Origin of the sequence: Sphingorhabdus sp. (assembly GCF_029865925.1) — a bacterium.
Classification (GTDB): domain Bacteria; phylum Pseudomonadota; class Alphaproteobacteria; order Sphingomonadales; family Sphingomonadaceae; genus Sphingorhabdus_B.
In genome coordinates, this window is the sequence record NZ_JARXAI010000078.1 from 1 (window position 1) to 50,558 (window position 50,558).

54 protein-coding genes and 1 pseudogene are annotated in these 50,558 nt (G+C 54.8%); 31 read left to right on the forward strand and 24 right to left on the reverse strand.

What is annotated here, in order from left to right; translation table 11 throughout:
• Both QE270_RS07785 and QE270_RS07790 read left to right on the forward strand, forming a co-directional pair.
• On the forward strand, positions 1-181 hold a 181-nt coding region (locus tag QE270_RS07785), incomplete at its 5' end, for a hypothetical protein (protein ID WP_300037642.1).
• Between the two features lie 57 nt (positions 182-238).
• Complete coding sequence (locus QE270_RS07790) at positions 239-1,198, forward strand: fatty acid desaturase family protein (protein WP_300037645.1); 960 nt, start codon at positions 239-241, stop codon at positions 1,196-1,198.
• 1 nt (position 1,199) lies between these two features.
• Here the strand turns inward: QE270_RS07790 and QE270_RS07795 are convergent, their stop codons facing one another.
• The gene (locus QE270_RS07795) at positions 1,200-2,168 is read right to left on the reverse strand and encodes a magnesium and cobalt transport protein CorA (RefSeq protein ID WP_300037648.1); all 969 of its coding nucleotides are present in this window, start codon (positions 2,166-2,168) and stop codon (positions 1,200-1,202) included.
• Positions 2,165-3,706, reverse strand: a complete 1,542-nt coding sequence (locus QE270_RS07800; RefSeq protein WP_300037777.1) for a lysine--tRNA ligase — start codon at positions 3,704-3,706, stop codon at positions 2,165-2,167. The genes QE270_RS07795 and QE270_RS07800 overlap by 4 nt, the downstream gene beginning before the upstream one ends.
• Positions 3,707-3,768: 62 nt before the next feature.
• Here QE270_RS07800 and QE270_RS07805 point away from each other — a divergent pair, with 62 nt between their 5' ends.
• Genes QE270_RS07805 through QE270_RS07815 form a run of 3 tightly spaced genes read left to right on the forward strand, consistent with a single transcriptional unit; the run spans position 3,769 to position 7,564 of the window.
• Positions 3,769-6,504, forward strand: a complete 2,736-nt coding sequence (locus tag QE270_RS07805; protein WP_300037651.1) for an ATP-dependent DNA helicase — start codon at positions 3,769-3,771, stop codon at positions 6,502-6,504.
• Positions 6,501-7,046 carry a histidine phosphatase family protein gene (locus tag QE270_RS07810; protein WP_300037654.1) on the forward strand — a complete coding sequence of 182 codons (546 nt, stop codon included), beginning with the start codon at positions 6,501-6,503 and terminating at the stop codon, positions 7,044-7,046. Before QE270_RS07805 ends, QE270_RS07810 begins: the two co-directional genes overlap by 4 nt.
• Positions 7,043-7,564: a GNAT family N-acetyltransferase gene (locus tag QE270_RS07815; protein WP_300037657.1), complete on the forward strand. Its 522-nt coding sequence runs from the start codon at positions 7,043-7,045 to the stop codon at positions 7,562-7,564. The genes QE270_RS07810 and QE270_RS07815 overlap by 4 nt, the downstream gene beginning before the upstream one ends.
• Here the strand turns inward: QE270_RS07815 and QE270_RS07820 are convergent, their stop codons facing one another.
• The 5 genes from QE270_RS07820 to rpmF form a co-directional block, all read right to left on the reverse strand.
• A complete protein-coding gene (locus QE270_RS07820) occupies positions 7,565-7,930 on the reverse strand; it encodes a MerR family transcriptional regulator (protein WP_300037660.1) in 366 nt (121 codons plus the stop codon).
• A gap of 6 nt (positions 7,931-7,936) precedes the next feature.
• Positions 7,937-8,227: an integration host factor subunit alpha gene (locus QE270_RS07825; RefSeq protein WP_300037663.1), complete on the reverse strand. Its 291-nt coding sequence runs from the start codon at positions 8,225-8,227 to the stop codon at positions 7,937-7,939.
• Positions 8,228-8,316: 89 nt separating this feature from the next.
• On the reverse strand, positions 8,317-9,285 hold the full coding sequence (locus tag QE270_RS07830) for a beta-ketoacyl-ACP synthase III (protein ID WP_300037666.1): 969 nt from the start codon (positions 9,283-9,285) through the stop codon (positions 8,317-8,319).
• Positions 9,282-10,301: a phosphate acyltransferase PlsX gene (plsX, locus tag QE270_RS07835; protein WP_300037669.1), complete on the reverse strand. Its 1,020-nt coding sequence runs from the start codon at positions 10,299-10,301 to the stop codon at positions 9,282-9,284. Before plsX ends, QE270_RS07830 begins: the two co-directional genes overlap by 4 nt.
• A 28-nt stretch (positions 10,302-10,329) precedes the next feature.
• Positions 10,330-10,506: a 50S ribosomal protein L32 gene (gene rpmF, locus QE270_RS07840; RefSeq protein ID WP_125229645.1), complete on the reverse strand. Its 177-nt coding sequence runs from the start codon at positions 10,504-10,506 to the stop codon at positions 10,330-10,332.
• Positions 10,507-10,704: 198 nt separating this feature from the next.
• On the opposite strand from rpmF, the gene QE270_RS07845 reads away from it, so the two are divergent.
• Complete coding sequence (locus tag QE270_RS07845) at positions 10,705-11,100, forward strand: MAPEG family protein (protein WP_300037672.1); 396 nt, start codon at positions 10,705-10,707, stop codon at positions 11,098-11,100.
• 1 nt (position 11,101) lies between these two features.
• On the opposite strand, the gene QE270_RS07850 is transcribed toward QE270_RS07845, so the two are convergent.
• Positions 11,102-11,788 (reverse strand): MBL fold metallo-hydrolase, encoded by a 687-nt coding sequence (locus tag QE270_RS07850; protein WP_300037675.1) that lies wholly within the window; start codon positions 11,786-11,788, stop codon positions 11,102-11,104.
• Between the two features lie 40 nt (positions 11,789-11,828).
• Positions 11,829-12,393 (reverse strand): annotated as a pseudogene (locus QE270_RS07855) (S24 family peptidase).
• A gap of 189 nt (positions 12,394-12,582) precedes the next feature.
• Here QE270_RS07855 and QE270_RS07860 point away from each other — a divergent pair.
• From QE270_RS07860 to QE270_RS07890, 7 genes are all read left to right on the forward strand, one after another.
• Positions 12,583-12,780, forward strand: coding sequence for a hypothetical protein (locus tag QE270_RS07860; RefSeq protein ID WP_300037678.1), 198 nt, complete (start codon positions 12,583-12,585; stop codon positions 12,778-12,780).
• On the forward strand, positions 12,777-13,082 hold the full coding sequence (locus QE270_RS07865) for a hypothetical protein (protein ID WP_300037681.1): 306 nt from the start codon (positions 12,777-12,779) through the stop codon (positions 13,080-13,082). The genes QE270_RS07860 and QE270_RS07865 overlap by 4 nt, the downstream gene beginning before the upstream one ends.
• 93 nt (positions 13,083-13,175) lie before the next feature.
• Complete coding sequence (locus tag QE270_RS07870; protein ID WP_300037684.1) at positions 13,176-14,348, forward strand: mechanosensitive ion channel family protein; 1,173 nt, start codon at positions 13,176-13,178, stop codon at positions 14,346-14,348.
• A gap of 116 nt (positions 14,349-14,464) precedes the next feature.
• Positions 14,465-14,923, forward strand: coding sequence for a MaoC family dehydratase (locus QE270_RS07875; RefSeq protein WP_300037687.1), 459 nt, complete (start codon positions 14,465-14,467; stop codon positions 14,921-14,923).
• A 24-nt stretch (positions 14,924-14,947) separates the two neighbouring features.
• Entirely contained in the window at positions 14,948-16,126 is a 1,179-nt protein-coding gene (locus tag QE270_RS07880; protein ID WP_300037690.1) for an acetyl-CoA C-acyltransferase, read from the forward strand.
• Between the two features lie 21 nt (positions 16,127-16,147).
• Positions 16,148-16,441 carry a putative quinol monooxygenase gene (locus QE270_RS07885; protein ID WP_300037694.1) on the forward strand — a complete coding sequence of 98 codons (294 nt, stop codon included), beginning with the start codon at positions 16,148-16,150 and terminating at the stop codon, positions 16,439-16,441.
• Positions 16,442-16,524: 83 nt separating this feature from the next.
• On the forward strand, positions 16,525-17,028 hold the full coding sequence (locus QE270_RS07890; RefSeq protein WP_300037697.1) for a pyridoxamine 5'-phosphate oxidase family protein: 504 nt from the start codon (positions 16,525-16,527) through the stop codon (positions 17,026-17,028).
• A 4-nt stretch (positions 17,029-17,032) separates the two neighbouring features.
• Here QE270_RS07890 and dgcA read toward each other — a convergent pair whose 3' ends face one another.
• Both dgcA and phaZ read right to left on the reverse strand, forming a co-directional pair.
• Positions 17,033-18,016: an N-acetyl-D-Glu racemase DgcA gene (gene dgcA / locus QE270_RS07895; protein ID WP_300037699.1), complete on the reverse strand. Its 984-nt coding sequence runs from the start codon at positions 18,014-18,016 to the stop codon at positions 17,033-17,035.
• A gap of 76 nt (positions 18,017-18,092) precedes the next feature.
• Positions 18,093-19,325 (reverse strand): polyhydroxyalkanoate depolymerase, encoded by a 1,233-nt coding sequence (gene phaZ, locus QE270_RS07900; RefSeq protein ID WP_300037703.1) that lies wholly within the window; start codon positions 19,323-19,325, stop codon positions 18,093-18,095.
• 243 nt (positions 19,326-19,568) lie between these two features.
• Here phaZ and QE270_RS07905 point away from each other — a divergent pair, with 243 nt between their 5' ends.
• Positions 19,569-21,278 (forward strand): ABC transporter transmembrane domain-containing protein, encoded by a 1,710-nt coding sequence (locus QE270_RS07905; RefSeq protein ID WP_300037780.1) that lies wholly within the window; start codon positions 19,569-19,571, stop codon positions 21,276-21,278.
• Positions 21,279-21,400: 122 nt separating this feature from the next.
• On the opposite strand, the gene QE270_RS07910 is transcribed toward QE270_RS07905, so the two are convergent.
• Positions 21,401-21,598, reverse strand: coding sequence for a DUF465 domain-containing protein (locus QE270_RS07910; protein WP_300037783.1), 198 nt, complete (start codon positions 21,596-21,598; stop codon positions 21,401-21,403).
• A 170-nt stretch (positions 21,599-21,768) separates the two neighbouring features.
• On the opposite strand from QE270_RS07910, the gene QE270_RS07915 reads away from it, so the two are divergent.
• The 7 genes from QE270_RS07915 (at position 21,769) to QE270_RS07945 (ending at position 29,614) form a co-directional block, all read left to right on the forward strand.
• Complete coding sequence (locus QE270_RS07915) at positions 21,769-21,939, forward strand: YdcH family protein (protein ID WP_300037706.1); 171 nt, start codon at positions 21,769-21,771, stop codon at positions 21,937-21,939.
• A gap of 59 nt (positions 21,940-21,998) precedes the next feature.
• Complete coding sequence (gene ptsP / locus QE270_RS07920) at positions 21,999-24,263, forward strand: phosphoenolpyruvate--protein phosphotransferase (RefSeq protein WP_300037709.1); 2,265 nt, start codon at positions 21,999-22,001, stop codon at positions 24,261-24,263.
• Positions 24,264-24,364: 101 nt separating this feature from the next.
• Positions 24,365-25,150: a helix-turn-helix domain-containing protein gene (locus tag QE270_RS07925; protein WP_300037711.1), complete on the forward strand. Its 786-nt coding sequence runs from the start codon at positions 24,365-24,367 to the stop codon at positions 25,148-25,150.
• 127 nt (positions 25,151-25,277) lie between these two features.
• Complete coding sequence (locus QE270_RS07930) at positions 25,278-26,186, forward strand: tetratricopeptide repeat protein (RefSeq protein ID WP_300037714.1); 909 nt, start codon at positions 25,278-25,280, stop codon at positions 26,184-26,186.
• On the forward strand, positions 26,177-27,124 hold the full coding sequence (gene tilS, locus QE270_RS07935) for a tRNA lysidine(34) synthetase TilS (RefSeq protein ID WP_300037716.1): 948 nt from the start codon (positions 26,177-26,179) through the stop codon (positions 27,122-27,124). Before QE270_RS07930 ends, tilS begins: the two co-directional genes overlap by 10 nt.
• A 112-nt stretch (positions 27,125-27,236) precedes the next feature.
• A complete protein-coding gene (gene ftsH / locus QE270_RS07940) occupies positions 27,237-29,183 on the forward strand; it encodes an ATP-dependent zinc metalloprotease FtsH (RefSeq protein ID WP_300037786.1) in 1,947 nt (648 codons plus the stop codon).
• A 65-nt stretch (positions 29,184-29,248) separates the two neighbouring features.
• On the forward strand, positions 29,249-29,614 hold the full coding sequence (locus QE270_RS07945; RefSeq protein ID WP_300037719.1) for a hypothetical protein: 366 nt from the start codon (positions 29,249-29,251) through the stop codon (positions 29,612-29,614).
• A 176-nt stretch (positions 29,615-29,790) separates the two neighbouring features.
• Here QE270_RS07945 and rpoZ read toward each other — a convergent pair whose 3' ends face one another.
• A complete protein-coding gene (gene rpoZ, locus QE270_RS07950; protein ID WP_300037789.1) occupies positions 29,791-30,135 on the reverse strand; it encodes a DNA-directed RNA polymerase subunit omega in 345 nt (114 codons plus the stop codon).
• A gap of 121 nt (positions 30,136-30,256) precedes the next feature.
• On the opposite strand from rpoZ, the gene QE270_RS07955 reads away from it, so the two are divergent.
• Complete coding sequence (locus QE270_RS07955; RefSeq protein WP_300037722.1) at positions 30,257-31,438, forward strand: phosphatidylserine/phosphatidylglycerophosphate/cardiolipin synthase family protein; 1,182 nt, start codon at positions 30,257-30,259, stop codon at positions 31,436-31,438.
• Here QE270_RS07955 and QE270_RS07960 read toward each other — a convergent pair whose 3' ends face one another.
• Positions 31,439-32,035: a methyltransferase gene (locus tag QE270_RS07960; RefSeq protein ID WP_300037725.1), complete on the reverse strand. Its 597-nt coding sequence runs from the start codon at positions 32,033-32,035 to the stop codon at positions 31,439-31,441.
• A gap of 134 nt (positions 32,036-32,169) precedes the next feature.
• On the opposite strand from QE270_RS07960, the gene QE270_RS07965 reads away from it, so the two are divergent.
• From QE270_RS07965 to coaD, 6 genes are all read left to right on the forward strand, one after another.
• Positions 32,170-32,520: an antibiotic biosynthesis monooxygenase gene (locus tag QE270_RS07965; protein WP_300037728.1), complete on the forward strand. Its 351-nt coding sequence runs from the start codon at positions 32,170-32,172 to the stop codon at positions 32,518-32,520.
• Positions 32,517-33,821, forward strand: a complete 1,305-nt coding sequence (locus tag QE270_RS07970; RefSeq protein WP_300037731.1) for an MFS transporter — start codon at positions 32,517-32,519, stop codon at positions 33,819-33,821. The genes QE270_RS07965 and QE270_RS07970 overlap by 4 nt, the downstream gene beginning before the upstream one ends.
• Before the next feature lie 355 nt (positions 33,822-34,176).
• Positions 34,177-35,052, forward strand: coding sequence for a LysR substrate-binding domain-containing protein (locus QE270_RS07975; RefSeq protein ID WP_300037734.1), 876 nt, complete (start codon positions 34,177-34,179; stop codon positions 35,050-35,052).
• 127 nt (positions 35,053-35,179) lie between these two features.
• A complete protein-coding gene (locus QE270_RS07980) occupies positions 35,180-35,419 on the forward strand; it encodes an exodeoxyribonuclease VII small subunit (RefSeq protein WP_300037737.1) in 240 nt (79 codons plus the stop codon).
• Positions 35,420-35,424: 5 nt separating this feature from the next.
• Positions 35,425-36,330 (forward strand): polyprenyl synthetase family protein, encoded by a 906-nt coding sequence (locus QE270_RS07985; RefSeq protein ID WP_300037791.1) that lies wholly within the window; start codon positions 35,425-35,427, stop codon positions 36,328-36,330.
• Positions 36,331-36,840, forward strand: coding sequence for a pantetheine-phosphate adenylyltransferase (gene coaD, locus QE270_RS07990; protein WP_300037740.1), 510 nt, complete (start codon positions 36,331-36,333; stop codon positions 36,838-36,840). It begins immediately after the preceding gene.
• Between the two features lie 29 nt (positions 36,841-36,869).
• Here coaD and QE270_RS07995 read toward each other — a convergent pair whose 3' ends face one another.
• Positions 36,870-37,373: a DUF2721 domain-containing protein gene (locus QE270_RS07995; protein WP_300037743.1), complete on the reverse strand. Its 504-nt coding sequence runs from the start codon at positions 37,371-37,373 to the stop codon at positions 36,870-36,872.
• Positions 37,351-38,919, reverse strand: a complete 1,569-nt coding sequence (locus QE270_RS08000; RefSeq protein ID WP_300037746.1) for a class I adenylate-forming enzyme family protein — start codon at positions 38,917-38,919, stop codon at positions 37,351-37,353. The genes QE270_RS07995 and QE270_RS08000 overlap by 23 nt, the downstream gene beginning before the upstream one ends.
• Positions 38,920-39,112: 193 nt before the next feature.
• On the opposite strand from QE270_RS08000, the gene gyrB reads away from it, so the two are divergent.
• Together gyrB and QE270_RS08010 are read left to right on the forward strand one after the other, a co-directional pair.
• Entirely contained in the window at positions 39,113-41,692 is a 2,580-nt protein-coding gene (gyrB, locus tag QE270_RS08005; protein WP_300037749.1) for a DNA topoisomerase (ATP-hydrolyzing) subunit B, read from the forward strand.
• Positions 41,693-41,817: 125 nt separating this feature from the next.
• Positions 41,818-42,183, forward strand: coding sequence for a septal ring lytic transglycosylase RlpA family protein (locus tag QE270_RS08010; protein WP_300037751.1), 366 nt, complete (start codon positions 41,818-41,820; stop codon positions 42,181-42,183).
• Here QE270_RS08010 and QE270_RS08015 read toward each other — a convergent pair.
• Positions 42,180-42,902 carry a folate-binding protein gene (locus QE270_RS08015; protein ID WP_300037754.1) on the reverse strand — a complete coding sequence of 241 codons (723 nt, stop codon included), beginning with the start codon at positions 42,900-42,902 and terminating at the stop codon, positions 42,180-42,182. The genes QE270_RS08010 and QE270_RS08015 overlap by 4 nt on opposite strands.
• Before the next feature lie 38 nt (positions 42,903-42,940).
• Here QE270_RS08015 and pyrC point away from each other — a divergent pair, with 38 nt between their 5' ends.
• Positions 42,941-43,984: a dihydroorotase gene (pyrC, locus tag QE270_RS08020; protein ID WP_300037756.1), complete on the forward strand. Its 1,044-nt coding sequence runs from the start codon at positions 42,941-42,943 to the stop codon at positions 43,982-43,984.
• On the opposite strand, the gene rarD is transcribed toward pyrC, so the two are convergent.
• The 7 genes from rarD to rpsM all read right to left on the reverse strand — a co-directional run.
• Complete coding sequence (gene rarD, locus QE270_RS08025) at positions 43,981-44,877, reverse strand: EamA family transporter RarD (RefSeq protein WP_300037759.1); 897 nt, start codon at positions 44,875-44,877, stop codon at positions 43,981-43,983. The two genes, pyrC and rarD, sit on opposite strands and share 4 nt — an antisense overlap.
• Before the next feature lie 243 nt (positions 44,878-45,120).
• The gene (locus tag QE270_RS08030; protein WP_300037761.1) at positions 45,121-45,711 is read right to left on the reverse strand and encodes a hypothetical protein; all 591 of its coding nucleotides are present in this window, start codon (positions 45,709-45,711) and stop codon (positions 45,121-45,123) included.
• A gap of 125 nt (positions 45,712-45,836) precedes the next feature.
• The gene (locus QE270_RS08035) at positions 45,837-47,993 is read right to left on the reverse strand and encodes a prolyl oligopeptidase family serine peptidase (RefSeq protein WP_300037764.1); all 2,157 of its coding nucleotides are present in this window, start codon (positions 47,991-47,993) and stop codon (positions 45,837-45,839) included.
• Between the two features lie 247 nt (positions 47,994-48,240).
• Entirely contained in the window at positions 48,241-48,654 is a 414-nt protein-coding gene (rplQ, locus tag QE270_RS08040) for a 50S ribosomal protein L17 (RefSeq protein WP_300037767.1), read from the reverse strand.
• Positions 48,655-48,768: 114 nt separating this feature from the next.
• The gene (locus tag QE270_RS08045; RefSeq protein WP_300037770.1) at positions 48,769-49,830 is read right to left on the reverse strand and encodes a DNA-directed RNA polymerase subunit alpha; all 1,062 of its coding nucleotides are present in this window, start codon (positions 49,828-49,830) and stop codon (positions 48,769-48,771) included.
• A gap of 100 nt (positions 49,831-49,930) precedes the next feature.
• Complete coding sequence (gene rpsK, locus QE270_RS08050; RefSeq protein WP_125229604.1) at positions 49,931-50,320, reverse strand: 30S ribosomal protein S11; 390 nt, start codon at positions 50,318-50,320, stop codon at positions 49,931-49,933.
• A 57-nt stretch (positions 50,321-50,377) separates the two neighbouring features.
• On the reverse strand, positions 50,378-50,558 hold a 181-nt coding region (gene rpsM / locus QE270_RS08055), incomplete at its 5' end, for a 30S ribosomal protein S13 (protein WP_300037774.1).

Genomic DNA, 50,558 nt, shown 5'->3' on the forward strand with positions numbered 1-50,558 from the left:
GGCCTTTGCCGGCGGCGATGATATCTTGGTAACAGACTCGCGCGCGCTAAAAGCCAAGCTGCCTTCGGTGGAGGTTACGGAGCTTTCGGGCATGATGCACGACTGGCCGATCTTTAGCTTCAGCGAGTCGCGCAAGGCCCAAGCGCAGATGGCCAACTTCGTTGCACAGGCAGTGGCATAGCGCGTTTGCGGACCCCCGCATGGCGCGCTATATTGCCCTTATGAAAAGTGCCGCATCATGCCGGCTGTGAAGGCAGCCAACCCGCGCGAAGTTTTCGCCGCAGAGGATTGGCGCGCGATTACCACGCTGTCGCGTTGGCGTGGGATATGGCTTGTGCTGCATGGCTGGATGGTTGTTGGGCTTGCCACCTTTGGCGGCGCGGCGGCATGGGCCTATGATTGGCGCGCTGGTCTTTTGGTGACGCCCTTTGTGCTGGCCATCCTCGGCGGCCGGCAATTGGGGCTTTCGATCCTGATGCATGATGGCGCGCATGGTCTGCTGCACCCCGACCGCAAGACCAACAACTGGCTCGGCCAATGGCCAACAGGCGCGGCAACGGGGAGCGATTTGCATGCCTATCGCGCTTATCATCTGACGCACCACAAATTCACCCAGCAGGCCGAGGACCCCGACCTCGCTTTATCCGCGCCGTTCCCGACCAGCCACGACAGCCTGCGTCGCAAGTTCATCCGTGATCTGACGGGGCAGACTTTTTACAAGCAACGCCGCGCGCAATTCGCGGTGGCCTTGCGCGGTGCGCAATTTATGCTGACCTCCGAAAGCGGCGACGGCGCAAAGACGACCGCGCGCACAGTGGGGCGGTTTCTGATCGTGCAGGCAATCTTGCTGGCGATATCTTTGGTCGTCTGGGGTTGGGTACCATTTTTGCTTTGGCTCACCGCACTCGCGACGACTTTTCAATTGTTCCTGCGTATCCGCAACATCGCGGAGCATGCCTGTACGCCAACGGGTAGTGGGGATCCGTTCACCCACGCACGGACTACGCAAGCCGGAGTCATTGCCCGCATGACGGTCGCGCCTTATTGGGTCAATTATCACAGCGAACATCATCTGTTCATGGGCGTGCCCTGCTATAATTTAGCAGCGACGCACCGCTTGCTCGGCACTGGCGGCTTTTATCCTCGGATGACAGTGTCACCCAATTACCGCGATGTCCTCGCGCAGGTTGTCCGCTAGATTACAGCCAGCCTGATCGTTTGAATTTCACATATAATGTTAGGCAAATACTCGCCATGACACCGACAATCAGAAAATAGCCATATTCCCAATTCAGTTCAGGCATATGTGCGAAGTTCATACCATAAATACCCGCAATCGCGGTCGGCACGGCAAGGATCGCGGCCCATGCGGCGAGCTGACGGGTAATTACCCCCTGCCGTTGTTGCTCCAACAGCCCGCTTGTTTCGATGACGGAGGTCAGCGTATCACGCAGCCCCTCAATGCGGTAAACCAAGCGCCGAATATGGTCGAGCAGGTCGCGCATATAAGGATAAATGTTCGCGTCCACCTGCGGCAGTTCAAGGTTGATAAAGCGGCTGGCCAAATCTTCGGTTGGTCCCAATATCCGTTGCAAACGGAACAGCTCGCGGCGCAGCATGAAAATGCGACTGGTTTCGGCGGAGCGCAGGAAATTGTCGATCGCGCGCTCTTCCATGACAAGCACCTTTTCCTCCATCACATCGACCAAGTCACCATAGCCATCAACGATGAAGTCCAAAATGGCGTGGAGGACATAATCCGCACCCTGCCGCAACAACCACGGTGTCGCCTCAAGCTGATCCCGAACGGGACTGTGCGACCGCTCTGACCCATGGCGCACGGTAATGATGAACTGCCGTCCCATAAAAATGGCAGTGTTGCCGTAGATAATCTTGTCACCCGCCAATTGCGGTGTGCGGATGACCAGAAAAAGATGATCCCCATATACGTCAACTTTCGGCAAATGCTTCGGATCAAGCGCGTCTTCGACCGCCAAAGGGTGAAGACCGAAATGGTCCTGCACCCGCTTAAGCGCGATATCATCGGGTTCGTGCAACCCGATCCAGATAAAATCATTGGGCCGCGTGATGTGCGGTATCGGCTTGCTTAGGTGGATTTCCTGCGCGGCCTTACCATCGTGATAGAGGCGCGCCGCAATGGTTGTCATGCAAGCGCCTCTGCAATTAAAGTGCGGCTGTTGGCCAAGCCATAAAGCGCGATGAAGCTGCCCATGCGCGGGCCAGCGCTTGAGCCCAAAAGCGTTTCGTACAAGGCCTTGAACCAATCGCGCAGATTTTCAAATCCGCCCTCTTTGCCGATTTCATAGACGATGTTTTGAATGTCTTCCGCCGTTGCCTCGGCAGGCAATGCGGCAAGCCGCGCATCAAGCGCCTGCAAGGCTGCAATCTCAACGCCCGCGGGCTTGCGCTTTTGCAAGGTCGGCGCAACGAAGTCCCGGTTATAGGCCAAAGCGATTGGAATAAGTTCCGCAAGTTCAGGCGCGTTTTCCGGCGAGACATTGTGGGCATAATTGCCAAGATAGGCCCAAACCTGTTCTTCGGTCGCGCCTGCACCCATCACGCCAACAAGGTTCAGCAACAGGCCGAACGTGACCGGTGGCTGCCCGCTTGGCACTTTACCATTGTGGACATGGTGCACGGGGTTGCCCAAGCGCTTTTCAACCGGCTGTTCATGCCATTGCGCGCGGAACTGGAAATATTCGTCCACGGCCTTGGGAACTACGCCCAAGTGCAGTTGCTTTGCGCTTTTGGGTTCGCGAAAGGCGTAAAAGGCAACGCTGTTTTCGGTGCCATATTTCAGCCAGTCTTCAAGCGCGAGGCCATTGCCCTTGGACTTGGAAATCTTCTCGCCCTTTTCGTCGAGGAACATTTCGTAAATCAAGCTTTCGGGCGGCCGGCCGCCAAGAACACGCGCAATCTTACCCGACTGCACGCCGCTGTCGGTTAGGTCCTTGCCGTACATTTCATAATCGACGCCCAATGCGACCCAGCGCATCGCCCAATCGACCTTCCACTGCAGCTTTGACTTGCCGCCCAAGACCGACTGCGTCACCATGTCGCCATCGTCGTCAAAGCGGACAAGCCCAGCTTCGGCATCCACGACTTCGACGGGCACCTGAAGCACAATGCCGGTCTTTTCGCTGATGGGTAAAATAGGCGAATAGGTGGCGGCGCGTTCTTTGCGCAAGGTCGGCAGCATGATGTCCAATATGCCCTGATAATTGCGCAGCACATTTTTCAACGCATCATCAAACGCCCCGCTTTCATATTGCGACGAGGACGAGATGAACTCATATTCAAAACCGAACTGGTCGAGAAAGTCTCGCAGCATTGCGTTGTTATGCGCAGCGAAGCTCTCAAACTTTTCAAACGGGTCGGGGATACGCGACAAGGGCTTGCCCAAATGTTCGGTGAGCATCGCATGGTTCGGCACATTGTCCGGAACCTTGCGCAGGCCGTCCATATCGTCCGAAAACTCGATCAACCGTGTTGGTGCATCGGACAATGCCTGAAATGCGTTGCGCACCATCGTCGTACGCAGCACTTCATTGAAAGTTCCGATGTGCGGCAGGCCGGATGGACCATAGCCACATTCGAAAATAATCGCCTGACCCTGCGCCTTGCCATTGGGATAGCGTTTCAACAAACGCCGCGCCTCTTCATAAGGCCAGGCTTTTGATGCCATTGCTATATCGCGAAGGTCAGTCACGTGTTGCTCTTTCGTTCCAAATACGCCTATCAGGGCTAATGGAAACCCCCCTAGCCTTTCCTGCGCTCCATGCAAGCCATGCCGGTATTTGGATGGGCACCAGTGACGGGCCTGTAAAAACAATTGGCAAGGGCGAGGCAGCCGGTCGTGCGGCAGAAACGCCAATGATCATGCTGAATGCGCCCTTGGTTGCGCAGCGGCTTGGCTATGCTGATTTGTCGGGCCTCGACGTTTTGGAGTTATACGCTTTTATATATCCCGCGCGGTTTGCTGTGCCCACACCCAAAGGTTTGGCGAAGGCCTTGGGCCTGACTGCACCGGCAACCGATCAGGAAGTTCCGCCGTTCCTGCTTGTGGCGACGCAGGCATTGCTATCGGTGCTGGGCGATGCGGCATGGGCCGAACGCGAAGGCGCTTGGGATTCAGCACAAGCACTCATGCGGCTGCGCTGGCCGTGGGCAAATCTGGTATTGGCGCAGCTTAAAAAGCCCGAGCGTCCCGAACGATGGCTGTTCAGCCGCTTGCCCGAATGGGAAGAAGCCCCGCCCCGCACGCCGCCCCGCGTGGTAACGCTTGCGGCTGACGCGGTGCAGGAAAGGCTCGCGTCGCTCGTCGGCGGTTCTGCCGAGACGCGCCAAGGGCAAAGGGATTTCGCGCAAGCAGCAGCGCAAATTTTCGCGCCGCGTACGCGCAAGGGCGAACCCAATATGCTGCTGGCTGAGGCTGGCACAGGCATTGGCAAGACGCTTGGCTATCTGGCGCCCGCAAGCCTTTGGGCGACCGCCGCCGACGAAACGGTGTGGATTTCCACCTTTACCAAAGCGCTCCAGCGGCAGTTGGTGCGCGAGGCGAAGCGCCTTTACCCCGACCATGAGACATTCAAATCCAAGGTTGTGGTGCGCAAGGGGCGCGAAAATTATCTGTGCCTGCTGAACCTGGAGGATGCTTTGCAAGGCGGCTTTGCCGGACATGCGGCAATCCTTGCGCATCTGGTGGCGCGCTGGGCGGCTTATTCGCATGATGGCGATATGATCGGCGGCGATTTGCCCGGTTGGCTGCCGACCTTATTCCGGCGCAATGGCTCGACCGCTTTGACCGACCGGCGGGGCGAATGCATTTATGCCGGATGCCCACATTATAAAAAATGCTTCATTGAACGCGCCACGCGTTCGTCGGTTCAGGCCGAGATTATCATTGCCAACCATGCGCTGATGATGGTCAACGCCGCGCGTGGCCGTGACGAACAAAACCGGCCAAGCCGCATCATCTTTGATGAAGGCCATCATTTGTTTGATGCCGCAGATTCCATGTTCGCCGCCGCGCTGACAGGGCAAGAGACCATTGAGCTGCGCCGCTGGGTCATTGGCCCCGAAGGCAAAGCACGGGGGCGGCGGCGCGGGCTTTCGGCGCGCTTGGCCGATGTGGCATCTTATGATGAAGAAGGCGGCCTTGCCATTGAGATGGCGCGCGTCGCTGCCGAAGCCTTGCCCGGCGAAGGCTGGCTTGCCCGCTTGGGCGAAGGCACACCGTCTGGCCCTGTGGAACGCTTGCTTGCCGCAATCCGCGCGATGGTATTTGCCCGCGACGAAACCAACGCCACCGAAAGCGGCTATGGGCTGGAAACGGAACTTGCTGATCCCGACGCTGGCGTTGTCGACGCGGCGGCAGATGCTGCCATCGCGCTGGAGGCTCTGGCAAGGCCGCTGACGGTGCTTGGGCAGCGGTTGGAGGACATGATAGCCGATCCGCCCGATTGGCTCGATGGCAGCGCGCGCGCGCGCGTTGAGGGGGCAACGGCAAGTCTTAGCTGGCGCATTGACACATTGCGTGCATGGATATCCATGTTGGCCCGCGCCGTTGGCCCGGTTGACCCCGAATATGTCGACTGGCTTGGCATTGAACGGTTTGAAGGACGCGAAATCGACATCGGCATGCACCGCCGCTGGCTTGACCCCATGAAACCCGTGGCCGAAATCGTCCTTAAGCCAAGCCATGGCGTGCTCGCAACATCGGCCACCTTGCGCAGTGGCGGCGACTGGAAAAATGCGGAAGCGCGGACGGGCGCTGCACATCTTGAAAAGCCAGCCACGCATTTCTCCGCCATCAGCCCGTTTGATTACACCGCGCAGGCGGAGGTGCTGATCGTCACCGATGTCAAAAAGGGCGACCCTGCCGCGTTGGCCGGTGCCTATGCCGCGTTGATCACTGCGTCAGGCGGCGGTGTGCTTGGCCTGTTTACAGCCATAAGGCGGTTGCGTTCAACCTATGCCCGTATCGCTGACCGCTTGGCGCGTGATGGCCTGCCTCTCTATGCGCAGCATGTCGACCCCATCGACACGGGAACCTTAGTCGATATCTTCCGGGACGATCCACATGCCAGCTTGCTTGGAACCGACGCATTGCGCGACGGGGTGGATGTTCCGGGACATTCGCTGCGGCTGGTGATCATGGAACAAATTCCCTGGCCGCGTCCGGATATCTTGCACCGTGCACGACGCCTGAAAAATGGCGGTATTGATTTTGATGACCGGATCATTCGCGCAAAAATGGCGCAGGCCTTTGGTCGCCTTATCCGCAGCGCAGGTGACAAGGGGTATTTCGTGCTTTTGTCATCGGCAGTGCCTAGCAGGCTTTTGTCTGCTTTCCCGCCCGGCACGCCCATTCGCCGCGTCACCTTGGAAGAAGCCGCCCGTTCCGTAAAATCTGGACTTTCGTCTGACACAAATTTGCGGCAGGAGGTGGGGAACCAGTTGGAAGAGAGCAACCCGATTTGACATTGACCCTCACCTTGTTTCGCCACGCAAAGTCGAGTTGGGATGACGCCGTACCGCGCGATTTCGACCGCCCGCTAAACAAACGCGGCGAAAAGGCGGCCTTGACGATGGGCATTTGGGTAAAACGCAATGGCCTGACCTTCGATCATGTGGTTGCAAGCCCCGCCGTACGGGTGATTGAAACGATTGACGAGTTCGTTAAGGGAGCGAGCGCGCAGGTGGATCCAAACTGGGACCGCCGGATTTATCTAGCGTCCTCCGCGACATTAATGGATGTGCTGCGCGATCAGGCCGACGAACATAAAAACCTGCTGATGGTCGGGCACAATCCCGGGCTCGAAGACTTGGTATTCGGCCTGTGCCCTGACGATGGCACATCACCCTTGCGCGATCTGGTGTGGGAGAAATATCCCACCGCAGCTATCGCGCGGATGGAGCTGAACATCGCGCACTGGGCGGACGTCGATCGCCGGTGCGGGCATCTCACACATTTTATCCGTCCACGCGATCTTGACCCCGACCTTGGACCCGAAGACGAATGACGCCGGTTATTTGGCGCGATGCAGATGTTGGTGATGCAGAAGCGCTCGCTTATCTTGGCGCGGCAACTTTCATGGCAACCTTCGCCTTTGACCATCCCGGCCAACCGATGATGCAACATTTGCGGCAAGAACATAGCGCCGAATATTACGCACAGGCGCTCTGCGATCCGGCTACCGATATATTGATGGGCGAAACCCCGCTGGGCGCGCCGGTTGGTTACGCCATGATCACGCCAGCTGCACATCGTGAGTTGCAGCAAGATTGCGACATCGAACTGAAACGAATCTATTTGCTGGGTCCATGGCAGGGCAGCGGGAACGGCAAAGGACTGTTAGAACTCGTTTTCGCGGTGGCCGAGAAACGCAGGGCGAAACGTCTACTGCTGTCCGTCTACGAAAAAAATGTCCGCGCCATCGGCTTTTATGAACGGGCCGGCTTTGCGGCTATTGGCGAAACCGTGTTCATGGTTGGGCAAGTGCCTTTCCGCGACTTGGTCTACGCCCGAAATATGGATTAATCAGGCTGCGGCCAAAGCTGCCGCGAGACGATCGCGCACAGCGCGGAGCGCTGCTACGTCAAAAACCGGCGCTGAGGTAAAGGGCGCAGGCGCGTCTAAAGCTGCGGGCGCTACAATATGGGCTTCACCCACTGTCAAAAAGCGCCGTGCGCCTTTGACCGTGTAGCCTTCGCTATACAACAAGCGATGAATGTTATGCAGCAAAGCGACATCTTCAGGGCGATACAGGCGCCGACCGCCAGCGCGCGTGAGCGGCTTCAGCATCGGAAACTGCTCTTCCCAATACCGCAATATATGCGCGCGAACGCCCAAGGCCTCTGCCATTTCACCAATTGTTCGAAAGGCGTCGGCCGATTTTTCGCGCATAGACTGTTATTTTACCTTTTGTCGCATGCCTTGGCTGGCCCGAAATGTAAGCACTCTGCGCGGCGTGATTGGCACTTCAACACCGGTTTTCGGGTTGCGCCCAATGCGCTGCCCCTTGTCCCGAAGAACAAAGGTTCCGAAACCAGAAATTTTAACATTGTCACCGCCTAGCAATGCAGAGGTCATATGATCAAGTATGGACTCAATCATCGCGGCGGAATCTGCACGCGACAAACCTATCTGACGGTTAAGCATCTCGGCCAAATCGGCGCGAGTTAAAGTACCTGTATCAACCATATTCGTCTCCGGACCTGCGACTTCTGATGGATCTGGCGTCGGCTTACAATAAAATTCAGAGTTGTAAAACCACCATATGGTAAAACTTGCTACATTCGGACGATTGACGCCCCCCATGTAAACCCGCCACCCATGGCTTCGATAACGATTATGTCACCCTGTTTGATCCGTCCGTCGCGCACGGCGACATCCAGAGCGAGAGGAACAGACGCCGCAGATGTGTTTGCATGCTGGTCGACAGTCATAACCACTTTGCTTGGATCAAGCGCAAGTTTCTTGGCTGTTGCCTCTATGATCCGGGCATTTGCCTGATGGGGCACGACCCAGTCTATATCTTCCGCGGTGAGGTCGGTGGATGCCAGAACCTCATGAAGAACACTGGTAAGATTGGTTACGGCGTGACGAAAAACTTCCCGTCCCTTCATCCGCAATTTGCCGACAGTGCCCGTGGTGGACGGGCCGCCATCAACATATAATAATTCATTATGTTGGCCATCGGCATGCAATTTCGTCGCCAGCGCGCCGCGAATGCCAACTTCGCCCGATAAGACAACGGCGCCAGCACCATCACCGAACAGCACACAGGTCGTGCGGTCTTCCCAATCAAGGATACGGCTGAAAGTTTCCGCGCCGATGACCAATGCATTGGTTGCGGATCCCGCGCGGATCATGCTTTCGGCGACTGAAAAGGCATACAGAAAGCCAGAGCAAACCGCCGCCACATCAAAGGCAACGCCGCCATTGCAGCCAAGCGCGTGCTGCACCAGTGTCGCAGATGCAGGAAAGGTCTGATCGGGCGTTGCGGTCGCAAGGATGATGAGATCGATGTCGCTTGCCTGCATGCCGGCGGCATCAAGCGCATTGCGCGCAGCTTGCGTAGCGAGCGTGGATGTCGTTTCATCGGGCTCTGCAATATGTCGGAACTTTATGCCCGTGCGCTCGGTGATCCATTCGTCAGTAGTATCAACTTTCGCCGCAAGATCGGCGTTAGACACGCGGTTGCGTGGAAGCGCCGACCCAGTGCCCTTTATAACGGCGCGAAGAGCGACTTCAGTCACCCCGCCTGCACCCGCGCCAGATCTTGCGTGATACGTGCCGTGATATCCTCTTCAACGAGCCGGGCCGCGACCTCGACTGCATGCGCCACACCTTTGATATTCGCGCTGCCATGGCTTTTTACGACGACACCATTCAAACCCATGAAAACCGCGCCATTATGGTTGTTGGGGTCAAGATGATGCCGCAGCAACTCTGTCGCTGGTCGCGACACAAGGAACCCAAATTTGGACCTGATGGAGCTGGTGAATGCCCGACGCAAAAGGTCCGTTACAAAGCGCGCGGTGCCCTCAATAGATTTCAACGCGATATTGCCGGTGAAGCCATCGCACACGACAACATCACATTCACCGCGGTTGATCTTGTCAGCCTCAACAAAACCTTGGAAATCCATATGCAACCCAGTGGCATCACGCAGGTGCTGGGCCGCATCACGAAGTGATTCTGTACCCTTCATTTCCTCGGTCCCGATATTCAACAACCGGACACGCGGACGATCAAATCCAAAAATAATACGGGAATATGCGGCGCCCATGATAGCGAACTGCACAAGATTTTTGGCTTCGCACTCGGTGTTCGCGCCCAGATCGAGCATCACCACATCGGTATCTTCCAGTGTCGGCAGCAAAGCGGAAAGCGCTGGCCGGTCGATACCGGGCATGGTGCGCAGGGCAAGCTTGGCGGTTGCCATTAACGCCCCGGTATTGCCGCCGCTGACAGCCGCGCTGGCATCGCCAGATTTCACCGCGTTAATTGCCATGCCCATTGAGCTGGTCTTTGCCTTGCGTAAGGCAGCGCTGACCTTGTCATCAGGGGTGACGACAATATCGCTGTGCAGGATTTCGGAAGCCGCGCGCAGATTGGGATGCTTGTCGAGCGCGGACTTAATCTGCGTCTCATCGCCCACCAGCAGGAACTCAAAGCTTTCGTGCCGGTGACGTGCCAAGGCCGCGCCTGCGATCATCACAGGAACACCTTCATCGCCGCCCATCGCGTCAATGGCGATACGCGGTTTCATTGACACCAGCTATTCTCCTGTAAAAGGATTAGGCGACTGCCACCACTTCGCGGCCATTATAATGACCACAAGCATCGCACAAATGGTGCGGACGCTTCAGTTCACCACAATTGGCGCATTCTTGATACGCAGCAACTTTGAGCGAATCATGGCTGCGGCGCATGCCGCGCTTCGAAGGAGATGTTTTTCTTTTGGGGACAGCCATTTCGGCACCTGTTCCATTTCAAAGTCAATAAGTTCTATGCCATGCTAGGCGAAAGAGATGGTCGTGGCAAGCAATCGCCAGAATCAGCCTCATTCATCCGCACATGTCTGTGTGAGCGGCGCGCTATACTTGTTTTTCGGTGCTTTGCAAGCCGAGAGATAGCAGTTAAGCACGCCAGCACAAACAGGGAGAGAATATATGTTGAGTTTACCCGTAACCCTCACAATCGCCGCAGGAGCGGCGTTAGTGAATATCTGGCTGATGATCCGTTGCGGCCAGGCACGCACAAAAGAGAGCGTCTCGATTGGCGATGGCGGCAATGAATTTGTCATCCGCCGGATGCGGGCGCACGCAAATTTCGTCGAGAGCGCACCTTTCGTCTTAGTTCTGATTGCCGCGCTTGAGGCGACCAGCGGAACGAATAACTGGCTGTGGGGCCTTGGCATCGCTTACATCATCGGTCGTCTCGCCCATGGCTTGGGCATGGATGGCGGATCGCTTGGCAAGGGCCGGATGGTCGGCACGCTGACAACGATGGTCAGTTTGCTTGGTCTAGCCGGCTGGGCCCTGTGGAGCGTCTACACCGCGCTTTAAATCAACGGGCAGCCAGCACATCGTCTGCCACAAAGGCGTTGTGCTGGCGCTCATAACCAAACTGGCTAGTGGGGCCATGACCGGGGATGAAAGTCACGTCATCGCCCAACGGCCATAATTTCGTCGTGATGGCATTAATCAGATCGGCGTGATTGCCGCGCGGAAAATCTGTGCGGCCAATCGACCCTTGGAACAAGACATCGCCCACAATCGCAAGGCGACTGGGTCCGTGATGGAAAATAATATGTCCGGGCGTGTGACCGGGGCAATGAATAACGTCGAGCGTCAGATTGCCGACAGTCACGGTGTCGCCGTCAACCAACCAGCGGTCGGGCTCAAAACTATGCGCTTCCATGCCATAGCGCGCGCCGTCATCGTCCAACTTCTCAATCCAGAAACGGTCGTCCTCATGCGGGCCTTCGATTTTCAAGCCCAATTCCTGGGCGAGCATTCCGGCTTGCCCGCAATGGTCGAGATGGCCGTGCGTCACCAATAATTTTTCCAGTTGAACGCCCGTCTGCGCGACGGCTGCTTTCAACTTGTCGAGATCACCGCCGGGGTCGACCAACGCGCCCTTATTGGTTTCGGTACACCAAAAAAGCGTGCAGTTTTGCTGCAGCGGCGTGACGGGGATGATTGCGGCCTTAAGCGGCGGCGTTTTGGCGGGCGTGGATGTGACATGCGACATGCCCGCTTATGTGGCGGACAAGTGCAACAGAGGCAAGCCTTCAGAGCCGCCGCCCCGCCCATACAACCCTGCCAATGATGGTGACGGCAGCGCCATCGACATCTGGCCACCCCGGATAGGCTGGATTATCAGACAGCACTGACAGCCGCCGTTCAGGGGCTGGTAAGCCGTTTGACCATCAACACATCGTCCAGCCGGATAACGTGGATGCCATCGCGCATCGCCCCTGCAACACGGTTGTCGACCATGATATCATCGCCGTGATTCAGCGTTGGCGACATCGAACCGCCATCCACTTGAATAAGCGAGAGCTTGGATGGGTCTAGCCCCTGCTTGCGCAGCCATTTTTCATCAAAACCAATCTCGCCGGCAAGCGTTTCATGATCAGGAATGGCCCCCGGACCGGCCGACGCGCCAACAGCAAGTTTTGGGATGAGGCGAATGCCGGTTTTGGTCGCATTGGCCGTCGGTCCGCCCAGTATATTTTCTGCGACGCCGAAATAGCGCGACAATATGCCACGCTCCACCTCAGGCAATTTTTTTGGGGAGCCGCGTTTTATAAATTGCTGAATATATGTTGGATTTCGTCCGACAAGCTTGGACAGGCCCGCGAAATCATCGCCATTCTACGCAATCAGGCGCTCCAAAACTGTTCTGGGTTCTTCCTCCATGGTCATCCCTCTGGTTTAATTGGAAATTTCCTAGACATGTAGGATTTATCCTATCAACTTTGTTCTATCTTTGTTCTTACTGATTCGGGCAAGCCCATCCGAGTCAATAACGCAGGAGGCAGCATGCATATCACACGCCAGATTGAACGGTTTTTAAAGGATCAGGAGTTGCCACCCACAAAATTCGGGCGCTTGGCGGCAGGTGACCCGCGGCTTGTGCTGGACATCAGGATGGGGCGTGAAATTCGGCCAGAAATGGAATCGAGATTGCGGCAGTTCATGTCCAATTATGGCAACCAAACCGATCGGCACCCAACATGATTGGGCGCGCAGGTTCAGGTGCCTTACTGCGCGCATTGCGGACGCTCGTTCCCGCTGCCGACATCAGCGTCATTCATGAACGCCCGTGGCACAGCCTTACCTTCTCAGGGGCGCAAATATGCCTGTCGATGCAGATTGCCCATCCAACAACGCAGGATTTTGCAAGTAAGCTCTCGGCCATATTGTCAGAACATGAATTTCATGTGCCCGGTCACATCGTCGCCGACATAGCCGTAACACACGCAGTCGTTGCCGATGGGGCGCACTGCTTGATAAACGATGCACTGCTGCTGGATGACTAAAGCATGTTGATAGTCATGCGGTGCAAACACCCATAACACCCGCTACGCACCGCAGAACTTGTGCACTGTCGTCATCGACCGTAAACAAGGGGCATGACTGCACAACACGCATCCGCCCTACCGCGCATTGAAACCGAATCCATTGGCCCGCGCCTCCAAGCTTATTGGGAGGCGCTGACGCATTGGGTGCACAGCAACTCTGTCGAACTTGGCATTGCCATCACTGCGGCCGTCATCGTCTTTCTTACGCTCAGCTGGCTGAAACGGATCGCGTCGAAAATCGCGCGGGAAAGCGAGCACCGGGCGCATTTGAAATCCATCATCGCGCGGACCCTTGCGCGTACCAGCAAATTTTTCCGTGTCATGGTGTCGATTGAGTTGGTGAACCAGATCGCCAGCGCGCCAGCCGCGCTAACCCATTTTATCGATATATTGTTTACCATCGCCATCGTCGTGCAAGTCGCGATCTGGCTGCGTGAAATCATCTTAGGGTTGATCGAGCGGCGCGCTGGCGAAGGCTTGCATGAAAATGACACGCTACAAAGCGCGATGGTCTTGATCCGCTTGCTTGTCAGCTTTGTCTTGTTTGCTGTCGCGGCCATCGTGGTGCTCGACAATTTGGGAGTCAATGTCACTGGCCTCGTTGCCGGGCTTGGCGTTGGCGGCATTGCCATTGGTCTTGCGGCTCAGGGCATATTCTCCGACCTGTTCGCCGCAATCTCGATCATTTTCGACAAGCCATTCCGGCGCGGTGATACCGTGTCGTATGACAACACAACTGCGCGTGTTGAAGTCATCGGCATGAAAAGCACAAGGCTGCGTGCGCTCACGGGTGAAGAGAAGATTATCTCGAACAGCAAATTGCTGGAAAAGGAAATTACCAATAACACGCTGACTTTATACCGGCGCGTGACGTTTGTTCTGACGCTTGTATATCAAACGCCCCCTGCCCTGGCGCGACGCGTGCCAGAGATTTTGCGCGCGGCAGTTGAAGCAAACGGCGCGCAATTCATCCGCGCAGGGTTCAACAATTTTGCCGCAAGTTCGCTCGATTTCCATCTGGTGTTCGATATTGAGAGCGATGATGTCGAACAGATGTTTCAGGCCCGCCATGATGTCGGCATCGCGATCATCGAGAGCTTTGCCCGCGAGGGGATATCCTTTGCCTATCCCACCCAGACGACGTTTACAGCGGCGCCCGGCGGCGAGATGGTGATGCCATATGCCGCGCCATCAGGGCCGACAACAGCGGCTTCCAAAAGCTGATTCGCAGCTTATGGGATGAAGGGCCGCCAGAATGCCGTAACGGCAAACAGGCAGGGCTTGTATTGCGCGTTTGAAACCGCCACGATGTTATCAAATAAAGATGCAGGAGAGACTATATGACCGCAATTACACCCGCCGAATTCGCGACGAAAGTTGGCGAGAATATTGGCGTATCCGAGTGGATTTTGGTTGATCAGGACATGATCAACAAGTTCGCTGATGCCACCGGCGATCATCAGTTCATTCACATCAACGAAGAAATGGCCAAGCAAACACCATTTGGCGGCACGATCGCCCACGGTTTTCTGACCTTGTCGCTTTTCCCCGTGATGAGCGCCAAGTCCGATTGCCCCAAGGTTGCAGGCGTGAAAATGGGCGTCAATTATGGCGGCAACAAAACACGTTTTCTCGCCCCTGTCCGTTCGGGCAAACGCGTGCGCGGCCATTTCAAGCTGCTTGAGCTTGTTGAAAAGCGCCCTGGCCAATGGCAACAAACGCTTGAATTCACCGTTGAGATTGAGGGCGAGGAAAAGCCAGCACTTCAGGCTGAATGGATCAGCCAGTTTTTCGTATAATTTTTACTTCAAGGAACTACTCCCATGCGTGACGCAGTAATCGTATCCACCGCCCGTACCGCCATCGGCAAAGCCTATCGCGGCGGGTTTAACGCAACGCTCGGGCCAACGCTCGGCAGCTATTCGCTAAAGGCTGCTGTTGAGCGCGCCGGCATCGAAGGCGGCGAAATCGACGACGTGCTGTGGGGCTCCGCGCTTCAGCAGGGCACGCAAGGCGGTAACCTTGCACGCCAAGTTGCGCTGCGCGCTGGTTTGCCCGTTTCTGTATCTGGCATGACGATGGACCGCCAATGTTCGTCGGGTCTGATGTCGATTGCTACGGCTGCAAAGCACATCATCGTCGACAATGTCGATGTCATGGCCGCTGGCGGACAAGAATCGATTTCGTTGGTGCAAACCAAGGAAATGCGCGTTCAGCCTGACCGCGAATTGGTAGAAATGCACAATTCGATTTACATGCCGATGCTGCAGACTGCCGAAGTCGTAGCGAAGCGTTACAATATCGGCCGCGACGCCATGGACGAATATGCCCTGCAATCGCAGCAACGCACTGCCGCGGCGCAAGCTGCTGGCTATTTTGATGCGGAAATCGTTCCTGTAACCACGATGATGAACGTCGTGAACAAGGAAACGGGCGAAGTCAGCCAGAAGGAAGTGACGATCGCAAAGGACGAAGGCAATCGTGCGGATACCCAACTTTCGGGTCTGCAATCGCTTCAGCCTGTGCTTGGCCCGGACATGACCATCACTGCCGGCAACGCAAGCCAGCTGTCCGACGGTTCGTCTGCATCCATCTTGATGGAAGCCAAGCTGGCCGAGAAAAAGGGGCTGACCCCACTTGGCCGTTATGTCGGCATGGCAGTTGCAGGCACTGAGCCCGATGAAATGGGCATTGGTCCCGTGTTCGCCATTCCCAAATTGCTGCAGCGTTTTGGCCTGAAGATGGACGATATCGGCATCTGGGAACTGAACGAAGCGTTCGCGGTGCAAGTCCTTTACTGCCGCGACAAATTGGGCATTCCAAACGAGCTTTTGAACGTCAACGGCGGATCGATTTCGGTTGGACATCCTTATGGCATGACTGGCGCACGTTGCACCGGTCACGCTTTGATCGAAGGCAAGCGCCGCGGTGCGAAATATGGTGTTGTCACCATGTGCGTTGGCGGTGGCATGGGTGCAGCCGGCCTGTTCGAAATCTTTTAATTATATTTAAGGAGCAGCCGCATGGCAGCTATTGGCGTTATCGCGACCCTTACCATCGCAGAAGGCAAGAACGAAGATTTCGAGGCTGTTTTTGCCGAACTCGCTGCGGCCGTTCGGGCCAATGCACCGGGGAATGTATTTTATACGCTCACCCGGTCACGGTCCAACTCGCAGGTTTACAAAGTGCTTGAGCAATATGTCGATCAAGACGCGCTCACTGCGCATGGTGCCAGCGACTATTCCAAAGCAGCAGGACCAAAGCTTGGTCCCTGCCTCGCGGGCGCACCCGACATTGAGTATCTCGACGCGGTTTAACGCCATTGGGGCATTAAGTCGGCTTCAGACTGGAACACCAATCGGTATCGCTTGTTACCCTCACTTCCATAAGGAGTGACACAATGGCGAACGATACCGAAATCAAAGCAAAATTCTGGAAGTCCCTAAAGTCGGACAGGACGATGTTCTTGGGGCTGGCCGAGGGCGAAGATGGCCATGCACGTCCAATGACCGCGCAATTGGATGACGATAGTTTCCAAGACGGCCAATATGAAGGCCCAATCTGGTTTTTCACGTCCCGCTCAAGTGAGCTATATCAACACATTGGTTCCGGCGGCCGCGCCATGGCGCATTTCGCGTCAAAGGGGCATGATATCTGGGCCACCGTAAACGGCAAGCTCTCCCAATCAAACGACCAGGCAACCATTGACCGTTTGTGGAACCGCTTCGTTGCCGCTTGGTATGAAGGCGGAAAAGACGACCCCGACGTTGCGCTGATTCGGCTTGATCCCGAAAACGCCGAAATCTGGATAGATGCGTCGAGCATAGTCGCTGGCATCAAAATGCTGATGGGTATTGATCCGAAACAGGAGTCTAAAGACAAGGTCGCAAAGGTTATCTTGTAAGATCTTAGGCCGGAGACAGGCATCCGTTTGCAAAAACAAAGCCGGCCGGCCTATCGTTTAGGAGCAAGGCTGGCCCGTCAAGGTCAACCCAAGACGCCGTCTGCGCCACCAAAAACGCCGGCTGGATGGCAAGGCTGGTCGACAGCATACATCCGACCATGACCTGCATCTTTGCGTTCTCAGCAGCCTTACGGAGCGCGAGGGCCTCGGTCAGACCGCCTGCCTTATCCAGCTTAATATTCACGCCCTGATATAGGCCGCGCAGTCGCGCAACATCCGGCGCGATATGGCAGCTTTCATCGGCGAAAATGGGCAGCGGCGATGATATATCTGCAAGCGCGGCATCGCGTCCTGCGGGCAATGGCTGCTCGATCATTGCAACGCCAAGATTTTTGAGCCCCTCAGCTTCAGCAGCGATATCTATTCCGCCCCAGCTTTCATTCGCATCGACGATGATTTGCGCGTTTGGAGCCCCTGCCCGAACCGCAGCCACACGGTCGCGGTCGGCTTCTCCGTTCAATTTGAGCTTGAGCAAGCCATAGCCTTTGTCCGCCGCGCTGCGGGCATCGGCATGCATCGCCTCAGGCGCACCCAGAGATATGGTGAAGGCGGTTTGCAAAGGTAGCGGAGGTGTTGCCATGCCAACCAATGCCCAAAGCGCGACACCGGCTTGCTTGGCCTCCAAATCCCAAAGCGCACAATCCAACGCATTGCGGGCCGCGCCGGGTGGCAGGCGCGATTGCAACTGCGCGCGCGCAATTGAGACGGGGTGGCCCGCAAGTTCGTCACTGAAGCGCTCGACCTGCCCCAAGCATTTTTCGGCTGTTTCGCCTTGGTAGTAAATCGCGGTGCCTTCGCCATAACCGATGTGCGTGCCATCACTGACGGTGACGATTAACAGGTCGACACATTGCTTCGCCCCGCGCGCGATGGTGAAATGGCCATCCACCGGCCAGCGTTCGATAGTGGCTGTAATATACAAGGTCATCGCCGAAAACCCGCAGAAATCGGTACTGCGCAAAACGCTATTAAGCAGGTGCAAATTGCGCAGGACATTTCGCCGCTCAATTGTGGCTGGATATCCAGTCTTCGACGACTGGCGCAATTGTTTCGCGCCATTTGCTGCCGTTGAAAATGCCATAATGGCCAACTTCAGGCGCCATATGATATTTCTTAAACGCCGCAGGCAAGCCAGTTGCGATGTTCAACGCTGCCTTAGTCTGCCCCAGGCCGCTGATATCATCACGCTCACCCTCAATCGCGAGCAAACCAATATCGCTAATGGCGGCTGGATCAACTAGCTGACCGCGATAGTTGAATTCGCCCTTGGGCAACAAATGGCGTTGGAACACGGTATCAACGGTTTGCAGATAGAATTCCGCCGTCATGTCGCACACTGCGCGATATTCGTTGTAAAATTCCTTTTGCCGATCCGCACTTTCGCCGTCGCCTTTGACAAGGTCGGAGAACATGGACCAATGGCTCATCATGTGGTTGCCTAAGTTCATCGACATGAATCCCGAAAGCTGCAGAAACCCCGGGTACACACGGCGGCCTGAACCCTTGTAATATGACGGGACAGTCGCAATCACATTTTGCACGAACCATGCATGTGGCCGCTGCGTTGCGTGGTTGTTCACCGCGGTCGGCGCTTCGCGCGTATCGATTGGACCACCCATCATGGTCAATGTGCGCGGACGCAGCGGGTGCTGCTTTGCGGCCATAAAGGCTGCGGCTGCGTAGGCAGGAACAGATGGCTGGCAGACCGCAAGCATGTGCGCACCGCGACCGCCTGCATCGGGGCCGAGAAATTCGAGCCACTCAATGAGATAGTCAATGTAGGTTTCAAGGTCGAAGCCACCACCCGTCAACGGTACTTCGCGGGCGTCTTTCCAGTCGGTAATGTAGACATCATGCGTGATCATCATCCGTTCGACTGTGCCGCGCAAAAGCGTTGCAAAATGCCCGGACATCGGTGCGCAGATGAGCAGCCGTGGCTTTTCGCTGCTGCCTTCGTAGACGAAACGCTTCAACTGGCCGAATGGCTTGCGGGCTGCATTTTCTTCTTGAACCACCAAGGTCTTGCCGTCGATTATAACTTCATTCAATCCGAACGCTGGCTTTCCGCGCGGTAGAACGGAGTGCGCAAAAACCTCAAGCGCAGAAGCGGCCACAGGTGCCATGCCGCCGTAATTGAAAGGCGAAGGAAGCGTATTAAGCCATTCTGCCTGTTTTTGCGCAACCCAGCCTGCGCCGGCAAGCCAGCCACGTTGAAGGTCGTATCCAGTATACAGCATATTGAGGCCTTTAAATATTCGAGCCGGCGAAATGAATTCGCGATTGCTAGCTGCTTTACGCATTTATTGTGCATTGCACCATAAGAAAAGCATTTACCCGATCCATGGCGGATTGTTACTGCATCTGCGCACTGCTAGGCGAGGCCAATGACAATCGAAACTACCGACGCGCCAACCCTCAACGCATCCGAAACAGCGGAAACCATTGCGGCAAAGCCAAAACCCAATTTCGGCAGTTTGCGGATGATCGGGCATTTCACGATTAAATATCCGCGCCAGATTAGCTATGCCCTTTTGGCTCTTGTTGCGGCTGCGTCCTCAACGCTTGCGATTCCCTATGGCTTGCGCCTCATTATCGATGAAGGCTTTGTCAAAAATGGCGGGGATCCAGCACCCTATTTCTATTTATTGCTAGGAATCGTCGTCATTATCGGCGTTTCAACGGCATTTCGGTTTTATTTCGTAAGTTGGTTAGGCGAACGCGTGGTGGGCGATATCCGCGTGGCCGTGCAGCAAAATTTGTTACGACTGGCCCCGCGTTTTTTCGAAGAAAACCGACCTGGCGAAATCGCTAGCCGGATGACGGCAGACACGGCGATTATCGAACAAATTGTAGGTACCACGGTGTCGGTGGCACTTCGGAATATTTTTATCGGTATAGGCGGCGTGACGTTACTGTTCGGACTTGCGCCAAGCCTTACGATATGGCTGCTCGCGGGTATTCCGGTCGTCGTGCTGCCGATAGTATTTCTGGGACGACGGTTGGAAAAGGCGTCGCGTAATAGTCAGGATAATGTCGCGAGTGTTGGTACGATCATTTCAGAAGCGCTTGCGGCGATCAAAATTGTTCAAGCCTTTGGGCAAGAAAACCGCGAAGGCGTAAGATTTTCTGACGCCGTTGAACGCACATTTGTGGCTGCCAAAAAGCGCATTCGGTTGAGGGCATTTCTAACCGCTTTGGTAATGGCTTTGATATTTGGCGGCATCACCTTGCTCGTTTGGGAAGGTACCGACCAAGTGAAAGAAGGCGTCATATCGTCGGGCACGTTGTTCGCGGTTGTCTTATATGGCGCGCTTGTCGCGGGTTCATTTGGGGCGTTGACCGAAGTATATGGTGACTTGGTCCGTGCTTCGGGCGCGGCATCGCGGTTGGCCGAATTGCTGAATGAAGTTCCCGAGATTGCCCCCCCTGCTAACCCAGTTGTTATGCCGCCCGCGCGCGGGCAATTGGAATTCCAACATGTTCGCTTCCGCTATCCTACACGGCCCGAGGTCGCGGCACTTGACGATTTCAGCCTGAAAGTATCGCCCGGCGAAACCGTTGCTGTGGTGGGGCCGTCAGGTGCAGGCAAATCAACTCTATTCCAACTGGCGGAACGTTTTTACGACCCCGAAATCGGCACCGTGCGCATTGACGGTGTGGTACTGACCAGTGCAGACCCCGCAGAATTCCGCCAGCGGATATCGTTGGTTCCGCAGGATACTGTGCTGTTTGCAGCCTCAGCGCGCGACAATCTGCGCTACGGCCAATGGGATGCGAGCGACGACGCGATTTGGGCAGCGGCTGAAAAGGCCAATGCGGCAGGTTTCCTGCGTGAGCTTCCCGAAGGTCTGGAGACATATTTGGGCGAAGGCGGCGCGCGGCTCTCGGGTGGTCAGCGGCAGCGGCTTGCGATTGCCCGCGCATTGCTGAGAGACTCTCCTATTTTGTTGCTTGATGAGGCGACAAGCGCACTGGACGCAGAAAGCGAAAAACTGGTTCAGGATGCTCTCGAGCGCTTGATGGTCGGTCGCACCACAATTGTCATTGCGCACAGGCTCGCGACCGTTCGCTCCGCTGACCGGATTATCGTCATGGATCAGGGGAGGATTGTCGAAGAAGGCGACCATGCAACGCTAAGCGCGGCAGGCGGCTTGTACGCCCGCCTCGCTAGTCTTCAATTTGACGCTTAAAAGGGCGACTGCAAGCGCTCACGCATTGCATGACCAGGGTCCGTTGAGTAGCTGGGGGCTCCTTCTCAGAAATTTCGCCTGCACGCAGCGCCTTCCGATTTAGTAACCACGCAGCCAGCGGCCTAAGCAAGAATGTCGGGCACCAACTGGTCTTCAAGGCTCATGATGCGGTCTTTCAATATCAGTTTTTTCTTTTTAAGTCGGGCGATCTGAAGTTGGTCGACCAAGGTTTGCGCAGTGAGTGCCCGGATGGCATCGTCGAGATCCCGGTGTTCAATCTTCAATTGTTCAAGCTGCTGAAGATAACCGTCATCGTTCATGCGCCATACTAAACAGAGTGCAGCAAACAAGTCATCGTTAAAAAACGGGTAGTTTGGCGAGAGTTGGTTTTGTAGCGGGCCAGAACGATCATTTTGGGCAAGACTCGTGTTTGGTTTCATGATTTACTCGTTCCTGCAGATTGCCGATTCTCATACCGAAGGAGAATGATGTGAATAATAATCATCTGTCCGCGCTTCGTAACAAGCATGCCGCACTCGAACAAAAACTAGAGCGTGAAGAGAGCAGACCGTCTCCCGACAGCAAAATTATTCTCAATCTGAAAAAGCAGAAATTACATCTTAAAGATGTGCTTATGCATGATTCTGCCTTAACTGGCTGACTACGAATAATTTCATGCAGGGTATCGCTTGCCTTTAAGGTCTCTGCTAAGTGCAGCTTATGGAAAGCGCTACCCGTTCTGCCCGTAACATCCTGACTGGTCTTCACGAGGTGATGGCCTCAAAGAACCATGCACAGGGAAAGCTGAACCATGTCGTCAATATTATTGGTGAGGCGCTCTCTAGCGAGGTATGTTCGATTTATTTGTTGCGGGATGGCGCGCTTGAGTTGTTCGCTACGCGCGGGCTCAATCAAGCAGCCGTTCACATTACCCGTTTGGGGCTGGGCGAAGGTCTTGTCGGCACTATTGCCGAAAATGTCGAAACGCTAAACCTTGATGAAGCGGCGGCACATCCCAATTTTCGGTATGTGCCCGAAACCGGCGAAGAGCGTTTTCACAGCTTTGCAGGTGTCCCAATTGTCCGTTCCGAAAGTGCGGTGGGCGTGCTCGCGGTTCAACATGTCGAGCCGCGCAAATATGAGGAAATCGAAATTGAGGCGTTGCAGACCGTCGCAATGGTCCTGTCTGAGCTGATCGCAAATGCTGACTTAATTGACGAACCAAGCGCACGTGGCGGCAACGAGACTGGTACCGTTAGTCTCACTGGCCTGCCACTTGTTAAGGGCGCAGCCGCTGGCGTTGCGATTTTCCATCAGCCCAATGTGCGCATTGAACACACCGTTGCCGAAGACATTGAGGCAGAGCGGCAGCGCGTATATTCAGCCTTTGACAAAATGCGTGAACAAATTGACCGCATTGCGAGCCAAATTGATTTCGGGACGGGTGGCGAGCATGAAGAGGTCATCGCTACGTACAAGATGTTTGCGTATGACGAGGGCTGGAGCCGCCGGATTAACGAGGCAATCGACAGTGGCCTAACTGCCGAAGCAGCCATTGAACGCGTTCAGCAACGCACCCGCATGCGCATGCGTCAGATTGATGATCCGCTGCTTGCGGATCGCATGCATGACCTAGAGGATCTTTCCAACAGATTGCTCCGCATCGTGTCTGGCCAGATGAGCACTGCGGCGCAGCTTGGTTTGAAAAGAGACTCGATCCTGATTGCGCGCAATCTGGGGCCAGCAGAATTGCTCGAATATGACAAACGGCGGCTGCGCGGGGTGGTTCTCGAAGAAGGCTCACTCACGGCCCATGTGGTAATCGTTGCCCGGGCAATGGGCATTCCTGTTCTTGGCCGAGTGCGAGGCATTCGCCATAAAGTGCGCGACGGCGACATGCTTTTGCTGAACGCGGATGACAAAAGCGTAATTGTACGACCATCTTCTGCTGCCGAAGAGATTTTCCAGCACGACCTGATTGATCGGCAAAAGAAAAAAGCGCGTTATGCTTCGATGCGGGACGCGGCATCGGTCACCACCGACGGCGTGCAGGTTACTTTAATGATCAACGCTGGCTTACGCGATGACATGGCAGCTTTGGCGACAACGGGGGCCGAAGGCGTTGGCTTGTTTAGGACAGAGTTCCAGTTCCTGATCTCCGCCACGCTGCCCCAACGTGAACGACAGCAGCGTTTCTATCGCGATGTGTTGGACGCGGCTGGCGACAAACCCGTTATTTTTCGCACACTGGATATCGGCGGCGACAAGGTGCTGCCGTATCTTAAAGATGAGGCGAGCGAAGAGGAAAATCCGGCGCTTGGCTGGCGCGCGCTGCGCCTGTCGCTTGATCACGCCGGTTTAATGAAGGCACAGGCACGCGCCTTGATCGAGGCCGCAGCTGGTCGCACACTGAATGTCATGTTTCCAATGGTGTCCGAACCTTGGGAATTCGATGCGGCTAAGGCTATTTTCGATGGACAGATTGCGTTTCTAAGCAAACAAAAGAAACTGTTGCCCAACAAAATCCGATACGGCGCAATGCTTGAAGTGCCGGCGCTGGCGGAGACTTTGGATATCTTGCTGCCGAAGATCAACTTTCTGTCGATTGGCACAAATGATCTAACCCAGTTTCTGTTTGCCGCAGATCGCGCCGATCCCCGATTGGCCGAACGTTATGATTGGTTGAGCCCTGCTATTCTGCGTTTTATCCGACGGGTCGTCAAAGCGACGGAGGGCCATGACGTTGATGTCGCCGTATGCGGGGAAATGGGCGGGCGAACACTTGAGGCACTTGCCCTAATCGGGGTTGGTATTCATCGTTTGTCGATCACGCCTGCTGCGGTTGGCCCAATCAAAGCAATGATACGCTCTACCAACCATTCGGACATTCGGGCGAAGATGGACGATTTGCTGAATGCTCCCACCGAAAACCTGCGCGAATCGCTAGCAGCTTGGGCAAATAGTCAAGGTATTGAAATAGGCTGAACCAATTGATTTTGAATGATGAGTTTCCGCAATCAACGTTGACATTATGCGCAGGATGCCCATTATCTGCATGACTGCGGGCAAAGGTGGGGAATTAGGTCGTGGAGAATGCAGTAGACGAAATCCCCCCTGTCGAAGCTGTTCCAAAAACGGTCGGCGAACTCCTTAAGTCTGCCCGCGAACAGTTAGGCATGACCCTTTCCAGCGTTGCGGCAAAGACGCGTGTGCCCATGCGTCATTTGGAGTCTATTGAACAATCTCAATTCGGCGCGCTGCCCGGTCAAACATATACAATTGGTTTCGTGCGGTCATATGCCCGCGCCGTGGACCTTGACGAGATCGCGACAGTCAACGCCTTGCGCGCCGAATTGTCCCGCAGCGGGCATCAGGGGTATCAAGCGCCACTTCAAAATTACGAACCGGCGGACCCTGCACGCGTCCCATCCAAAACATTAGCATGGACTGCCGCTGCAATTGCGGCCGTTGTTCTGGCTGCTTATCTGGTATTCAGAAGCGCGACCTTAACGCAGGCTGTGACTGCGCCTCAGCCGGTCGCGCGGCAAACCGTGGCTCAGCCGAAGCCTGCGGGGACCAGCCGCAACGGCGCTGTGGTTTTGACCGCGACAGGAAATGTGTGGGTTAAAATCTACGATGCAGACCAAACTCGGCTTTTTGAAAAAGAAATGGTAAAAGGCGACAGTTTCACTGTTCCTCAGGATGCCAACAAGCCAATGATCGTGACGGGACGTCCGCAGCTGCTGGACATCACCGTTGGCGGGAAAGCAGTGCCGCAGCTTGGCGCACCCGATAAAACCATCGCCGACATTGGTATAAGTGCATACGATCTACTTGCCCGTGCATCAATCCCGGCCCCATCGGACCCCTGAATTTAGTCGTAGAAGCCAAAACTCCGAAAAATTTGAAGTTGGTTACTCCGAAATTAAGCGATGGGCCTTTATTGCAGAGTTCCAGTAAGCTATCAGGTACTGATGTTTGGTAAATGGAAGTAACACAATGAATTATCGGTTCGCCATCATCAGCAGCGTAACATTGGCACTCAGCACGCCTATATTTGCGCAAGACGCAAACATCGATGGGCGCGTCGGCAAGCTCGAGAAAGAAATGCGCGCTGTGCAGCGTCAGGTCTTCCCAAATGGCGCCGGTAAATTTGTCGAGCCTGAAATCCCTTCGCAAACTGCACCCGCGCCAACCACAAGTTCCACAAGCGCCACTGCTGATTTAACTGCACGGGTCGACGCACTTGAGGCACAACTAGCAACCTTGACCGGGCAAGTAGAGTTGCAAGGCAATGGTATGCGTGGACTTGAGAGCAGGTTGAAAGCTATCGAAACGCAATTGGCAGCGCAAGCAGCACCGGCTGAAGCCGTTGTGCCCGTGACTGCGCCAGCCCCTGCCGTCGTCACGCTACCAAAACCCAAGCCAGTTGTTGCAACGGGCAGACCCGCTTTGACCGCTAAGCCAAATCCAGCGCGCATCGCTGCGGTTGCTGCCGTAGAACGCCCCGCCACAGGCGATGTGTTCGAGGACGGCTACACCTATGGATACAGATTGTGGGAAGCCAAATTCTATCCTGAATCGCAAGCGACCCTGGAAGAAACATTAACCAAATTTCCGAAACACAAGCGCGCCAGCTATGCGCGCAATTTGTTAGGGCGGGCATGGTTGGATGACAAAAAACCGGCGACTGCTGTCAAGGTATTCTACGACAATTACAAGACCGAGCCACGCGGCGACCGCGCACCCGACAGTCTGTTTTTCCTTGGCTCTGCGTTGACGGATCTCGGCAAAACAGCCGAAGCCTGTGAAGCCTTTGGCGAACTGGAAAGGGCTTATCCTGATGCTGTCACCAGTCGGCTGGTAGAACGCATCGCGGCGGGCAAAACACGGGCGAAGTGCAAGTAACCCTCGACCCAGTCATTCTTGACCGGTTTAGAAGTGCCTTAGGCACTGTGCAGGTTGCCGAGGGAGACAGGCTGCTCTGCGCCGTTTCTGGTGGACCGGACAGCTTGGCCTTGCTTTTGCTGGCGCAGGCGGTGTTGCCTGGAAAATTGGTGGCTGCAACAGTTGATCATCGACTACGGCCAGAGGCAGCGGATGAGGCGCGATATGTCCACAGCGTTTGCGAGGCTTTGGGCGTTCCACATGTCATTCTGACACCAAATGCCGCCATAAGTGGCAATATCCAATCATCGGCGCGGGTGGCGCGTTATGCGTTGTTGGAACGCGCCGCTGATGCGGAAAACTGCAAATATATCGCCACCGCACACCATGCGGATGATCAATTGGAAACCCTGTTGATGCGGCTGGCAAGAGGCAGCGGCGTCGACGGATTATCCGCCATTCGGGCCCGCAATGGTCGCGTTGTCCGTCCACTTTTAGATTTTAGCAAGGCTGAGCTCATCGACATCTGCGCACATGCTGCTGTGCAGACAGTCGATGATCCTAGCAACGCCAACGCAGCCTTTGACCGCGTCGCCATGCGGAACTGGCTGGCCAGCACGGCACATCCCTTTCGTACCGACCGGGCGGGACGCACCGCAGCCGCTTTGGCCGAAGCAGCCGACGCCCTGACCTGGATGACGGGCGAGCTTGCGGAACACAGAATTACACGCGAAGCCGGCATGGTTTTTTGCGACGCGCAAGACCTACCGAATGCTTTGAGAAGGCGTCTTTTATTGCGCTGCCTTGAGGCGTTAGACCCCGACATTACGCCACGTGGCGACGCTATCGACCGATTGCTGATTGCCCTCACCGACATGCGCACCGCAACAATAGGCAACGTCAAATGCACGGGCGGAAAACAGTGGCAGTTTTCTATCGCGCGCCCGCGGCGAACGTAAACATCTACAGACTAGAAATTTGCCAATCCCTATATTGTCATTCACATATTCGCGCCTACATTAGCTTTGTATTCCCGCGCATTTTGTGCGGGCGCTAATCAAGGCAGTGATGATGAACGACGAACAAGAACCAAAAGGCAACCCGATGCTCCGCAATATGGCTATCTGGTCAGCGATCATTGTGGCGCTTTTGCTTGTTGCCTCGATATTCAGCGGCTCCTCGGCGCCAACCAATGGCATCACCTATTCGTCTTTCCGCGACAAAGTTGAGGCAGGTGAAGTTAAGTCCGTTGCCATTGCGCCGGAGCGGATTACCGGCAAGCTTCAAAATGACGAAACTTTCGTCACTGTTCCGATTCCCAATGACACGAGCCTGTACCCCCTGCTTGATGAAAAGGGTGTGGTCGTAGAGGCGAAGGCAGAGGAACAACCAAGCCTCTTGCTGTTGTTGATTTATCAGGCGCTTCCGTTCCTGCTGATCTTGGGCATCGCATTCTTCGTTCTGCGCCAGATGCAAAAGGGTGGCGGCGCTGGCGGGGCAATGGGCTTTGGTAAGTCGAAAGCGAAATTGCTTACTGAAAAGCATGGCAAGGTTACCTTTGACGATGTTGCCGGTATTGATGAGGCCCGCGATGAACTGCAGGAAATCGTAGAATTTCTGAAAGACCCGCAAAAGTTTAGCCGCCTCGGTGGTAAGATTCCAAAGGGCGCATTGCTCGTTGGTTCACCGGGTACAGGTAAGACTTTGCTGGCGCGTGCTATTGCAGGTGAGGCTGGCGTTCCGTTCTTCTCAATCTCGGGCTCTGACTTCGTTGAAATGTTCGTAGGCGTTGGCGCAAGCCGCGTGCGCGACATGTTTGGACAGGCGAAGAAAAATGCGCCATGCATTGTCTTCATAGACGAAATCGATGCCGTAGGCCGCAGCCGTGGCGCAGGCCTTGGTAACCAAAATGACGAGCGCGAACAAACGTTGAACCAATTGCTGGTCGAAATGGACGGTTTTGAAGCCAATGAAGGCATCATCATCGTTGCTGCCACCAACCGTCCCGACGTCCTTGACCCAGCCTTGTTGCGTCCCGGCCGTTTTGACCGTCAAGTTGTTGTTCCGCGCCCTGACATAGATGGCCGCGTTAAGATCCTCGAAGTGCACATGAGGAAGGTACCATTGGCTCCCGACGTCGATGGGCGCGTGATCGCACGCGGAACCCCAGGTTTTTCGGGCGCTGACCTTGCAAACCTTGTGAATGAGGCGGCGTTGCTTGCCGCACGTCGCGGCAAACGCTTGGTCGCCATGCAAGAGTTTGAGGATGCCAAAGACAAGGTAATGATGGGCACCGAGCGTAAGTCCATGGTCATGACCGAAGACGAGAAGAAGATGACGGCCTATCATGAGGCCGGCCATGCAATCGTCTCGATACACGAGGTCGCATCTGACCCAATACACAAGGCAACTATCATTCCACGTGGTCGCGCCTTGGGTATGGTCATGCGTCTGCCAGAGCGCGATAACTACAGCTACCACCGCGACAAAATGCACGCCAACCTGTCTGTATCGATGGGTGGCCGCGTGGCGGAAGAACTGATCTTTGGGTATGATAAGGTCAGCTCGGGCGCATCAAGCGACATTCAATATGCAACGAGCCTTGCGCGCGACATGGTCACGCAATGGGGCATGTCGGACGCCATGGGCCCCCTACAATATGAAGAGCGTCAGGAAGGCTATCTCGGTTATGGCATGTCGCAACGTTCGGCCATGTCTGACGAAACCGCACAGAAGATTGATGCAGAAATCCGTAAGCTGGTCGAGGGCGGTCATAAGCGTGCTACCGACCTTTTGACCGAACATAACAATCAATTGCACCTGCTGGCCAATGCGTTGCTTGAGTTCGAAACGCTCTCCGGCGAAGAGATTAACCAGTTGTTAGAAACAGGTAAATTTGAGCGGGATGACGGCAAGGTCATCAAGCCTTCGTCTATCCCGACAGTTGGTACAGCGATACCTAAGGCAGGACGGGGCAAGTCCACGCCAGTTGGAGGCGCGACGCCCCAAGGCGCTTAATTTCCGGCTATCATTCGCGGCCTCAACTCTTTAACCTTCGGGGTGAGAGAGTTGAGGTCACCAATATGAAATTCGCGTTGCTATTAGCAATCGGCGTGTTGCTAGCTGCAATCCCTGCAAATGCTATGGATGCAGAAACCTTTTTTATTAAAGCGGTTGCTTTGAAGAAAAAGGGTATGGGTGCCGTCTTTGCGAAGGATCTGAAGCCAATGATGAGGGTATTCGAGGCCGCCGCAAAAGCGGTCAAGGCTGAGAATGATGTCGCCAGAACAATCGGCGCCCCTTTATTATGCGAGCCCAAAAAAATATCGCCTGACTGCAGATCAATTTATCAGCGAATTCAGTCGTATTCGCAAAGAGCGCAGACAAATACAATCGGTTCGCGATGCATGGCGCGAAATAGTCATCCGCCGTTTTCCCTGTTAACTTAAACGCAATAGGGATGGGCCGCCACACCGCCAGAAAAACAGCACCGCACATATGGAACCTGTGTCGGGCTATACGCTGAGCTTTTTGTATGACCGCTCGTTTTTAGCGCCGACCCAGAAAGCCAAAAGAAAAGGCCCGGGCAAGCCGGGCCTTCTTTTCAAATAGATTTAAGTGCAAATTACCGATCGTAATCGCGCTGCATACCTGCACCGCGCGCCGGGGCAGCAGCCGTCAGGCGAAGTGCTTCGGCAGACAGGCTAATTGAGCCGACTGCATCTGCTTCTTCGTCCTCATCCACTTGGACCTTCTGCAGCGACTGCACGAGGCCTTCCTTCAGCTGGTCGGGACGGACAGTCTCTTCGGCGATTTCACGCAACGCAACGACTGGGTTTTTATCACGGTCGCGGTCAACGGTCAGTTCAGCGCCACCAGAGATTTCCCGCGCACGTTCGGCGGCAAGTAATACAAGGTCAAACCGGTTGGTGATCTTGTCGATGCAATCTTCAACAGTAACGCGTGCCATCTTGGCTCCTGATTCTTCGTAAATTTCGGGAAGTTGCTCGGGCCTAGAGATAACGGGCCAAAATGTCAATGAAAAGGGCGGGTCGCTTGCGGCATGCTGCGCAAAGCAGTAACATGGGCATATGACAGTGCAATCAGGCAGGCCCGACTTTCCCGGAACGCACTTTTACATTGCGGGCCACGATTTGCATGTGGTTCATTTGCCGCAAGATAGGCTGGACGCAGTATTGGGGCTCATCGCCCGCGCTAAAAAATCTATCCAGATGTTTTTCTATATGTTTGGCGATGATGCCACTGGCCGTGAGGTGCGTGACGCGTTGGTGGCTGCCGCAAACAATGGAGTGCACGTCCAGCTGATCATCGACAGTTTCGGATCGGGGAATGTAAGCGACCGTTTCTTCGATGCATTGGTTGAAGCCGGCGGCTGCTATCACTGCTTTAGTACGCGTAAAGGGCTTGGCTACATCATCCGTAACCACCAGAAAATCTTGATCGCTGACAGCGCGCATGCGCTGGTCGGCGGCTTCAACATTACAGACGATTATTTTGGTCGGGCCGGGGACAATAGCTGGGAAGATCTCGGCGTAATCTTATCGGGGGTCCAAGCGCAGAAACTAAGCGATTATTTCGAAGATTTGGCGCGTGCCTCCAACAATGGGAAAGTACGATACCGCAGCATCCGCAATATCATCCACCAATGGCGTCCCGGCATCGGCCAAGTACAATGGCTTTTGGGTGGGCCGACAAACCGCATTTCGCCTTGGGCGATTACGTTCAAACGATCGCTTGAGGCTGGCAAAAGATTCGACATTGTGTCGGCCTATTTTTCGCCGTCACAAACCATATTGCGACGCCTTGCCAAGGCAGCCAAACACAATAAAGGGTCGCGTCTTGTCGTGGCGGGAAAGACAGACAATAATGCGACGATAGCGGCTGCGCGCTTGCTGTATCGCTATCTGATGCGGCGAAAGACCCGGATATTCGAATTTCAATCGCGCCCGCTCCACATGAAGCTAATGGTCATTGATGACACCGTCTATATCGGTTCGGCCAATTTGGACGTCCGCAGCATGTTCATCAATCTAGAAATCGTGGTGCGCATCAAAGATGGAGGCCTTGCGCTGCATATGCGTAAGTTAATTGACGAGCTGGTCACGCAATCAGAAGAACAAACTCGGATATTGTTGAAAGCACGGGACAGTTATTGGAGCCGGTTTAAGGCTGCTCTCGCCTATTTCCTGGTCAATTCGGTAGACTATACGATTGGCCGGCGGATCACATTCGGGCTAATCCGCAACAGATAATCACTCTTTCCAGCCCCAGAAAAGGTGGCAGGGCAGAATATTCCAAAGCTCAAAACCCTTGTCAATTTTGGCGAAATGCGGTGCCATGAAGTCGCGGGCGCGGGCACGGTATTGATAAACCAAGAACGCACCGCCTGGCCGTATGGCCTTCGCCGTTTCTGCTGCGATCACCGGGCCAAGATTGTTCGGCAGCGTCGAAAACGGCAGACCTGACAATATGTAATCGGCGTGCGCGAAACCAAAACTTTGAATAATCTCATTCACATCGGCGGCGGACCCGTGCACCGCAATGAAGCGGCTATAGCGGATGGTGTGGCGCAGATATGCAATAAAATCTTCGTTTAGGTAGATGACCAATAAGGTCGCATCGGGGCGTATCCGGTCCAACACAGGCTGGCAGAATGTGCCGATACCTGGACCATATTCCACAAACAATTTGGTATGGTCCCAATCAACAGGCGCGAGCATCTTTTTTACCGTCAGCGACGATGACGGTATGATCGATCCGACCATCACCGGATGTTTGATAAACCCTTTAAAGAAAATACCCCATGGACCAAAAAAGCGGTTGGTGCGGTTCTTAATGCGGTCGAGCATTGTCGTTTTAGTCAAGCTCAAGGATGTCATATGATGGGTCCGGGGGAGGTTGTCACGAAACTGACATACGCGTAAAATGATGCCACGCATACAACTGCGTAAAGCAACTATCTGTTCCACCCAGCTTGCATTGCATGACATATCAGTCTTATGCCGCCGTCATGGCAAAGCTAAGCTGTGGCATCATATCGGTTATTTTTGTGGCACAGCGCACCGGGCTGGACGCCGACGGTTATGCGCGCGCCGCAACAATGATGAATGAACTAGCCGCGCAGCAAGTGGGCTATGTGGGCATGGATACGGTGCGCGGATCAGATGGACTTGGCATAACCATAAGCTATTGGACGGACGAAGCGAGTGCGCAGGCATGGCGCGACCATCCAGAGCATGCCGCGATCCGCGATGCTGGCCGCGACCGTTGGTACAGTGATTACAGCCTGCACGTGGCTCAAGTTACGCGCAGCTACGATTGGAAAAAGGCATGAGTACAGTTCCAGCAATCCCTAACAGCCGCGTCGTCGTGCTGTTCCTCGTGATGCTTGTCGCTGCGGCGGGTAACACCGCCATGCAATCTGCACTCCCCGCCATCGCCAGTGAGCTGGACATGCCCGATGTATGGGTCAGTCTGGCGTTCAGCTGGTCGGCTCTGTTATGGGTCATAACGGCACCAAAATGGGCGCGCCTATCGGACCGCCGGGGCCGCAAGCAATTGATGAGCATTGGCATCATCGGCTTCGTCGCCTCAATGGGGATGTGCGGACTGGTGCTGTGGCTTGGTCTTGCCGGAGTGATCGGGCCAGTTGTTACCTTCATCCTCTTTGCGTTATTCCGAAGCCTATACGGTGGATTTGGCTCCGCTGCGCCCCCCGCAGTGCAGGCTTATGTTGCCGCACGAACAGAGCGTGCAGAGCGCACCAAGGCCTTGTCGATGCTTGCATCGTCCTTCGGTGTTGGCACCGTCATCGGCCCTGCCACAGCGCATTATTTTCTCTTCCCGCCCTTTGGTCTTGCCGGGCCGCTGATCGTGTTTGCGGCGTTTGGGATCGGCGTACTGATCGCTTTGCATGTTCAACTGCCGAACGATACGCCGCGGTTTGAAGCACGTGGGGATATCGCAGACTATCCCAGCTCGGCATCGATTAATGCGCCAGATTCCGAAGATGTTAAAGGGGAGGCCTTGGGAACGCCATCGCACGTTAAAGAGGTCCGATTGCCATGGCGCGACGGCAGAATGGCTCCTTGGCTGATCGCCGGGCTCGTTGGGGGCCATGCGCAGGCCATCATGCTTGGCGTTGTCGGTTTTCTCGTGCGCGACCGTCTTGGCCTGCATGACCGTCCATGGGAGGCAGTGCAGGCCAGCGGATCGGTTATGCTGATAGGTGCAATGGCAACCCTGCTGGCGCAATGGGGTCTCATCCCTATGTTGTCCCTTGCTGCGCGAAGCTCAGTATTACTGGGCGCTATACTTGCGCTGGTTGGCATTGTTTTGACGGGGATTAGCCAAGACTTTTATAGCATCAGCACAGGCTTTGCGATTGCCTCGCTTGGATTCGGGCTGTTCCGTCCGGGCTTTACCGCCGGGGCTTCCTTAGCTGTACGACGGTATGAGCAAGGCGATGTCGCTGGCAAAATTGCCTCGATAAACGGCGCAGCCTATATATTCGCGCCAGCGGTCGGGGTTGCATTGTTCAATTATTGGGAACCGGCAACATTCATCCTGATCTCGGCGTCTTTGCTATTCTTGATCATTTGGGGACGGCGGGCATTGGCCATGCCTGATATTTAGATATCATGGTTTAAATCAGGCACCGGCCTTATTATTCTGATGGGGGCAAGGTCCACACCCTGGGCCTGACCTGCAGCGGGCTTTGGAAGCTATTGCGAAGATTAGGGCTTACCACCCAGATTTTGGACAAAAAAAGGGCCGACCGAAGTCGACCCTGAAAAAGTTTTTAGGAGAGGGTGCCTAAAAGGCTCATTCGGTTTGGCGACATTTTATTTATTGTGCAAGTGCGAACAGTGCAATGTCTGTTGCAAATGATGCAACTACAATTTATAAGTTTAGACTGAATTTCGCGGTATTTGTACGATAGCGAAATCAGAAATTTTTTGTTGCAGTGCGACAAAATGAGGAGATGATAATGCGCAGACTGCCGCCCTTACGTTCGCTCGAAGCCTTTTTGCGTGTTGCGAAACTTGGATCAGCAAAGGCAGCCGCAAGTGAACTGGCTTTGTCTCCACCTGCTTTAAGCCGCCGAATAAAGGCACTTGAAGACTTCATTGGCAAATCACTGTTTGACCGCCGCGCACAAGCGATGGTCATCAATGCCGACGGTGAGGCCCTGCTCGCAGCCGTAGAACCCGCTATGGACGCGATGGCCGAGGCTGTCGACGAACTGGCAGGCCGTGGCGGCGAATACCGCCTGCGCCTTGGCCTTTTGCCCCTGTTTGGGTCGCAGCGACTGATCCCGCGCTTACCCGAATTGCGCAAGGCGTTTCCCAAGCTGCATATTGATGTCGACACATCTGGGCATGCCGAAAACTTACTCGGCGATGTCGTTGACGCGGCCATTATCATTGCGGCTGAAGTCGATCCCAAATTGTACAGCGTCCGGCTTGACCGTAATCTGGTCTACGCTATCGCTTCCGAGGTATGGGCCAAGGAGCATAAAGTCGAAAAACCCGAAGATCTCGCCAAATACACAGTCATGGTTCATAGCGATATGCCGATGATTTTTGATGCCTGGCGGCAGGCAATGGGCGTGCCCAAGTTGAAGCCCGCAGCCGTGGATAGCCTAGATAGTGGCGCGCTTATGCTTGAAGCAGCAGCGAACGGTCTTGGCGTTGCTATCATGCACGGGAGCCAGTTTTCGGATGCCCGTGACCCGCGCCTGACGCGCCTGTTCAGTGCGGAAGTTGAAAGCCCTTATAGCTATTATTTCGTATGCCGTCCCCGGGCCCTTAAACAACGCGCCGTAAAGATTTTCCACGATTGGCTGCTCGAGTCCGGCGTATAAAAGGGGGCCGGCAGATGCCGTCTCGGCGGGGAAGCCGTCGTTGTGAAGCAGTTTAAGAGCAAAGAGACTCACAGTTCGATAGAGCGAAGCACTTGACCCAACCGGCGACGGGCGGCATTGCAGTGTGATGACCCAAGACATAGCAGACATGAATTTCGAACAAGCGCTGCGCGCGCTCGAAGACATAGTGCATAAGCTGGAAAGCGGCGAAGCGCCGCTGGATGAATCCATCGCTTTATACGAACGCGGGAATGCGTTGCGTGCTTTGTGCCAACAGCGGCTCGATACCGCGAAGGCGCGTATTGAAGCGATTGCTCTTGGACCTGATGGATCACCCACAGGCACTGCGCCTTTTGACGCTGGATGAGCGTTATGTCCCTCGCTTCATCCCCTTCTTTACTGAACGACTCGCTGACGCAAATTGCGGCAGACATAGACCAAGAATTCGGCGCCCTTCTCAAATTGCCAGGTGACGCGCGGGACCGCCTATATGCCGCCATGCGACACGCGGCGATAGGCGGAGGCAAGCGGCTTCGCCCGTTGCTGGTCACCGCGACGGCTGCTTTGTTTCATGTTGATCGTGCGGTCGCAGTGCGCGTTGGAACGGCTGTTGAGGCCATCCATGTATACTCGCTCGTGCATGACGACTTGCCTTGCATGGATGACGACGATATGCGGCGTGGCAAGCCAACTGTGCACCGCGCGTTCGATGACGCGACAGCTGTTCTGGCTGGCGACTCCCTCCATGCTTTGGCGTTCGAAATATTGGCAAGCCCGCAGACGCATCCCGACCCATTTGTTCGCGGCGAACTGGTATCGACGCTTGCACTGGCCAGCGGCCCCGAAGGGATGGCGGGCGGCCAGATGATGGATATTGAGGCGGAAAAGGCCACTTTCGACCTGCAGACCGTCATGCGCCTGCAAGCCCTTAAAACAGGCGCGCTGATTGCGGCCAGTGTAGAGATGGGCGCGATTTTAGGGCATATCCCACCAGAGGGCCGAACACATTTGCGGGGCTATGCGCGTGACATTGGTCTCGCTTTCCAGATTGCCGATGACATCTTGGATGTCGAAGGCGATCCTGAACTCGCCGGAAAAGCCCTTCAAAAAGATGCGGATGCGGGCAAAGGGACGTTTATATTATTGATGGGCCTGGAGCGCGCGAAACAGCAGGCAGAAATGCTCGTCGCTCAGGCCAATGAACATTTATCCTGCTATGGCAGCGAAGCCAATTTATTGCGCGCTATCGCAAACTATATCACCGAAAGGGATCGTTAAATGACTCACCGGATTGGCGTTTACCCCGGCACTTTTGACCCGATCACTTTGGGGCATATGGACATTATCCGGCGCGGCGCGAAGTTAGTTGATGAGCTTATCATTGGCGTGACAACGAACGCCGCCAAATCGCCCATGTTTTCCGACGATGAACGGATTGCGATGGTCGAACGTGAGGTCGCGAGCATTGGTTCTGCCCATATTCGGGTTGTCGGGTTCAACTCGTTGCTTATGGATTTTGCCGAGGCGCACGGTGCAAGCACCGTCATTCGCGGTATTCGCGGGGTAACGGACTTCGAATATGAATATCAACTCACGGGCATGAACCGGCAACTGAATGACAGCGTCGAGACGCTGTTTTTAATGGCGGATGTATCGCTTCAGCCTATTGCATCGCGGTTGGTGAAGGAAATTGCGATTTACGGCGGTGAAATCGGGAAATTTGTTACCCCTTCTATTCGTGACGAGGTGGTCGCACGGGTGCAGAAAATTGGCGGAAAAGCGGCCTAAACCCATTTAGGTGTTAGCGATATTTATCGTCAAACGGACTTACGCCGCTTTCGGTCGGCGGGTTTAGGAGCGAGTGGTAACTCAAGATATTCCTCCGGCACATAAATGGCATATGTCGCAAGCCGTATTTCGCGGACGAACTGAACCAAACAAGCCGACAAAAGCGCCAGCGCGAGCATGAAGACGGCAACGGCCACCCACGCGGCAGAAAATTGGGTTAGCCCCATCAAAAACAGCACAGCAATCTCTGCACAGACCGAAATCGCCGACAGAACTGCGAGCAATATAGAAGATCCAACCACGCGCATGCGCTTTTTGGTGATCCGCAATTCGCGCACTACGCGTTCATGCGCAGGGCCGTCAGTGTCGGCATATTGGCGCTGCAGATCGCGTGAACGATCCACAATCCGGGCCAATCTGCCAGTGAGCACGTTAAGCAGGCTGCCTACAGCAACCAATAGAAATGCCGGCGCCAGCGCCGTTTGCAAAACGGAGATAACGGATGCAAGATCAGGTCCGAATTTGCCGTCCAATGCGTTTCTCCGCCGCTAGGGCCCGCAGGTCTGTCTTTAGTAATTTGCCAATATGGCTGCGTGGCATTTCGTCTATGGAATACAGCACCGAAATACGCTGCGTTTTGCCCAACTGTCCATTAACGCGCTCAAGGATGACGTCAGGCGAGGACGATTCATTGCGCAATCGCACAAACCCAACAGGTGTTTCACCCCATGCTTCTGATGGCATGCCAACGACAGCGGCTTCGGTCACCTCGGGTTGCTGCTCCAACAATTCTTCAAGGTCCTTGGGGTAGATGTTAAACCCGCCGGAAATGATCATATCCTTTGCGCGGCCGACAATAGAAACGAAGCCATCTTCGTCGACTATTCCGATATCGCCGGTCTTCAACCAGACATTGCCATCTGCGTCGCGCCACTCCATCTCGCGGGTCTTTTCTGGCTGATTTTTGTAACCGGACATCATGGTAGGCGAACGGCCTGTCAAAACGCCCTTAGAGCCGGCTGGCAGGCGGTTGTCGTCTTCATCCAATACAATGAGTTCATGGCCCGTAACTGGCTGTCCAACGGTGTGCAGCTTGTGCGGGTGGTGATGGGCCTGCAACATGCAGACTACGCCGCCCTCAGTCATACCGTAAATTTCGACAAGCCCGCCTGGCCAACGCTTCAGCACATCTGCCTTCAACTCCACGGAAAAGGGCGCGCTGGTGCAGAATTTTACTATGAAGCTGCTTAAATCATAATTGCCGAAATCGGCATGCGCCAAAAGCCTTTGATATTGCACAGGCACGAGCATGGTGTGCGTGGTCTTATCCGTCTGCGCATGGCCAAGATAGGCCAAGGCATCAAACTTCTCCATAATCCGCGCAAAACCGCCATGGCAAATTGTCGGCAGGAACACAGCAAGCGTTGTATTCGAATATAAGGGCGTAGACACCAATGACCGGGTATCGTGGCTGTAGATTGATTTGAACCCACCCGCCATCTGGTGCCAACGCATGCCGTGCGAATGGATAATGCCCTTTGGCGTGCCTGTAGTTCCGCTGGAATAGATAATGTTGAAAGGGTCGGTCGCGGCAGGCGTCACCGCCGCGAACGCAGTACCCTCCTCAGCCATCCAATCGTTAAGCGTCAAATGATCACCAACGGCATGATCAAGCATAATGATTTTGATATCGCCCAAGGCGACGCCTTTGAGGTCAGCCAACTTAGTCGCATCCACGAACAAATGCATCGCGCCGGAGTCCTTAAGCATCGCCGCCAGCTGTGCTGGCGCCGCTGATGTGGTCAAGGGCGCAGCGCAGCCTCCAGCCCGAATTGCCGCGAGATATACCAATGCATATTGAATATTGCTGGTCCCCAATATCGCAACGGCTTGCCCCGGCTGGAGATCATCCCGCTGAAGCTGTGCGCCAATGCGCGCCGTCAACTGCGCAACTTCACGCCAAGTCAGTTGGGTTCGGCTGTCGGCAAGCGCAGGCTCAGTAGCCTTTTCTCCTCCCCAAGCGCCGATTAGCGCGCCGAAATCACCAAAGGATTTTTCCAGTTCAGTCTCGATCTGCATATAAACTCGCGTCGCTCCTTCACTGGCCTATCTGATGATTTAGCGTGATATTCAAAAGTTTCATTGTCTAATTTTCTCCCGCAGTTCTCGACCGCCAAAGGGACCTTTCCCTGCCCACAAAAGATTGTGGAAAAAAGCTGATTTTCAGGCGCTTTCCCTTGGGGTTTTCAGGGTTCCGGCCTATGGTCAAGGTATGACTGAAGAAACACCGGAAAACCCGCAATATAACCCCACTGCAGACAGTGCAGAAAACCCCAACCAGAACGAATATGGTGCCGACAGTATTAAGGTTCTGAAGGGTCTCGACGCGGTTCGTAAACGGCCCGGGATGTATATCGGCGATACGGACGACGGCAGCGGCCTTCATCATATGGTGTTTGAGGTCTCTGATAACGCTATCGATGAGGCATTGGCCGGACATTGCGATCTGGTGCTCATTGAACTGAACCCCGATGGTTCGGTTTCTGTAGAAGATAATGGCCGCGGTATTCCGACGGGCATGCACAAGGAAGAAGGCGTTTCGGCGGCAGAAGTCATCATGACTCAGTTGCACGCAGGCGGCAAGTTTGAGAACACATCGGACGACAACGCCTATAAGGTGTCCGGCGGCTTGCACGGCGTCGGCGTTTCGGTGGTCAATGCGCTGTCCGAATATCTGGAACTGACCATCTGGCGTGAGGGCAAAGAGCATTGGATGCGTTTTGAGCATGGCGATGCCGTGGGCCCTCTGGTGGTTCGGGATGATGCGCCTGTGGTCGATGGCAAGCCCAAAAAGGGAACGCGCGTGACCTTCATGGCGTCGACCAACACGTTCAAAAACGTACTCGAATTTGACTTCGACAAGCTTGAGCATCGGTATCGCGAATTGGCATTCCTGAACTCCGGCGTCCGCATATTGCTGCGCGACAACCGGCATTCCGATGTCAAAGAACATGATCTGTATTATGTCGGTGGCATCGGCGCGTTCGTGCAATATCTTGATCGCAACAAGGTGGCTTTACTGTCAGAGCCTATTACGATTAGGTCGCAGCGCGATGGCATCGCCATTGACGTCGCGCTCGAATGGAACGACAGCTATTACGAAAACGTGTTGTGCTTCACAAACAACATACCGCAGCGTGACGGCGGTACCCATTTGGCGGCATTTCGCTCCGCGCTGACCCGCACCCTCAACAATTATGCCGAAAAATCAGGCGTGTTGAAAAAAGAGAAGGTCACTTTGACCGGTGACGACATGCGCGAAGGCCTAACCGCCATCGTGTCGGTCAAGCTACCTGATCCAAAATTCTCGTCGCAAACCAAAGACAAGTTGGTCTCATCCGAAGTGCGCCAACCGCTGGAAAGCTTGATGGCTGACCGGATGAGCGAGTGGCTTGAGGAAAATCCTGGCCATGCGCGCACCGTCATCCAAAAGGTGATTGATGCCGCCGCCGCGCGCGAAGCCGCCCGCAAGGCACGTGAAGCCAGCCGCAAATCGGTAATGAGCGTTGCGTCCCTGCCCGGCAAACTCGCCGACTGCCAAGAAAAAGACCCGGCCAAGTCCGAACTGTTCCTGGTCGAGGGTGACTCTGCAGGTGGATCAGCCAAGCAAGGCCGCGACCGCCATTATCAAGCCATTTTGCCCCTTAAGGGTAAAATCTTGAACGTCGAACGCGCACGCTTTGACCGGATGCTCTCTTCAAAAGAAGTCGGCACGCTCATTCAAGCCATGGGCACCGGCATTGGCCGTGAAGATTTCAACATCGAGAAGCTGCGTTACCACAAGATTGTGATTATGACCGACGCCGACGTCGACGGTTCCCATATCCGCACCTTATTGCTGACTTTTTTCTATCGGCAGATGCCCGAGATTATCGAAAACGGACATCTCTTCATTGCGCAGCCACCATTGTACAAAGTGGCAAAGGGCCGCAGTGAAATATATGTAAAGGACGACAAGGCACTCGACGACCATTTGGCAGAGCTTGGCCTTGGCGGTGTTGTTTTGGAAGGCGCTGGTGGCCAGCGTGCTGGAGCCGATCTGGGCGCGCTGGTTGACCACGCGCGGCGTATGCGCAGCCTTATGGCGTTTGTACCACGTCGGTATGACCCCACAATTGTCGAAGCTATGGCGTTAACGGGCGCGCTTGATCCCGAAGCGACAGACAGGACTGCTGCTGTTGCCAAAGCGGCTGCATGGATGGCAGCACAAGATGTCGAAGGTAAATGGTCCGGTCGCCTGTCCGAAGACGGTGGCTATCATTTTAAACGCCTCTGGCGCGGCGTCACCGATCATCATATCATCGAAGCCGCATTCCTGATGTCAGCGGAAGCGCGCAAATTGCACAAGCTGGCGAGCGAAGAGACCGCAAGCTACGAGACGCCAGCGCGGCTGGTTAAGGTCACTGCTGCGTCCGCCGCCGAAGCTATCGACGAAGTGGACAGCGATGAAGAGGCAGGCGAGGCCGTTGGCGATCAGGCCAAGCGTGCAACGACTGCAGTTAGCGTCGGCAACAAGGGTGCGATTACCCGTCCGTCCGAACTGCTTGATGCTATTTTGGTGGCAGGTCGCAAGGGACTGTCGATTTCCCGGTACAAAGGTCTTGGCGAAATGAACGCTGAGCAATTGTGGGAAACCACACTTGATCCCGATCACCGCTCGCTATTGCGCGTTGAGATTGACCAAGCCGATCTTGCCGACGATATTTTTACCAAATTGATGGGTGAGGTTGTGGAGCCGCGGCGCGATTTCATTGTCGAAAACGCCCTGAATGTCGCCAATCTAGATGTTTAAGCGACGGTATTTCGGACGGTATCTGCCTTAAGATTTCGGGCAGCCGTAAAGATTGGGCAACACGTCGCTTGACCATTGGACAGGTGTAACAGACAGAATATGCAGTGTTCCTCGGGGGGGGATATATGGGCAATCGTAGTTTTTTCGTGATGGCTTTGTTAGCTCTGCCAGTATTGGCGCAAGCCGGCGACCGCCGAGTAGAGATTGGTACAGGCATCGCCAGCTATTATGGTTCTGAGCTGAGTGGCAACCGAACAGCCAGTGGCGAAACCTTTAATCCTAATGCAATGACAGCAGCGCATCGAACCTTGTCATTCGGTAGCCTTGTAGCCGTGACCAACTTGGCCAATGGTCAAGAAGTGATCGTTCGCATCAATGATCGCGGCCCTTGGGGCAAATCACGCATTATGGATGTGTCCTACGCAGCCGCGAAACAACTTGGCATGCACCGCAGCGGTACCGCAAAAGTTAAGCTCGAACTGCTAGACTAACCAATCGCAGCACGTTGCCATTCCGGCAGGTCCAGCGCCGTCATATCCTCTACACGGCGTAACTCAACCGACAGACCAAGTTCAGGATAGGCGCAGCGTTGACGGCTAATGTCCGCTTTTTCCAAAGGTACCACCACCAGCCGCCGATTGACTTTTTGTCGCCAATTCATGCGCGCGGTATTTTCCTGCCCGACATAGCATCCCTTTGTGAAGGACACGCCATTCAGCTCGGCTGCATTTGCCTCAAGCCATAAGGTTTGCTCGCTTCCAAGCTCCGCCAAGCCCTCAGGGATGCCAAGCCCAAGACGATGTTCGCGGTATGCAGCGCTCACATCCACATCATCCGCCGATGGCGTTCCCAGAAATCGTTCGCCCAACTCAGCATGGCGCGGGTCGCCGCTGCCTTCTGCACTCCAATACACGGCGGTTTCGGGGTCCACCGCAATCGCAATCTTCCGCCGCAGCCGGTACATCGACAGCCGCCGAATAAGCGCATCTGTTTGCGCGCTCTCACAATCGATCAGCACATCGTCGGCATCGGCCCATAAAAGAAAATCAAACAATGCCTTGCCTTGCGGACTTAAAAGGCCCGCCCATGAGGGCATGTCTGATGCTGTATCCTGCGTGACCAAACCCTGCAAAAATTGCCGTACGTCCTCTCCAGCTTCCGTCGGTGACAGGCGGATGATATGACGATCAAAAAGACGGGTGTTTCTCATAGGTGACAGATAGGGGGGTGGACGCTTAAAGGGAAGACATGACCGACCAGACGATTCTTACCATCCGCCGGCCCGATGACTGGCATGTTCATTTGCGCGACGGTGCAGTAATGCGCAGCGTGGTGCCTTACACCGCAAACCAATTTGCGCGGGCAATAGTGATGCCCAACCTGTCACCGCCCGTGACCACGGTTGAGGCCGGCGCCGCCTACCGCGACCGGATCGTAGCCGCCGTTCCGCAAGGCATTAGCTTTACGCCGCTCATCACCGCCTATTTGACCGATGCAACAGATGGGCACGAGCTGGCACGCGGTTTTGCCGAAGGCGTGTTTACTGCCGCCAAATTATACCCAGCGCACGCAACCACCGGAAGCGCGCATGGCGTCACCAATGTGGCAAACATCATGCCTGCGCTTGAACATATGGCGCGCGTTGGCATGCCGTTGCTCATCCATGGCGAGGTGACCGATTCGCATGTTGACATATTTGACCGTGAGGCGGTGTTTATAGAGCAGACACTTTCGAAACTGGTGCGCGACCTGCCCGAACTTCGGATAGTCTTTGAACATATCACCACCGCCGACGCTGTCGCATTTGTTGATGCGGGGAGCGATAACATTGCCGCCACCATCACGCCGCAACATTTGCACATCAACCGCAATGCTATGTTTGCAGGCGGCATTCGCCCGCATGCATATTGCTTACCAGTGGCCAAGCGCGAAGTGCATCGGCTTGCCTTACGCAAGGCAGCTAAATCAGGCAGCGCCAAATATTTCCTTGGCACCGACAGCGCGCCTCATGACAAAGCCGCAAAGGAAAGCGCGTGTGGATGCGCCGGCATTTTCAACGCACCATTCGCCATGGAAAGCTATGCTGCAGTGTTTGACGAAGAGGGCGCGCTGGACCGACTTGAAGCATTTGCGTCAGAAAATGGCCCGCGTTTTTATCGCCTGCCGCTCAATGAAGACCGCGTGACGTTGGAGCGCGTCGACACGGCTGTTCCAGAGCTGCTTGCGCTTGAAGGTGTATCAGTCGTGCCATTTCACGCAGGTGAGACCCTAGGCTGGCGTTTTAGGGCTTAGGCTTTGGCTGCACGATAGGTCTTGATCGCATCGGCGCAGAAAATAGCGATGCTGGTCCATATGAGCACAAAGCAAGTAAGTTTGGTCGTGCTCAGCGGCTCGCCATAAGCATACACGCCCAGTAAAAACGCAATCGACGGCGCTATATACTGCACGAAACCAAGGCTGGCATAACTCATCCGCCGCGCCGCCGTCGCAAACATGAGCAGCGGAACCGCTGTTATAACGCCTGCTAGGATCAACAAGCCAGACGTCGTCAGGTCATCTCCAAAGCCACCCGTCCCTGCCTGTGCATACCAGAACACAGCGCCAAGCGCCAAAGGCGCAAGCAAGGTCGTTTCAATCGCAAGGCCCGGCACAGAGCCGACCGGCGTAACCTTTCGGATCAAGCCATAAAGGCCAAAGCTGAAGGCCAGTGAAACCAACACCCATAAAGTATCAAGCGCATCACCAATCAGGATAGCAACGCCAATAGCGGCGACGGCGACCGCCGCCATCTGTAGCGGACGAAGACGCTCTCCCAAAAATAGGCGGCCCAAAAGGACATTCACCAACGGGTTCAAATAATAACCAAGGCTGGCGGCCAGTATGTGATCGGTGGACACGGCCCAAATATAAATGAGCCAGTTGATCGCAATCAGCGTCGCGGAGGCGAACAAGTTTCGCAAATGTGCCCGATGTCGAAAAATGCCAGCATATTCGCTCAGCTGCTTACGCAATCCCATGATTACCAATAGTAATGGTATGGACCACAAAATCCGCTGCGCCACTATTGCGATGGGCGGGACATGGCTTAACAGTTTAAAATATACCGGGACAAAGCCCCAGATGAGATAAGCCGAGATAGCATAAGGCAAGCCATTTGGCCGCGCTGTTTCCGATTTGTCTGCCATGATGTTTGCCATAGACGGGCTGTGGCTAGTTTTTAAGGCGGTAGCAAGTCGCCTCCGTTCAGTGCTGCCGTTGGGGGGCGCTTACCGGTCGCGGAGACAGGGCCTTGGGGGAATCCTAGGTGCGGTAAGTGGTGCGTTGTTGGGCCGCGAAATCGATCACTGCAAATGATCGCTGCCCTCTGACACGACAAGAGGCTCGGTCTTTCCCAAACCGAGCCTCTCTGCCCCACTATCTTTTAAGGTTTAGCGCCACTGGTCCAACCCACTGTAATCGACGCCCACGACGCGGCCACGTTCGACCGTACAGGTGAACCGACCCTTGTTATATCCGCGCCCATAAGTGCTGCGATCATAACGGTCATATTGGTTATTACGGTAGCCCTGCTTGTAACGATCTGCGCCATAGCCATCGTTATAATCCCGGTCCCGCTGACTATCTTGAACAACGAGATTGCCAATGACGCGATAACCAAAACGCGTCCGCTGTATGTCCCGCACTTGAGTTACCTCGGAGCGGCGATACCCGTTTGACCAGCGTTCAACGGTGTTAATGCACCTGTTTACAGCCGCGCGGCTATTTCCGCCGCGATCGTCATAATTATAACCCGGCCGATTATATTCATAATTGTCGCCGTCATTATTACGGTTGTTTTTGCCGGCAGACAACAAAGCAGCCAAACCGCCAATCACAACGGCGCCGGCAATAACTTCGCCAGCACTTACGCTATCGCGATGACGGTCGTATCGTTCCCTTGCCTGAGCGGGCACAGCGACACTTACCAAAGCTGCGGCAGCAGCCCCAGCGCTAAGCAAGCTTTTGGTTAAAATGTTCATCTTCAGTCTCCTTATTCGGCGCAGATATTTCCTGCCGGTGGAGAACAATTAGCCGCATCAAATTGACCGAATGCTGAATTGACTTGTCAGCATCCGTTCATGTAAATTGCACTTTTTATGAACAACTATTCGGCAAGTTTCAAGCCGGTCCATTTGGCAAGAAACGCGTAAATGTATGAATATTCCTCAATAACCTTGTCCGTCGGCTTACCGGAACCGTGACCAGCACGGCTTTCAATGCGAATGATTTTTGGTTTGCTGCCCGTATCCGCCGCTTGAAGGGCGGAAATATATTTGAAGCTATGTCCGGGAACCACGCGGTCGTCGGTGTCGGCAGTCGACACAATAACGGCCGGATATGCGACACCTGATTTAATGTTGTGATAGGGTGAATAGGTCATCTGCATTTTGAAATCGGCTTCTTTGCTTGGGTAGCCATAATCATCGACCCAGTAACGACCCGCCGTGAACCTATCAAAGCGCACCATATCCATCACGCCCACGGCAGCATGTCCCGCCGCAAACAAATCGGGGCGCTGGTTCAAGGACGCGCCGATGAGCAAACCGCCGTTGGAGCGACCTTCAATTGCAATTTTTCCCTTAGCTGAAATGCCCGACGCGATCAGATATTCCGCTGCGGCCGCGAAATCATCAAAGACGTTCTGCTTGTTCATCAGGCGTCCCGCGTCATGCCATGGCTTCCCATATTCACCGCCTCCGCGAATATTGGCGAGCGCAAAAACGCCACCCGACTGAAGCCAAGCCATCCGCGTTGGTGAATAAGTTGGCGTCTGCGAAATGTTGAACCCGCCGTAAGAATACAACAAAGTCGGCGCGCCTTGGGACAAATCGAGATCCTTTTTGTGGACCACGAACATCGGAATTTTTGTACCGTCCTTCGAAGGGTAAAATATTTGGGCCACGCTATAATCTTGCGGGTCAAAGCTCAACTTTGGCTGGGCAAAAACTGTCGAAACACCGGTGTCGCTGTTGAAACGATACACAGCACCCGGTTGATTGAAGCTTGAAAAGCCGAAAAATGTCTCCGGATCACCCGGCGTCCCGGAAAAACCACTGGCGGTGCCAATAGCGTTAAGCTTTATTTCCTGCACGGGCTTGCCGGCAAGATCCGTCATCAGCGCCATTGATTTGGCGTCCTTGATATAGGACAGAATAAGTCGGTTGCCGACAATCTGTGTGCGAGACAGCGTCTCTTCACGCTCTGGGATGACGTCCACGAACACGGGCGTCTTCGCTCCCAGGTCGACCGTGACAACCTTCAGCTTTGGAGCATCCTTGTTGGTGGTGAACCACAAGATGTTACCCATCCCTTCGATGAGCCCCCAGTCATACTCAAGGCCCGTGACCAAAGGCTGCGCCTTCCAGGTTGGTTTTTTGCCGAGCAGCATCACATGCAATTCGTATTTCTCATCCGTGCCGGACGAAGTCGTGATCACTGCCCATTTGCCATCATGGGTAACCTGCGCACTATATCCATATTCAGGCTTATCCGGCGTTGCGTAAACCGCTTTGTCTTCAGACTGTGGCGTCCCGATTTTATGATAATATACGGTCTGATTGTAATTCAGTTGCTGGAATGCCGCACCTTTTTTTGGCTCGGCAAAGCGCGAATAAAGAAATCCGTCATTACCCACCCAGCTTATGTTGGTGAATTTCGCCCATTTGATTTCGTCTGGCAACACTTTGCCGGTAGCGGAGTCAATCACCTTAAGCGTGCGCCAGTCCGACCCACCGTCCTGAATGGAATACGCCAACAACGTGCCGTTCTTTGAAGGCACCCAACTATCAAGCGCAGTTGCGCCGTCCTTTGCCCAACTGTTCGGATCAATTAAAACACGATCTGCACCCTTCAGCCCTTTACGGACATAGAGCACCGATTGGTTTTGCAGGCCGTCATTTTTTGTGAAGAAATAATAGCCGCCCGCTTTTTCGGGAAGGCCGAAGCGTTCATAATCAAACAGCTTCTTCATGCGTTCGCCGAGAATTTTCTTGCCTGGTAATGTTTCAAGATACGCGTCCGTAACTGCGTTTTGGGCCTTCACCCAATCGGCAACCTCAGGGTTCACACGGACGTCATCCTCAAGCCAGCGATAGGGATCCTCAACCTTCACCCCAAATTGCTCGTCGACAACATTTACAGTTTTGGTTTTTGGATAGATCAGCTTGACCGAGACATTCGTGTTCGCAGCATCTTCGGCGCCGGCCATGGACGACACTGGCGTCAACATGATGGCTGCTCCAAGCAAAATTGCACTTCGCATAAAATCATTTCCTCAACTCTCAATTCTTTGAATCGAGAGTAAAGCGTCAGCGAGATAACGCCAACCATATTGCGCGCCGCCCGACAGTTTATATTGGAGCTTCGTCGAATGATTTGGCTTGTGTCATACAAATATGTGATGCTGAACAAGGGGCAAGTCATCGTCGCAACGCAACAGCCTGAGCCAAATAAAAAGGGCGGCATCGTTTCAGATGCCGCCCTTCCAAAGCTTGTTATGCGAGACGCGTTTACTCGCCGTCGTCGATGACGTCGACTGGACCGCTGTCTTGGCCTTTGGCATCAACATTGCGGTCAACGAGTTCAATGACGCCCATTGGCGCAGCATCCGAACCACGGAAACCAGCCTTGATCACACGGCTGTAACCGCCGCTACGGTCGGCATAACGCGTCGCCAGTTCGTCAAACAGTTTCACGAGTTGCGTATCATCCATCAAACGGCTCATCGCGAGGCGACGGTTGGACAGGCCACCCTTTTTCGCAAGCGTAATCAGCTTTTCGATATAGGGACGCAATTCCTTTGCCTTTGGCAGAGTTGTCTTGATTTGCTCATGCTTGATGAGCGAAGCCGCCATGTTGCGAAGCATCGCAGTACGGTGCGACGTGGTACGCTGCAGCTTACGGTGGCCAACTTTATGGCGCATATTTCATTCCTTCGTTCGTAGGGGGGCCGTATCAGGTACCCCAATCCTGGCCGGTTAAGGGCGGCCGTTTTGCCCTTTTTGCTGGGCCCAAGCGCTGCTCGGGACCAGAAATATTTAACCGAGCAGCTCTTGTTCGAGCTTCTTAGCCATTTCTTCGATATTTTCTGGCGGCCATCCGGGGATGTCCATGCCAAGGCGCAGGCCCATGGACGACAATACTTCCTTAATTTCGTTCAGCGACTTGCGGCCAAAATTAGGCGTACGCAACATTTCGGCTTCGCTCTTTTGAACGAGGTCACCAATGTAAATGATGTTGTCGTTCTTGAGGCAATTTGCGCTGCGAACCGACAGCTCCAATTCGTCGACCTTCTTGAGAAGATACCGGTTGAGTTGGTTTGCATCCGATTCTTCGGAAGAAGCCGACGGTGCAGCCATGCCGATCATCGGCGAAGATGCGGCCATCGAATCTTCGAAATGGACGAACACTTGCAACTGATCCTGAAGGATGCGTGCAGCATATGCCACGGCATCTTCGGGGGTTACAGTGCCATCGGTTTCAATGGTCAGCGAAAGCTTATCATAGTCTAATTCTTGACCGATGCGGGCATTGTCGACCTTGTACGCAACCTGCCGTACAGGTGAATACAGGCTATCGACAGGGATCAGGCCGATTGGCGCATCCGCAGGACGGTTAGCGACGGCGGGAACATAGCCCTTACCGCTGTCAGCCGTGATTTCCATGTTCAACGTCGCACCATCATCAAGATGGCAGATGATGAGATCAGGGTTCATCACTTGGATGTCACCCGACACGGCGATGTCGCCTGCGGTTACGGCGCCTGGGCCGGTTGCCGAAAGTTGAAGACGCTTTGGACCTTCGCCCTCCATCTTCAACGCGACCTGCTTGATGTTCAGAACAATGTCAGTGACATCTTCACGCACGCCAGCAAGCGACGAAAATTCATGCAATACGTTTTCGACCTTGATCGAAGTGATCGCTGCGCCCTGCAACGATGAGAGCAAAACGCGACGAAGCGCGTTGCCAAGCGTTAAGCCAAAGCCACGCTCCAACGGCTCAGCAACAAAAGTAGCCTTACGCTTCGCATCGCTACCTGACTTCAGTTCAAGTGCGTTGGGCTTTTTCAGTTCCTGCCAGTTCTTGATATTGACGGACATGGATTTCCCCTTGGGTTTTGCAAAACCGGCAATTTGGTGCACCGTGCCGGCTCGCGGGTAAAAGAAGGAACGACTGGTCAGCCGCCCCTGAAACGAATTCTTAGACGCGTCGACGCTTGGAAGGACGAACGCCATTGTGCGGTATAGATGTCACGTCGCGAATTGAGGTGATGGTGAAACCAACGGCCTGCAAAGCGCGTAACGCCGATTCGCGACCCGAACCCGGGCCCTTAACTTCCACTTCCAACGTCCGAACACCATGTTCAGCAGCCTTCTTGCCGGCGTCTTCTGCGGCCACCTGAGCTGCGTAAGGCGTCGACTTGCGACTACCTTTAAAACCCATGGTTCCTGCGGAAGACCAGCTGATTGCGTTGCCCTGGGCATCGGTAATCGTGATCATAGTATTGTTGAAGCTGGCATTGACGTGCGCGACGCCTGCCGAAATATTTTTACGCTCCCGCTTTTTAATGCGCTGTGGTTCGCGTGCCATATAATGTGTATCCTATTCGAAAATGCGAAGAAAAAATAATCAGGCCAAGGCCCGTGATTACTTCTTCTTGCCCGCGATTGCCTTGGACTTGCCCTTGCGGGTGCGCGCATTGGTATGCGTACGCTGGCCACGGACTGGAAGGCCCTTACGGTGGCGAAGGCCACGGTAGCAGGCGAGATCCATCAAACGCTTGATGTTCATCGATGTGGTGCGGCGAAGATCGCCTTCTACGGTGTAG

What these genes read in the sequence shown, in the direction of transcription:
- rplQ (WP_300037767.1), bottom strand. Translation starts at nt 48,654, where the DNA reads ATGCGCCATAAAGTTGGCCACCGTAAGCTGCAGCGTACCACGTCGCAC.
- QE270_RS07930 (WP_300037714.1), top strand. Translation starts at nt 25,278, where the DNA reads ATGAATTATCGGTTCGCCATCATCAGCAGCGTAACATTGGCACTCAGC.
- QE270_RS07870 (WP_300037684.1), top strand. Translation starts at nt 13,176, where the DNA reads ATGACTGCACAACACGCATCCGCCCTACCGCGCATTGAAACCGAATCC.
- phaZ (WP_300037703.1), bottom strand. Translation starts at nt 19,325, where the DNA reads ATGCTGTATACTGGATACGACCTTCAACGTGGCTGGCTTGCCGGCGCA.
- QE270_RS07795 (WP_300037648.1), bottom strand. Translation starts at nt 2,168, where the DNA reads ATGACAACCATTGCGGCGCGCCTCTATCACGATGGTAAGGCCGCGCAG.
- QE270_RS07910 (WP_300037783.1), bottom strand. Translation starts at nt 21,598, where the DNA reads ATGAACGATGACGGTTATCTTCAGCAGCTTGAACAATTGAAGATTGAA.
- QE270_RS08045 (WP_300037770.1), bottom strand. Translation starts at nt 49,830, where the DNA reads ATGTCCGTCAATATCAAGAACTGGCAGGAACTGAAAAAGCCCAACGCA.
- QE270_RS07890 (WP_300037697.1), top strand. Translation starts at nt 16,525, where the DNA reads ATGGCGAACGATACCGAAATCAAAGCAAAATTCTGGAAGTCCCTAAAG.
- QE270_RS07960 (WP_300037725.1), bottom strand. Translation starts at nt 32,035, where the DNA reads ATGCTCGACCGCATTAAGAACCGCACCAACCGCTTTTTTGGTCCATGG.
- rpsK (WP_125229604.1), bottom strand. Translation starts at nt 50,320, where the DNA reads ATGGCACGCGAACCACAGCGCATTAAAAAGCGGGAGCGTAAAAATATT.
- QE270_RS08000 (WP_300037746.1), bottom strand. Translation starts at nt 38,919, where the DNA reads ATGCAGATCGAGACTGAACTGGAAAAATCCTTTGGTGATTTCGGCGCG.
- QE270_RS07825 (WP_300037663.1), bottom strand. Translation starts at nt 8,227, where the DNA reads ATGGTTGATACAGGTACTTTAACTCGCGCCGATTTGGCCGAGATGCTT.
- QE270_RS07905 (WP_300037780.1), top strand. Translation starts at nt 19,569, where the DNA reads ATGATCGGGCATTTCACGATTAAATATCCGCGCCAGATTAGCTATGCC.
- ftsH (WP_300037786.1), top strand. Translation starts at nt 27,237, where the DNA reads ATGAACGACGAACAAGAACCAAAAGGCAACCCGATGCTCCGCAATATG.
- QE270_RS07860 (WP_300037678.1), top strand. Translation starts at nt 12,583, where the DNA reads ATGCATATCACACGCCAGATTGAACGGTTTTTAAAGGATCAGGAGTTG.
- QE270_RS07885 (WP_300037694.1), top strand. Translation starts at nt 16,148, where the DNA reads ATGGCAGCTATTGGCGTTATCGCGACCCTTACCATCGCAGAAGGCAAG.
- plsX (WP_300037669.1), bottom strand. Translation starts at nt 10,301, where the DNA reads ATGAAACCGCGTATCGCCATTGACGCGATGGGCGGCGATGAAGGTGTT.
- QE270_RS07865 (WP_300037681.1), top strand. Translation starts at nt 12,777, where the DNA reads ATGATTGGGCGCGCAGGTTCAGGTGCCTTACTGCGCGCATTGCGGACG.
- QE270_RS08030 (WP_300037761.1), bottom strand. Translation starts at nt 45,711, where the DNA reads ATGAACATTTTAACCAAAAGCTTGCTTAGCGCTGGGGCTGCTGCCGCA.
- QE270_RS07790 (WP_300037645.1), top strand. Translation starts at nt 239, where the DNA reads ATGCCGGCTGTGAAGGCAGCCAACCCGCGCGAAGTTTTCGCCGCAGAG.
- QE270_RS07980 (WP_300037737.1), top strand. Translation starts at nt 35,180, where the DNA reads ATGACCCAAGACATAGCAGACATGAATTTCGAACAAGCGCTGCGCGCG.
- QE270_RS07815 (WP_300037657.1), top strand. Translation starts at nt 7,043, where the DNA reads ATGACGCCGGTTATTTGGCGCGATGCAGATGTTGGTGATGCAGAAGCG.
- QE270_RS07850 (WP_300037675.1), bottom strand. Translation starts at nt 11,788, where the DNA reads ATGTCGCATGTCACATCCACGCCCGCCAAAACGCCGCCGCTTAAGGCC.
- QE270_RS08010 (WP_300037751.1), top strand. Translation starts at nt 41,818, where the DNA reads ATGGGCAATCGTAGTTTTTTCGTGATGGCTTTGTTAGCTCTGCCAGTA.
- QE270_RS07845 (WP_300037672.1), top strand. Translation starts at nt 10,705, where the DNA reads ATGTTGAGTTTACCCGTAACCCTCACAATCGCCGCAGGAGCGGCGTTA.
- ptsP (WP_300037709.1), top strand. Translation starts at nt 21,999, where the DNA reads ATGGAAAGCGCTACCCGTTCTGCCCGTAACATCCTGACTGGTCTTCAC.
- QE270_RS07805 (WP_300037651.1), top strand. Translation starts at nt 3,769, where the DNA reads ATGGAAACCCCCCTAGCCTTTCCTGCGCTCCATGCAAGCCATGCCGGT.
- gyrB (WP_300037749.1), top strand. Translation starts at nt 39,113, where the DNA reads ATGACTGAAGAAACACCGGAAAACCCGCAATATAACCCCACTGCAGAC.
- QE270_RS07975 (WP_300037734.1), top strand. Translation starts at nt 34,177, where the DNA reads ATGCGCAGACTGCCGCCCTTACGTTCGCTCGAAGCCTTTTTGCGTGTT.
- QE270_RS07955 (WP_300037722.1), top strand. Translation starts at nt 30,257, where the DNA reads ATGACAGTGCAATCAGGCAGGCCCGACTTTCCCGGAACGCACTTTTAC.
- QE270_RS07875 (WP_300037687.1), top strand. Translation starts at nt 14,465, where the DNA reads ATGACCGCAATTACACCCGCCGAATTCGCGACGAAAGTTGGCGAGAAT.
- rpoZ (WP_300037789.1), bottom strand. Translation starts at nt 30,135, where the DNA reads ATGGCACGCGTTACTGTTGAAGATTGCATCGACAAGATCACCAACCGG.
- QE270_RS07965 (WP_300037728.1), top strand. Translation starts at nt 32,170, where the DNA reads ATGACATATCAGTCTTATGCCGCCGTCATGGCAAAGCTAAGCTGTGGC.
- QE270_RS07970 (WP_300037731.1), top strand. Translation starts at nt 32,517, where the DNA reads ATGAGTACAGTTCCAGCAATCCCTAACAGCCGCGTCGTCGTGCTGTTC.
- dgcA (WP_300037699.1), bottom strand. Translation starts at nt 18,016, where the DNA reads ATGACCTTGTATATTACAGCCACTATCGAACGCTGGCCGGTGGATGGC.
- QE270_RS07880 (WP_300037690.1), top strand. Translation starts at nt 14,948, where the DNA reads ATGCGTGACGCAGTAATCGTATCCACCGCCCGTACCGCCATCGGCAAA.
- QE270_RS07800 (WP_300037777.1), bottom strand. Translation starts at nt 3,706, where the DNA reads ATGGCATCAAAAGCCTGGCCTTATGAAGAGGCGCGGCGTTTGTTGAAA.
- QE270_RS07945 (WP_300037719.1), top strand. Translation starts at nt 29,249, where the DNA reads ATGAAATTCGCGTTGCTATTAGCAATCGGCGTGTTGCTAGCTGCAATC.
- QE270_RS08035 (WP_300037764.1), bottom strand. Translation starts at nt 47,993, where the DNA reads ATGCGAAGTGCAATTTTGCTTGGAGCAGCCATCATGTTGACGCCAGTG.
- QE270_RS07985 (WP_300037791.1), top strand. Translation starts at nt 35,425, where the DNA reads ATGTCCCTCGCTTCATCCCCTTCTTTACTGAACGACTCGCTGACGCAA.
- rpmF (WP_125229645.1), bottom strand. Translation starts at nt 10,506, where the DNA reads ATGGCTGTCCCCAAAAGAAAAACATCTCCTTCGAAGCGCGGCATGCGC.
- coaD (WP_300037740.1), top strand. Translation starts at nt 36,331, where the DNA reads ATGACTCACCGGATTGGCGTTTACCCCGGCACTTTTGACCCGATCACT.
- QE270_RS08015 (WP_300037754.1), bottom strand. Translation starts at nt 42,902, where the DNA reads ATGAGAAACACCCGTCTTTTTGATCGTCATATCATCCGCCTGTCACCG.
- rarD (WP_300037759.1), bottom strand. Translation starts at nt 44,877, where the DNA reads ATGGCAGACAAATCGGAAACAGCGCGGCCAAATGGCTTGCCTTATGCT.
- QE270_RS07820 (WP_300037660.1), bottom strand. Translation starts at nt 7,930, where the DNA reads ATGCGCGAAAAATCGGCCGACGCCTTTCGAACAATTGGTGAAATGGCA.
- pyrC (WP_300037756.1), top strand. Translation starts at nt 42,941, where the DNA reads ATGACCGACCAGACGATTCTTACCATCCGCCGGCCCGATGACTGGCAT.